Source organism: Micromonospora sediminimaris (assembly GCF_016863575.1).
GTDB lineage: Bacteria > Actinomycetota > Actinomycetes > Mycobacteriales > Micromonosporaceae > Micromonospora > Micromonospora sediminimaris.
This window is the reverse complement of sequence record NZ_BOPD01000008.1, coordinates 1-56,225: the sequence shown is the minus strand read 5'-3', so window position 1 is coordinate 56,225 and position 56,225 is coordinate 1. Positions and strand designations below refer to the sequence as shown.

Here is a 56,225-nt window from a genome sequence, read left to right as displayed (position 1 = left end):
CCTCGCATTCAAGATCCAGACCGACAAGCACCTCGGCAAGCTGACCTACGTCCGGGTCTACTCCGGCGTGGTCGAGTCCGGGTCCCAGGTGGTCAACTCCACCAAGGACCGCAAGGAGCGGGTCGGCAAGATCTACCAGATGCACGCCAACAAGCGGGAGGAGCGCAGCTCCGCCAAGGCTGGCGACATCATCGCGGTGCAGGGTCTGAAGCAGACCACCACCGGTGACACCCTGTGCGACCCGGCGAACCCGGTCATCCTGGAGTCGATGACCTTCCCGGAGCCGGTCATCGAGGTGGCCATCGAGCCGAAGACCAAGGCGGACCAGGAGAAGCTCAGCACCGCCATCCAGCGGCTGGCCGAGGAGGACCCGACCTTCCGCGTCAAGCTGGACGACCAGACCGGCCAGACGGTCATCTCCGGCATGGGCGAGCTGCACCTGGACATCCTGGTCGACCGGATGCGCCGCGAGTTCAACGTCGAGGCGAACATCGGTAAGCCTCAGGTGGCGTACCGCGAGACCATCCGCCGCACGGTGGAGAAGATCGAGTACACCCACAAGAAGCAGACCGGTGGTTCCGGCCAGTACGCCCGGGTGATCGTCAGCCTGGAGCCGCTGCCGCTGGGCAACGACGCGCCGACCTACGAGTTCGCCAACGCCGTCACCGGTGGCCGCATCCCCCGGGAGTTCATCCCCTCGGTGGACGCGGGCGCGCAGGATGCCATGCAGTACGGCGTCCTCGCCGGCTTCCCGCTGGTCGGGGTCAAGCTGACGCTGCTGGACGGCCAGTACCACGAGGTCGACTCGTCGGAAATGGCATTCAAGATCGCCGGTTCGATGGTGATGAAGGACGCGGCCCGCAAGGCCGATCCCGCGTTGCTCGAGCCGATGATGGCTGTTGAGGTCACCACTCCCGAAGAGAACATGGGTGACGTCATCGGCGACCTCAACTCCCGACGCGGCATCATCCAGGCGATGGAGGAGCGCAGCGGCGCCCGTGTCGTCCGCGCCCTGGTGCCGTTGTCGGAGATGTTCGGCTACGTCGGCGACCTGCGGTCGAAGACCCAGGGCCGGGCTAGCTACAGCATGCAGTTCGACTCCTACGCGGAGGTTCCGGCCTCCGTGGCGAAGGAGATCATCGCCAAGGCGACGGGTGAGTGACGCTCACCTGACGTGATCGGATGATCCGACGGTGGTCGCGGAAGGAATTCCCCGACCGCGACCACCTCGGTCGGATTGTGTGAATTCCGGGCCTGTAGGCTTCATCGCCGCAGAACCCACAAAGCTCTCCGGCCGTCAGGCCGGAAAGGCTGTCGACAGAGTCCTAAGCGCCGCTCCTGGCGCGCCGGGGCGAACGAACCAAGAAGTCCACAGGAGGACACCAGTGGCGAAGGCGAAGTTCGAGCGGACTAAGCCGCACGTCAACATCGGCACCATTGGTCACATCGACCACGGTAAGACGACGCTGACGGCGGCCATCACCAAGGTCCTGCACGACCAGTTCCCGGACCTGAACCCGTACACGCCGTTCGACGAGATCGACAAGGCGCCGGAGGAGAAGGCCCGCGGCATCACGATCTCGATCGCACACGTCGAGTACCAGACCGAGGCGCGGCACTACGCGCACGTCGACTGCCCCGGTCACGCCGACTACATCAAGAACATGATCACCGGTGCCGCCCAGATGGACGGCGCGATCCTGGTGGTCGCGGCGACCGACGGCCCGATGCCGCAGACCCGCGAGCACGTGCTGCTGGCCCGCCAGGTTGGCGTGCCGTACATCGTCGTGGCGCTGAACAAGAGCGACATGGTCGACGACGAGGAGCTGCTGGAGCTCGTCGAGCTTGAGGTCCGCGAGCTGCTCTCGTCGCAGGAGTACCCGGGCGACGACCTGCCGGTCGTGCGCGTCTCGGCGCTGAAGGCCCTGGAGGGCGACCCGGAGTGGACCGGGAAGCTGATGGACCTGATGAACGCCGTCGACACCGCGATCCCGCAGCCGGAGCGCGAGACCGAGAAGCCGTTCCTGATGCCGATCGAGGACGTCTTCACGATCACCGGTCGTGGCACCGTCGTCACCGGTCGCGCCGAGCGCGGCATCCTCAAGCCGAACGAGGAGGTGGAGATCGTCGGTATCCGCGAGAAGTCGCAGAAGACGGTCTGCACCGGCATCGAGATGTTCCGCAAGCTGCTCGACGAGGCCCGTGCGGGTGAGAACGTCGGTCTGCTGCTGCGCGGCATCAAGCGCGAGGACGTCGAGCGCGGCATGGTGGTCGTCAAGCCGGGCACCACGACCCCGCACACGGAGTTCGAGGCGACGGTCTACATCCTCTCCAAGGAGGAGGGCGGCCGGCACACCCCGTTCTTCCAGAACTACCGTCCGCAGTTCTACTTCCGGACCACGGACGTCACCGGTGTCGTCACCCTCCCCGAGGGCACCGAGATGGTCATGCCGGGCGACAACACCACGATGACCGTGAAGCTGATCCAGCCCATCGCGATGGAGGAAAACCTCAAGTTCGCGATCCGGGAGGGTGGCCGTACGGTCGGCGCTGGTCGCGTCACCAAGATCATCAAGTGAGCTGGGTAACCCCGATTAGACCCGCCGCCGGTCGTGCGGCATACTAGTCAGGTTGCGTAACGACAGTTCGCCGCCCGTGTTCGGCTTCCGCTGAACCTCCGGGTAGGCAGAGCAGTCGGGCGTGGGGTGGTTGGCGGCCCGTCCGTCAACCACCCTCGCGCGGCGTTCAGGTCGCCTCAGTGCGATCGGCGCTTGGACCCACCGCGGTCAGGATCGCTCCGGTATCCCGGGGCGGAGCCTGGCCCCAGGGCGCGACACGCCCGACCGCGGGGGTGGGCGAAGAGGGTCTGTGCCAGCCGGCACAGACACCCGCAACACAGCGGCATCGAGAGAAGGAACAGAAGCCACCATGGCGGGACAGAAGATCCGCATCCGGCTCAAGGCCTATGACCACGAGGTCGTCGACTCCTCGGCTCGGAAGATCGTCGAGACGGTGACGCGTACCGGGGCGCAGGTCGCGGGCCCGGTGCCGCTGCCCACGGAGATCAACCGTTTCTGCGTCATCCGCTCGCCGCACAAGTACAAGGACTCGCGCGAGCACTTCGAGATGCGTACGCACAAGCGACTGATCGACATCATCGACCCGACCCCGAAGACGGTCGACTCGCTCATGCGCCTCGACCTGCCGGCTGGCGTCGACATCGAGATCAAGCTGTAGGGACCGGACACATGGACAGGCAAGTAAAGGGGATCCTGGGCGCGAAGCTCGGCATGACCCAGGTCTGGGACAACAACCGTGTTGTCCCGGTGACCGTGGTTCAGGCCGGCCCCTGCGTCATCACCCAGGTTCGTGACGCCGACAAGGACGGTTACTCCGCGGTCCAGCTGGCGTACGGGACGATCGACCCGCGGAAGGCGAAGAAGCCGCTGCGTGGGCACTACGCCAAGGCTGACGTGGCGCCGCGCCGGCACATCGTCGAGCTGCGCACCAGCGACGCCGCGGACTACTCGCTCGGCCAGGAAGTCACGGTCGAGGAGTTCCCGGCCGGTGTCTCGATCGACGTGACCGGCAAGACCAAGGGCAAGGGCTACGCCGGCCCGATGAAGCGGCACGGCTTCCACGGTCTGCGCGCCAGCCACGGTGTCGAGCGCAAGCACCGCTCGCCGGGCTCGATCGGCGCCTGCGCCACCCCGGGTCGCGTCTTCAAGGGCACCCGGATGGCCGGCCGCATGGGCGGCGTGCGCTACACCGTGCAGAACCTGACCGTCCAGGCGGTCGACACCGAGAACAATCTCCTGCTCGTCCGTGGCGCCATCCCCGGCCCCAAGGGCGCGCTGGTACTGGTCCGTACCGCGGCCAAGGCCAAGGCGAAGAAGGGCGGTGTGGGCAAGTGACCACCGTTGACGTCCTCAACTCCGAGGGCACCAAGACCGGCTCGGTCGAGCTGCCCGCCGACATCTTCGACGCGCAGGCCAACATCGCGCTGATGCACCAGGTCGTCGTGGCGCAGCTGGCTGCCGCTCGGCAGGGCACCCACAAGACCAAGACCCGGGGCGAGGTTGCCGGCGGCGGCAAGAAGCCGTACAAGCAGAAGGGCACCGGTCGTGCCCGGCAGGGCTCGATCCGCGCACCGCAGTTCGCCGGCGGTGGCGTGGTCCACGGCCCGGTGCCGCGCGACTACAGCCAGCGCACCCCGAAGAAGATGAAGGCCGCCGCGCTGCGTGGTGCCCTGTCGGACCGGGCGCGTGCCGGGCAGGTGCACGTCGTCGAGGCGTTCGTCTCGGGCGAGAAGCCGTCGACCAAGGCGGCCCTGACCGCGCTCGCCAAGCTGACCACCGCCCGGCGGGTGCTGGTCGTGCTGAGCAGCACCGACGAGCTGAACTGGGTGTCGCTGCGCAACGAGCCGCGGGTGCACCTGATCGAGGCCGGCCAGCTCAACACGTACGACGTGCTGGTGGCCGACGATGTGGTCTTCACCAAGGAGGCCCTGGACGAGTTCCTGGGCGTGCCGGCCGAGACCACCGAGGAGGGTGGCAAGTGAGCACGATCGCCGATCCGCGCGACATCATCGTCGCGCCGGTCGTCTCGGAGAAGAGCTACAGCGAGCTGAACCGCAACTGGTACACCTTCCTGGTGCACCCGGACGCGAACAAGACGGCGATCAAGATCGCTATCGAGCAGATCTTCAACGTCCGTGTCCTGACGGTCAACACGCTCAACCGCGAGGGCAAGCGCAAGCGGACCCGTACCGGGTTCGGTAAGCGCAAGGACACCAAGCGGGCGATGGTGAAGCTGGCTGAGGGCGACCGCATCGAGGCCTTCGGCGGCCCGGTCAGCTGAGGGGTGTAGACAATGGCTATCCGTAAGTACAAGCCGACGACGCCGGGCCGGCGTGGCTCCAGCGTCGCCGACTTCGCCGAGATCACCCGGTCGACTCCCGAGAAGTCGCTGCTGGTCCCGCTGCCCAAGAAGGGCGGCCGGAACGTGCACGGCCGGATCACCGCTCGTCACCAGGGTGGCGGCCACAAGCGGCAGTACCGGCTGATCGACTTCAAGCGGGTCGACAAGGACGGCGTGCCGGCCAAGGTCGCGCACATCGAGTACGACCCGAACCGCACGGCGCGGATCGCGCTGCTGCACTACGCCGACGGCGAGAAGCGGTACATCATCGCGCCGAAGGACCTGAAGCAGGGCGACACGGTGGAGTCGGGCCCGAGCGCCGACATCAAGCCGGGCAACAACCTGCCGCTGCGCAACATCCCGGTCGGTACCACGATCCACAACGTGGAGCTGCGTCCGGGCGGTGGCGCCAAGCTGGCTCGCTCGGCCGGCGTCGGCATCCAGCTGCTCGGCCGGGAGGGCGCGTACGCGACCCTGCGTATGCCGTCCGGCGAGATCCGGCGGGTGGACGTGCGCTGCCGCGCCAGCGTCGGTGAGATCGGCAACGCCGACCAGTCGAACATCAACTGGGGTAAGGCCGGCCGGATGCGGTGGAAGGGCAAGCGCCCGACCGTCCGTGGTGTCGCCATGAACCCGGTCGACCACCCGCACGGTGGTGGTGAGGGCAAGACCTCCGGTGGTCGCCACCCGGTCAACCCGCAGGGTAAGCCCGAGGGCCGCACCCGTCGTAAGGGCCAGCCGAGTGACCGGCTGATCGTCCGCCGTCGCTACGCCACGCGTAAGCGCGGCTGAGGGAGATAAGACATGCCTCGCAGCCTGAAGAAGGGCCCGTTCATCGACGACCACCTGCTCAAGAAGGTGGAGACGCAGAACGAGAAGGGCTCGAAGAACGTCATCAAGACCTGGTCGCGCCGCTCGACGATCATCCCGGAGATGCTCGGGCACACGATCGCCGTGCACGACGGACGTAAGCACGTCCCGGTGTTCGTGACCGAGGCGATGGTCGGGCACAAGCTCGGCGAGTTCGCGCTGACCCGCACGTTCAAGGGTCACGAAAAGGACGACCGGAAGAGCCGCCGGCGCTGACGCCGCGGGCATACGGATAGAGGATCAAGGGGTTACAGCGATGCCAGGAAAGGGCGACGCTCCGGTGCTTCCGGGCGCGCGGGCGGTTGCGCGGCACGTGCGCATCTCGCCGATGAAGGCGCGCCGGGTGGTCAACCTCGTCCGCGGCCTGCCCGCGAAGGAGGCGCTCACGGTGCTGCAGTTCGCGCCGCAGGCTGCGAGCGAGCAGGTGTACAAGGTGCTCGCGAGCGCGATCGCCAACGCGGAGAACAACGAGCGGCTGGACCCCGACGCGCTGCTCGTCAGCGAGGCGTTCGTGGACGAGGGCCCGACGATGAAGCGGTTCCAGCCACGGGCGCAGGGCCGGGCGTACCGGATCCGTAAGCGCACCTGCCACATCACCGTGGCGGTCGAGGCGGTCGCGCCGGCCGCGCCGAGGAAGTCGGCGAACAAGGCGGCTCCGGCGAAGCAGACCGCGCCGGCCGAGACGCAGAGCAACACGGAGGGCGCCGAGTAATGGGTCAGAAGGTTCACCCGCACGGGTTCCGGCTCGGCATCTCGACCGACTGGAAGTCCCGCTGGTTCGCGGACAAGCTCTACAAGGACTACATCGGCGAGGATGTCAAGATCCGCCGGATGATGTCCAAGGGGCTGGAGCGCGCCGGCATCTCCAAGGTCGACATCGAGCGCACCCGCGACCGGGTCCGCGTCGACATCCACACCGCCCGGCCGGGCATCGTCATCGGCCGTAAGGGTGCCGAGGCCGACCGGATCCGCGGCGAGTTGGAGAAGCTCACCGGCAAGCAGGTGCAGCTGAACATCATCGAGGTGAAGAACCCCGAGTCGGACGCGCAGCTGGTCGCCCAGGGCGTGGCCGAGCAGCTCTCCAGCCGGGTCAGCTTCCGTCGCGCGATGCGCAAGGCGATGCAGTCGGCGATGAAGAACCCGATGTGCAAGGGCATCCGGGTGCAGGTCTCGGGTCGCCTCGGCGGCGCCGAGATGAGCCGCACGGAGTTCTACCGCGAGGGTCGGGTTCCGCTGCACACGCTGCGGGCCAACATCGAGTACGGCTTCTTCGAGGCCCGTACCACCTTCGGCCGCATCGGCGTGAAGGTCTGGATCTACAAGGGCGACGCGGTGCCGGGTCGGGAGACTCCGGCCGAGGCACCGTCGCGCCCGCGCCGGGAGCGCGGTGACCGGCCCGAGCGGCCGCGCCGTGGTCGGTCGGGTTCGTCCGGCACGACCTCCGGTGGCACCGAGGCCGGCCGGGCTGCCGCGACGACCGTCGCGCAGCAGGCCGAGACGCCGAGTGGCGAGCCGGTCGACAGCGCTGCTGTCGCGGCTGCGGCTTCGGCTCCGGCAGAAACGCAGCAGGAGGGCTGACAGATGCTGATGCCGCGCAAGCCCCCGAAGGGCTTCCGCAAGCCGCACCACCCGGACCGCAGCGGCGCGTCCAAGGGCGGCAACCGGGTGGTGTTCGGCGAGTTCGGGATCCAGGCTCTGGAACCGGCGTACGTGACCAACCGGCAGATCGAGTCGGCGCGTATCGCGATGACCCGCCACATCAAGCGTGGCGGCAAGGTCTGGATCACCATCTTCCCGGACCAGGCCCTCACCAAGAAGCCGGCGGAAACCCGGATGGGTTCCGGTAAGGGCTCGCCCGAGTGGTGGGTCGCGAACGTCAAGCCCGGGCGGGTTCTCTTCGAGATGTCCTTCCCGAACGAGCAGATCGCGCGAGAGGCGATGCGTCGCGCGATCCACAAGCTCCCGATGAAGTGCCGCATTGTTACGCGCGAAGTGGGTGAATCCTGATGGCAGCGGGCGTTAAGGCCTCCGAGCTGCGTGAGCTCTCCGAGGAGGAGCTGGTCACGAAGCTGCGCGAGGCCAAGGCGGAGCTGTTCAACCTCCGCGTGCAGGCCGCAACCGGGCAGCTGGACAACAACCGGCGGCTGCAGGTCATCCGTCGGGAGATTGCCCGGATCTACACGATCATGCGTGAGCGTGAGCTGGGGCTCTCGGCCGCGCCGACTGAGGTGACTGCAGGATGAGCGAGAACACGACCCCCACCAAGCCGCGGGGCCGCCGTAAGGTCCGCGAGGGCCTCGTGGTCAGCGACAAGATGGAAAAGACCGTCGTGGTCGAGGTCGAGGACCGGGTCAAGCACGCGCTGTACGGCAAGATCATGCGCCGGACCAGCAAGCTCAAGGTCCACGACGAGCAGAACTCGGCCGGCATCGGCGACCGTGTCCTGATCATGGAGACCCGGCCGCTCTCCGCCACCAAGCGGTGGCGGCTCGTGGAGATCCTCGAGAAGGCCAAGTAGCGAAGGCTCGAGCTCGGCCCAGACGGTCGGGCGCAGGTTCCGCCAGGCTCCGGCCGCCCCGGCGGCCGGAGAACCGGCAGACATAGGAGATAGACGTGATTCAGCAGGAGTCGCGACTGCGCGTCGCCGACAACACGGGTGCCCGGGAGATCCTGTGCATCCGGGTTCTCGGTGGCTCCGGTCGGCGCTACGCGAGCATCGGCGACGTCATCGTGGCCACCGTCAAGGACGCGATCCCGGGTGCCGGTGTGAAGAAGGGCGACGTGGTCAAGGCCGTCGTCGTCCGCACCGCCAAGGAGAAGCGGCGGCCGGACGGTTCGTACATCCGCTTCGACGAGAACGCCGCCGTCATCATCAAGGACGGCGGGGACCCGCGCGGTACCCGTATCTTCGGCCCGGTCGGCCGTGAGCTGCGGGACAAGCGGTTCATGAAGATCATCTCTCTCGCGCCGGAGGTGTTGTGACCGTGAAGGTCAAGAAGGGCGACACGGTCGTCGTCATCGCCGGCAAGGACAAGGGTGCCAAGGGTAAGGTCATCGCGGCCTACCCGCGGCAGGACAAGGTCCTGGTCGAGGGCGTGAACCGGATCAAGAAGCACACTCGCATCAGCACCACCCAGCGTGGCGCCAAGACCGGTGGCATCGTCACCCAGGAGGCCCCGATCCACGTTTCGAACGTGATGGTCGTGGACTCCGACGGCAAGCCGACCCGCGTCGGTTACCGGATCGACGAGAACGGCCAGAAGGTTCGCATCGCGCGTAGCACCGGTAAGGACCTGTGATGACCACGGCTACCGAAACCAAGACGATGCCGCGCCTCAAGGAGCGGTACCGCAACGAGATCATCGCCCAGCTGCGCGAGCAGTACGAGTACGGCAACCCGATGCAGGTGCCGCGGCTGGTCAAGATCGTCGTGAACATGGGTGTGGGCGAGGCCGCCCGGGACGCCAAGCTCATCGACGGTGCGGTCCGCGACCTGGCCACCATCACCGGTCAGAAGCCGCAGGTCCGGCGGGCGACGAAGTCCATCGCGCAGTTCAAGCTGCGGGAAGGCATGCCGATCGGCGCGAAGGTGACCCTGCGCGGCGACCGGATGTGGGAGTTCCTGGACCGGCTGCTGTCCATCGCGCTGCCGCGTATCCGTGACTTCCGCGGCCTCGACGGGCGCAAGCTCGACGGGCACGGCAACTACACGTTCGGTCTGACCGAGCAGTCGGTGTTCCACGAGATCGACCAGGACAAGATCGATCGCCAGCGGGGCATGGACATCACGGTGGTTACGACCGCCACGACCGACGACGAGGGCCGGGCGCTGCTGAAGCTCCTGGGCTTCCCGTTCAAGGAGAACTGAGATGGCCAAGAAGGCGCTGATCCTCAAGGCGGCCGCGAAGCCGAAGTTCTCGGTTCGCGCGTACACCCGCTGCCAGCGGTGCGGGCGTCCCAAGGCGGTCTACCGCAAGTTCGGGCTCTGCCGGGTGTGTATCCGGGAGATGGCCCACCGCGGTGAGCTGCCCGGCGTGTCCAAGGCTTCCTGGTAATAGCCCGGCGCGCTCCGGCGCGTCAGCTGGACTGTCTCTTCGCCGTAGGCCTGCGACGTGTCGCGGGAACCCCGGCGAGAAAGGTTGACGAGTTTTCATGACGATGACCGACCCGATCGCAGACATGCTCACGCGTCTGCGTAACGCCAACCAGGCGTACCACGACCGGGTGACGATGCCGTACTCGAAGATCAAGGCGAACATCGCCGAGGTCCTCAAGTCCGAGGGCTACATCGCCACCTGGGCAGTCGAGGAGCCCGAGGAGGGTGCCGTCGGCAAGCGACTGGTCGTCGAGCTGAAGTACGGCCAGAACCGGGAGCGGAGCCTGGCCGGTATCAAGCGCGTCTCCAAGCCCGGTCTGCGGGTGTACGCCAAGTCGGACGGGCTCCCCCGGGTGCTCGGTGGGCTGGGCGTGGCGATCATTTCGACGTCCCAGGGACTGCTCACCGACCGGCAGGCCCGCAAGCGGAGCGTTGGCGGGGAAGTCCTCGCCTTCGTCTGGTAACGGGAGACAGGTAGAAATGTCGCGTATTGGACGTAAGTCGATCCCGGTGCCATCCGGAGTCGACGTGACGATCGACGGCCGGACCGTCAAGGTCAAGGGCCCCAAGGGCGAGCTGTCGCACACCCTGGCCGAGCCGATCACCATCGAGCGGGCCGAGGACGGGCAACTGAGCGTCAACCGCCCGAACGACGAGCGCAAGGCCAAGGAACTGCACGGCCTGAGCCGTACCCTGGTCGCCAACATGATCGTCGGGGTCACCGAGGGCTACCGTAAGAGCCTGGAGATCGCCGGCACGGGTTACCGGGTCACCGCCAAGGGCAAGGACCTGGAGTTCGCGCTCGGGTTCTCGCACCCGGTGCAGGTGCAGGCGCCCGAGGGCATCACCTTCACGGTGGAGCGCCCGACGCTGTTCCACGTGGCCGGCATCGACAAGCAACTCGTCGGTGAGGTCGCCGCCAACATCCGGAAGATTCGCCCGCCGGAGCCCTACAAGGGCAAGGGCGTGAAGTACCAGGGCGAAGTCATCCGACGCAAGGCCGGAAAGGCAGGTAAGAAGTGAGCGCCACGCTGCTCAAGCGCCGCCGCGGCGTCGCCGCCAAGCGTGCCGTCGGGCGGGCGCGGCGGCACTTCCGAGTGCGCAAGAACGTCAGCGGCACCGCCGCGCGTCCCCGCCTGGTGGTCACCCGTTCGCTGCGGCACATCGTCGCCCAGATCGTGGACGACACCAAGGGTCACACCTTGGCGTCGGCCTCGACCCTGGACGCCTCGGTGCGCGGTACGGAGGGCGACAAGAGCGCCCTGGCTGGCAAGGTCGGCACCCTGCTGGCCGAGCGGGCCAAGGCCGCTGGCATCTCCAAGGTCGTCTTCGACCGCGGCGGCAACCGGTACGCGGGGCGGGTCGCCGCGCTCGCCGACGCCGCCCGCGAAGCCGGGCTCGAGTTCTGACAATCCCCGTCACGAGAGAGAAGGAAGGCTGCTGATGCCAGGTCAACAGCGCCGTGGCGGCGGGTCCGGTGGCAACGAGGGTGGTCGCCGCGACAACCGCCGTGAGGGCGGCCGCGGAAACGCGCCCGCCGAGAAGACCCCGCACCTCGAGCGGGTCGTCGCGATCAACCGCGTCGCCAAGGTCGTGAAGGGTGGTCGTCGCTTCAGCTTCACCGCCCTGGTGATCGTGGGCGACGGCGACGGCACCGTGGGCGTGGGCTACGGAAAGGCCAAGGAGGTGCCCGCGGCGATCGCCAAGGGCGTCGAGGAGGCCAAGAAGCACTTCTTCAAGGTGCCGCGGATCGGTTCCTCGATCCCGCACCCGGTCACGGGCGAGGACGCCGCCGGGGTGGTGCTGCTCAAGCCGGCCTCCGCCGGTACGGGTGTCATCGCGGGTGGCCCGGTCCGTGCCGTGCTGGAGTGCGCGGGCATCCACGACGTGCTCTCCAAGAGCCTCGGCTCGTCGAACCCGATCAACATCGTGCACGCCACCGTGGCCGCGCTGAAGGGGCTGGAGTCCCCGGAGGCCGTTGCCGCGCGGCGGGGCCTGCCGGTGGAAGACGTCGCGCCGGCGGCCATGCTGGCCTCGCGGGCGGAGGTGGCGTCCTGATGGCACGGCTCAAGGTCACCCAGGTCCGTTCCGAGATCGGGACCAAGCGCAACCAGCGGGAGTCGCTGCGTTCGCTCGGTCTCAAGCGGATCAATGACGTGGTGGTCAAGGAGGACCGGCCCGAGATTCGCGGCATGATCTTCACGGTCAACCACCTCGTGAAGGTCGAGGAGGTCGAGTAATGACGATCAAGGTCCATCACCTGCGTCCGGCGCCGGGTGCCAAGACCGCGAAGACCCGTGTGGGTCGCGGTGAGGGCTCCAAGGGCAAGACCGCCGGTCGCGGTACCAAGGGTTCGAAGGCCCGGAAGAACATCTCGGCGGCGTTCGAGGGTGGGCAGATGCCCATCCACATGCGCCTGCCGAAGCTGAAGGGCTTCAAGAACAAGTTCAAGGTGGTCTTCCAGGTCGTGAACCTGGACCGCCTGGCCGAGCTGTTCCCCAACGGTGGCCAGGTCGGCCCGACCGAACTGGTCGAGGCCGGCGCGGTCCGCAAGGGGCAGCCGGTGAAGATCCTCGGCACCGGGGACCTCGGCGGAGTGGCGCTCCAGGTGTCGGCGCACGCGTTCAGCGCGTCGGCCAAGGAGAAGATCACGGCTGCCGGCGGTTCGACGACCGAGCTGTAGAGCGGTTTTACCCATGGCGCCCGCCAGTTGATCCCAGCTGGCGGGCGCCATGGTCTACAACGGGCCTTCGCGCCCGGTAACATCGGATTCGGTTTATGTAGCCGGGCACATCTGCCCGGACCGGGATCGGGCTGTTAGAGTCCCTTCCCAGCCATGGATATCGGGCACTTGCCCGGAACCCACCCCGATCCGCCAGGGACGACCGGCGGCCCGCCTCGCGCAGGAGGAAGAAGTTGCTGTCCGCCTTTCTCAGTGCGTTCCGTACGCCTGACCTGCGCAAGAAGCTGCTGTTCACAGTCGGCATCATCGCGATCTACCGGCTCGGCGCCACGGTGCCCAGCCCGGGCGTCTCGTACGGCAACGTGCAGAAGTGCCTGGAGACCCTTGAAGGCTCCACAGGCGTACTGAACCTGCTCGATCTCTTCTCCGGCGGCGCGCTGCTGCAGCTGTCGATCTTTGCGCTGGGCATCATGCCCTACATCACCGCGTCGATCATCCTGCAGCTGCTGACGGTGGTCATTCCCCGGCTCGAGCAGCTCCGCAAGGAGGGCCAGGCCGGCCAGGCGAAGATCACCCAGTACACCCGCTATCTGACGCTGGGGCTGGGTGTCCTGCAGGCCTCGGCGTTCGTGGCGCTGGCCCGCTCCGGGCAGCTGTTCAACAACCAGTGCAACGAGGAGATCATCCCGACCGGCACCGGCATTCCGGACTGGCTGACCCTGTCCATCCTGGTGATGACGATGACCGCCGGCACCGGCATGGTCATGTGGCTCGGTGAGCTGATCACCGACCGCGGCGTCGGCAACGGCATGTCCGTCCTGATCTTCACCTCGATCGCGGCCCGGCTCCCCAGCGAGGGCTGGCGGATCAAGGAGAGCCAGGGCTGGTGGAAGTTCATGCTCGTCATCGCCCTGGTGCTGGTGGTCATCACCGCGGTGACCTTCATCGAGCAGGCGCAGCGCCGCATCCCGGTGCAGTACGCCAAGCGCATGATCGGCCGGCGGATGTACGGCGGCACCTCGACCTACATCCCGCTCAAGGTCAACCAGGCGGGTGTGATCCCGGTCATCTTCGGCTCGTCGCTGCTCTACCTGCCGCAGCTGGCCTTGCAGTTCTTCGACCAGAACGACCCGGGCAAGACCCAGGCGTGGATCCAGAACAACCTGGTCGACCCGACCAGCCCGATCTACATCGCGGTCTACTTCCTGCTGATCATCTTCTTCACGTACTTCTACGTCTCGATCACGTTCAACCCGACCGAGGTCGCGGACAACATGAAGAAGTACGGCGGCTTCGTGCCGGGCATCCGCCCCGGTAAGCCGACCGCCGACTACCTGGACTTCATCCTCAGTCGCATCACCCTGCCGGGTGCGCTGTACCTCGCGATCATCTCGATCCTGCCGAACTTCTTCTTCATCTGGCTGGACCGGCAGCAGTACCTCAACTTCCCGTTCGGTGGTACCGCAGTGCTGATCATGGTCGGCGTGGCTCTGGAGACGAGCAAGCAGATCGAGAGCCAACTGATGCAGCGGAACTACGAAGGGTTCCTGCGGTAGATGAGACTGGTTCTGGTTGGCCCGCCGGGTGCGGGCAAGGGCACACAGGCGGAGTTCATCGCCGCGCACCTGTCCGTGCCGAAGATCTCGACCGGCGACATCTTCCGGGCCAACGTGTCCCAGGGCACCCCGCTCGGCGTCGAGGCCAAGCGATACATGGACGCCGGCAAGCTGGTCCCGGACGAGGTCACCATCAACATGGTGCGGGACCGGCTCGCTGAGCCGGACGCCGCCGAGGGCTTCCTGCTCGACGGTTTCCCGCGTACCACCCCGCAGGCCGCCGCGCTGGACAAGCTCCTCGCCGATCTCGGAACCGCGCTGGACATCGTGCTCGAACTGGTCGTCGACGACGACGAGGTGATCCGCCGGCTCTCCGGCCGGCGTACCTGCCGGGGCTGCGGCAAGATCTGGCATGTCGAGTTCGATCCGACCAGCCGGGAAAGCATCTGCGACCGGTGCGGCGCGGAGCTGTTCCAGCGGGACGACGACAAGCCGGAGACGATCGCCGCCCGACTGCGGGAGTACGCCGAGAAGACCGCGCCGCTGGTGGACTACTACGGCGCGCAGGGCAAGCTGGTCGGCATCGACGCCACCGGCCCGGTGGAGGACGTCACGGTCCGCGCCATCGACGCCCTTCGCTCGTACGGGGGCTGAGGTCGCCCGGCTGCCAGCCGGATAGAGTGCTAACAGCGGGGTACGCCGGTCGTACCTCGCTGTTTCGGCAACGAAAGGTAGCGCCTCCATGCGTCGTCCCCAGCTGGACATCCAGCTGAAGACTCCTGAGCAGATCGAGAAGATGCGGGCCGCCGGCCTCGTGGTCGCGGAGGCGCTTCGCCGGATGCGGGAGGCGGTGGCCCCGGGCGTGAGCACCGCCGACCTGGATGCGATCGCCGAGACGACGATTCGTGCCGCGGGCGCGGTCCCGTCCTTCCAGGGCTACCACGGGTTCCCGGCGTCGATCTGCTCCTCGGTCAACGAGCAGATCGTGCACGCCATCCCGTCGCCGAAGCAGGTCCTCGCCGACGGTGACCTGATCTCGATCGACTGCGGCGCGGTGCTCGACGGGTGGCACGGCGACGCGGCGATCACGGTCGGCGTGGGCGAGGTCGATCCGGCGCTGCTGCGGATGGCCGAGGTCGCCGAGGACGCGATGTGGGCCGGGATCGCTGCGGCCGCTCGCGGTGCCGCTGGGGGCAAGGGTCGGCTGACCGACATCTCGCATGCGGTGGAACGTGCGATCCGTAAGGCGGGGCGCTACGGCATCGTCGACGGCTACGGCGGTCACGGCATCGGTACGGAGATGCATCAGGACCCGCACGTGCTCAACCACGGGCGGCCGGGCAAGGGGCCCCGGTTGGTGCCGGGGCTGGCGCTGGCCATCGAGCCGATGATCACCATGGGGTCCCCGCGTACGGCGGAACTCGCCGACGGCTGGACCGTCGTCACCCGCGACGGATCGCGTGCCGCGCATGTCGAGCACACCATGGCCCTGCTGCCCGACGGGGTGTGGGTGCTTACCGCGCAGGACGGCGGCCGGGCCCGCCTGGGCGACCTGGTCACCGCCCGCCAGCCGAGCGCCACGCCGGCCGGCTAACGCGGGCGGCCACAGCGGGCCCCGACATTGCCGGGGACCGCGCTGGAGCGGGTGCCAGGGCGGTGCTGGCACTGCGGTGGCATGCTTGCCGGCATGGACGAGCGGGACGCTATGCGAGCAGCGGACGCCGACCGTCAGGCGGTCGCCGAACGACTCCGGGTGGCGCTCGACGAGGGGCGACTCGACCTGCACGAGTACGACGAGCGGTTGCAGCGGGCCTATGCCGCCCGCACCTACGCCGAACTCGACGCCCTCGTCAGTGACCTGCCGGTGCCCGGCGGCGCGGTGCTGCCGACGCCTCGGCAGCCGAACGTCCCGGTGCCGGCCGAGGCCGGACGCGGGCCCACCGCGCGCTGGCTGGTCGAGGTATGGGAACCCTGGCTGAAGGTGGTCGGGATCGTGGTGACGGTCTGGGCCGTCAGCTCGCTGGCGGCCGGTGAGGTGCTCTACTTCTGGCCGGGCTGGGTCGCGGGTCCGTGGGGTGCGGTGGTGCTGGTGCGTACCGTCACCGGGCTGACCAGTGGTGAGCCGGCGCGTTGGGCAGCCGAGCGGGAGCGCCGCCGGCAGCGGAAGGCGGAGAAGCGGGCGCTCAAGCGTGAGCGTAAGGCCGTGGGCCAGCAGCAGCCCGGCATCGCTGGCGCCCCTGGAGCCGGCGCGGCGGCCGAGCAGGCGGTGCAGCAGGCGAACGGCGTCACCGAAGCCGCACCAGCGGCCGAGAGCGGCCGCACCGAAGGTGGGCGGCCGACCCGCGACGGCGGCACCCACGGCACCGCCGGGGCACCGGTGAGTGAGCCGACGCGGGGACCTGACCGGGGTGATGTGGGCTGAACGTCCCGTTTCCTGGACCTGGTTGAGCCTAGGTGGCAGGTCGGTTTGGCGACCGCGTGCAGGCGGGCGTACACTTTCTGATCGGCGCGCAGCGTCCACTCCGTCATGCCCACCAGCGCTTCGGTGGGACGCGGAGCCGCGGCTGGCGCGGGAAGCCTGATCTTGGTCAAGCACCCGTGTAAGACGTTGTGGGCCGTCCGGAGCAACCGACGTCAGGACAGCGGAGGACATGCCGAAAAAAGACGGAGCCATCGAGATCGAAGGTCGGGTCATCGAGCCCCTGCCGAACGCTATGTTCCGGGTGGAGCTCGCCAACGGCCACAAGGTGCTGGCTCACATCAGCGGCAAGATGCGGCAGCACTACATCCGCATCCTGCCGGAGGATCGGGTCGTCGTCGAACTTTCGCCGTACGACCTGACCCGCGGGCGCATCGTCTACCGCTACAAGTAAGCCTGACGGCGGCCGGGAAACGTCCCGTGTCCGTCTTCGACGTCCGGTGTCGCGCCTCGTGATGCCGGGCCAGATGGGAAGTAAGGCAACCGTGAAGGTCAAGCCGAGCGTCAAGAGGATCTGCAACAAGTGCCGGGTTATCCGCCGGCACGGCCGGGTCATGGTCATCTGCACCGACCCGCGCCACAAGCAGCGCCAGGGCTGAACGAGCCCACACATCACACATGCTCGTCCCAGCCGCGAGCGGTGCGCAGCGCGTACTCCATCGTGGTTGACCCCCGGTCGAAGGCCGGGGCCCGCTCGGGCAGCGACCGATCCCGGTCGCCGGCGCCATCGGCGTCGGAAGGACAGGGACGGCCGGTAGCGGGGTGGGACGGGTCCACACCTTCGCCAGCACACCACGAGGAGTACGCCCGCACATGGCACGTCTAGTCGGCGTCGACCTTCCCCGCGAGAAGCGGATGGAGATCGCGCTCACCTACATCTTCGGCGTGGGCCGCACCCGCGCCCTGGAGACGCTCAGCGCCACCGGCATCTCGCCGGACAAGCGCGTTCGGGACCTCACGGACGAGGAGCTGGTCCAGCTCCGGAACCACATCGAGGCCAACTACAAGGTTGAAGGCGACCTGCGCCGCGAGGTCGCCGCTGACATCCGCCGCAAGGTTGAGATCGGCTGCTACGCCGGCATCCGGCACCGCCGGGGCCTGCCCGTGCGTGGCCAGCGGACCAAGACCAACGCCCGGACCCGCAAGGGCCCGAAGCGGACCGTCGCCGGCAAGAAGAAGCCCGGCAAGAAGTAATAGTTCTTAAACCGGAACGCTGGTCGTTCTCCGTCGAGGTAGGGCGGGCTCCAACTGGAACCGGTGTCTACCTGATCAACGGGGCCAACAGCCAGAACCGATCGAGAACCTTATTCAGGAGCGCACAGACTTATGCCACCGAAGGCTCGTGCCGGAGCCGCTGTCAAGAAGGTCCGGCGCAAGGAACGTAAGAACGTCGCCCACGGGCAGGCGCACATCAAGAGCACCTTCAACAACACCATCGTCTCGATCACCGATCCGACTGGTGCCGTCATCTCCTGGGCCTCGTCCGGCCAGGTGGGCTTCAAGGGCTCCCGCAAGTCGACCCCGTTCGCCGCGCAGCTGGCCGCCGAGGCCGCCGCGCGTCGGGCCATGGAGCACGGCATGCGCAAGGTCGACGTGTTCGTCAAGGGCCCCGGCTCCGGCCGGGAGACCGCCATCCGTTCGCTGCAGGCCGTGGGCCTTGAGGTCGGGCAGATCTCCGACGTCACCCCGCAGCCGCACAACGGGTGTCGTCCGCCGAAGCGTCGTCGGGTCTGAGAGGTAGAGAGAGATGGCTCGTTACACCGGTGCCGACTGCCGCCGTTGCCGGCGGGAGAAGATGAAGCTGTTCCTCAAGGGCAGCAAGTGCGATGGTCCGAAGTGCCCGTTCGAGTCCCGGCCGTTCCCGCCCGGGCAGCACGGCCGCGGCCGCACGAAGGAGACGGAGTACCTGCTCCAGCTCCGTGAGAAGCAGAAGGCCCGCCGTGTCTACGGCGTGCTGGAGAAGCAGTTCCGCGGCTACTACGAGGAAGCCGTGAGCAAGAAGGCCAAGACGGGCGAGGTGCTGCTACAGATCCTCGAGTCGCGGCTGGACAACGTGGTCTACCGGGCCGGCTACGCCAAGTCCCGGGACATGGCCCGTCAGCTGGTCAAGCACGGTCACTTCACGGTGAACGGCAAGAAGGTCGACATCCCGTCGTACCGCGTCAAGGAGCACGACATCATCGAGGTCCGGGGCAAGAGCAAGGAGCTCACCCCGTTCATCGTGGCCCAGGCCGAGGCCGGCTCCAAGACCGTTCCGGCGTGGCTGGAGGCGATCCCCAGCCAGATGAAGGTTCTGGTGCACTCGCTCCCGGCCCGACAGGTGATCGACACCCAGGTCCAGGAGCAGCTGATCGTCGAGCTCTACTCCAAGTAGGGCTCGTTGCGGTGGCCCGCCCGGCAGGGCGGGCCACCGGAACAGTTTGTGTCGTGGGCGTCATATGGCGGGCGCCCCGGAAGAGAAGAGAAGACATGCTCATCAGCCAGCGACCGACCCTCTCCGAGGAGTCGATCAACGAGACCCGGTCCCGGTTCACCATCGAGCCGCTGGAGCCGGGCTTCGGCTACACCCTGGGCAACTCGCTGCGGCGTACGCTGCTGTCGTCCATCCCGGGTGCGGCCGTCACCTCGATCAAGATCGACGGTGTGCTGCACGAGTTCACCACGATCCCCGGGGTCAAGGAGGACGTGGTCGAGCTCGTCATGAACATCAAGGAGCTCTGCGTCAGCTCCGAGCACGACGAGCCGGTCAGCATGTACCTGCGTAAGCAGGGCCCGGGCGACGTGACCGCCGGCGACATCCAGCCTCCGGCCGGTGTCTCGGTGCACAACCCGGACCTGAAGCTGGCCACCCTCAACGGCAAGGGCCGGCTCGACATGGAGCTGACCGTCGAGCGGGGTCGTGGTTACGTCACGGCGGCGCAGAACAAGCAGGCGGGTGCGGAGATCGGCCGGATCCCGGTCGACTCGATCTACTCCCCGGTGCTCAAGGTGACCTACCGCGTCGAGGCGACCCGCGTCGAGCAGCGGACGGACTTCGACCGGCTGATCATCGATGTCGAGACCAAGCCGTCGATGGGGCCCCGCACCGCACTGGCCTCGGCCGGTTCGACGCTTGTGGAGCTGTTCGGGCTGGCTCGTGAGCTGGATGAGACCGCCGAGGGCATCGACATCGGCCCGTCCCCGCAGGACGCGCAGCTGGCGGCGGACCTGGCCCTGCCGATCGAGGAGCTGGACCTGACCGTCCGCTCCTACAACTGCCTCAAGCGCGAGGGCATCAACTCCGTTGGTGAGCTCATCGGGCGTACCGAGGCCGACCTTCTCGATATAAGGAACTTCGGTCAGAAGTCGATCGACGAGGTCAAGATGAAGCTCGCCGGGATGGGTCTCGGGCTGAAGGACTCGGCTCCGAACTTCGACCCGGCGCACGTCGTGGACACCTTCGGCGAGGCCGACTACGACACCGACGACTACCGCGAGACCGAGCAGCTCTAGTCCGCGCTGCCGCCACACCTGAGGAGCACCAAGCATGCCCACGCCCACCAAGGGCCCCCGCCTCGGCGGCAGCCCCGCGCACGAGCGGCTGATGCTGGCCAACCTGGCCACCGCGCTGTTCCAGCACGGCAAGATCCAGACCACCGAGACCAAGGCCCGGCGGCTGCGTCCGCTCGCCGAGCAGCTGATCACCAAGGCCAAGCGGGGCGACCTCGCGTCGCGCCGGCGGGTGCTGACCGTGGTCAAGGACAAGGACGTGGTCTACGCCCTGTTCGACCAGATCGCGCCGCGGTACGCCAACCGCAGCGGCGGCTACACCCGGATCGTGAAGACCGGTCCGCGCAAGGGCGACGCCGCTCCGATGGCGATCATCGAGCTGGTCGAGGAGCTTCAGGTCGCCGAGCCGAAGGCGAACCGGAAGACCGCCGGGCGCAAGGCTGCCCAGCAGGACAAGGTCGAGGCGCTGGCACCGGCCGACGAGGCCCCCGCGTCGGGGCCGGCCGACCAGGACGCCGAGCCGCCGCAGTCGGCCTCCGGTGACACCGCCGCTGCCCGCGAGGACAGCGACCTGGCCACCGAGGAAGGCAAGGCCTGACCAAGGCCGGTGAGACAGGCCCTGAGGCCGTTGTCGGGCCCGGCATCCCCACCACGGGGGTGCCGGGCCTGACTCGTCGAGGAGGTACCACGTGGACGAGCGCACCCGGCTGCGGCTGGACGTCGCGTACGACGGCACGGCCTTCTCCGGCTGGGCCGCCCAGCCGCAGCGGCGCACGGTCGCCGGAGTGCTTGTCGAGACGCTGGACCTGGTGCTCGGCACCGGTGTCGCGACGGGACTGACCGTCGCCGGCCGCACCGACGCGGGGGTGCATGCCAGCGGGCAGGTCTGCCACCTGGATCTGCCAGTCCACGTCTGGCGGGCGCACGAGGGGCGGCTGCTGCGCCGGCTGGCCCGGCTGCTCCCGACCGATGTGCGGGTGCGGGCGATGCGGGCGGTGCCGGCGACCTTCGACGCCCGCTTCTCGGCGACCTTCCGCCGCTACGAGTACCGGGTGACCGACGCGCCGTGGGGGTGCGACCCGCTGCGCCGGCACGAGATCCTGGCCTGGCCCCGGGCACTCGACCTCGACCGGCTCACCGCTGCGGCGGCCGGGCTGGTGGGGGAGCACGACTTCGCCGCGTACTGCCGGCGCAAGGAGAACGCCACCACCCTGCGGGAGGTGACCAGGCTGGACTGGCGGCGGGACGCCGACGGGATCCTGGTCGCCACCGTGCAGGCCGACGCGTTCTGCCAGGCGATGGTCCGCAGCCTGGTTGGCGCCATGCTGGTCGCCGGGGACGGTCGCCGACCGGTGCCGTGGCCGGCGGACCTGCTGGCCCGTCGGGAGCGGGCCAGCGAGGTGACCGTGGCACCGGCGCATGGGCTGACCCTGGTGGAGGTCGGCTACCCGGACGATCCCGCCGAGTACGCGCGCCGGGCCGAGGCGACCCGACGGCTACGGGTTTCCGCCGACGGTTGAGCGGCCGGCCCTGCTGCTCGGCGTGGCCGGCCGGTCAGTCCTCGGTGGACTCGTCCTGGCTGCCGGTGTCGTCGGTGGGGCCCTCGGTCGGCTGGCTGGCCGTCCCACCCTCGGCTCGCCGCTCCAGCACCCCCTGGTTGAGGTGCTGTTCGAGCATGTCGAAGAGGATCTCGCGGACAACTGTGTCGCCGGAGCGGATGGTGGCACCGTCGGTACGGGCGACCACCGCGTAGGCGATGTAGTGACCGCGTACCTGCCAGCCGACCCGCGCCGGTGCGGTGGCGATCACCTCCGTGTCATCCCCCGCCGACATGCCGCGGAAGCGGCCCTGCCGCTCGTCGAGCAGCTGGCGGATCCGATCGCGGGCCCGTTCGGCGCTGGACCGGTCAGTGAGATTGAACAGTCCCGTGGTGACCAGGTGGTCGCCGTCCGGTGCGCGGAGGGTGGCCCGGACGACCTGGTTGCAGCCGAGCCGTACCAGCAGGTCCGAGACCTCCCCGGTGGCGGCTACCGCACAACTGGCGCTGGACTGGGTGCGGAGCACCTCGTAGCCGTTCTCACCGTCGCCAACGGCGAGAGTGCTGGCGGGGAACACCTCGCGGGCGGTGAGCGGCGCCTGGTCGGTGTCCCGGGAGTCGAGGTCGCTGGCCTCGGCGGGCACCGTGTCACGGGTGGTGTCCGGTGCGGCGCTGGGCCCGGCCTGCTGACCGATCAGGGTTCGACCGTCCATCAGGGTAGCGGCGGTGAGACCGCAGAGGGCGAGCAGCACCAGCGCCGCGGCACCGCCCACCAGCACCTGCCACGCGCGACCGCCACCTCGGCGGGGCGGCGGCGCGACGGTCGCCGTGCCCGGCTCCGGCGGTGCCGCCGCCACGCCGACCGACGTCGGTTCGCCGGGCGCGGGCGGCGCCGGGTCGTACCGTGGTGCCGGTTCCTGCTGCGTGGTGGGGAACGCCCTCCGTGGCGGCGTCGATGATGGCAGCATGATCTGGTTCGGGCGGGCCAGCGACGGGGTGGGGAAGCGCGACGGGGACGGCCCGGCCGCAGGCGGCGGGCCGGGCCGGGGCGAACTGCCCTCGGTCTCGTCGTCCCGGTAAGGGACGTATGCGTCCTCATCGGAGTCGTACCGATACACCATGCCGTCCAGAGTAGGGATGTTTATCCCTTTAGTAGGTATTTTGCGGAAATGCGCTGGATGAACGTGTCGGAGCCGGTGCGACCGCCGTACCGTCGGCCCGATCCGCACTCGGTGCGAGAATGGCCCGCGTGACCGGGGACCACTACTTCACCGCCGAGCCGACCGCGCCCGCCCAGGCGCGCGAGGTGCAGTTCACCGTCGCCGGCCGCGACTACACCCTGGCCTCGGCGTCCGGAGTCTTCTCGGCCAGCCGCCTCGACCCGGGCACGGCGGTGTTGCTACGCAAGGCCGAACTGCCCGGCACCGCGACCGCCGGCGCCCTGCTCGACCTCGGCTGCGGGTTCGGTCCGATCACCTGCGTGCTCGCCACCGTCGCGCCGACGGCGACGACCTGGGCGGTCGACGTGAACGAGCGGGCCCGGCATCTGACGGCTGAGAACAGCGCCCGGCTCGGCCTGTCCGAGCGGGTGCGGGTGATGGCTCCCGAGGAGGTACCCGCCGACCTGCGCTTCGCCCAGATCTGGTCCAACCCGCCGATCCGGGTCGGCAAGGAGGAACTGCACGAGCTGCTGCTGCGTTGGCTGCCCCGGCTCGCCCCGGACGGGGTGGCCTGGCTCGTGGTGGCCCGCCACCTCGGCGGTGACTCGTTGCAGCGCTGGCTGGGCGAGCAGGGCTGGCAGGTGGATCGGCACGCCAGTCAGAAGGGGTTCCGGGTGCTGCGTGTCACCCGCTGACCGGGTAATCGGTTGGCCTGCCGGGCCGGCTCGGGCAGGATGCCCGCGTGGGATACGTGGACGTGGCGGCGGTCGGGCATGTCCTGCCCGACGGGCGGGAACTCTTCGCCGACGTGTCGTTCCGGGTCGGCGAGGGTGCCAAGGTGGCGCTGGTCGGGCCGAACGGCGCGGGCAAGACGACGTTGCTGCGGATGGTCGCCGGTGACCTGCCGGTGCGCACCGGTGCGATCGCGCGCACCGGTGGGCTGGGTGTCATGCGCCAGTTCATCGGCATGATCGGTGACGAGTCGACCCTCGCCGACCTGGCTCTGTCGCTCGCACCGCCGACGCTACGCGAGGCCGGGCGCCGGCTGGCCGAGACCGAGGCGGCCATGCGTGACGCCGAGGTGCGCGGCAAGTACAGCACCGCCGCCGGCAAGGCCCAACTGGCGTACGCCGACGCGTTGGCCGCCTGGGGGGAGACCGGCGGGTACGACGCCGAGGTGCTCTTCGACACCGTCGCCACCATCGTCCTCGACCTGCCCTGGGAGACCGCCCGGCAGCGTCCGGTCCGGACTCTCTCCGGCGGGCAGCAGAAGCGCTTCGCGCTGGAGCTACTGCTACGCGGTCCGGACGAGGTACTGCTGCTCGACGAGCCGGACAACTTCCTCGACGTACCCGGCAAGCGCTGGCTGGAGGCGCGGCTGCGGGAGTCGGCCAAGTCGGTGCTCTACGTCTCGCACGACCGGGAGTTGCTGGCGCAAACCGCCGACCGGGTGGTCGCGGTGGAGGGCGGCAGCGCCTGGGTGCACCCGGGCGGCTTCGCGAGCTGGCACGCGGCCCGGGTGGCCCGCCACGCCCGTCTCGATGAGCAGCGCAAACGGTGGGACGAGGAGCACCAGAAGCTGCGCGAGCTGATGCTGATGTACAAGCAGAAGGCCGCGTACAACGACGGGATGGCCTCGCGCTACCAGGCGGCGCAGACCCGGTTGCGCAAGTTCGAGGAGGCCGGGCCGCCGCCCGTACCGCCGAAGGAGCAGGACATCCGGATGCGGCTGGCCGGCGGACGGACCGGGAAGCGGGCGCTGGTCTGCGAGCAGCTGGAGCTGGATGGCCTGACCTACCCCTTCGACCTGGAGTTGTGGTACGGCGACCGCCTCGCGGTGCTCGGTGCCAACGGCACCGGCAAGTCGCACTTCCTGCGTCTGCTGGCCCGGGGCGGGACGGACCCGGACCCGGCGAACAGCCCCGTCGACGGTGCGGCGGCGCTGGCCCCGGTGGCGCACGACGGGGTGGCCCGACTCGGCGCGCGGGTGCGTCCCGGTCACTTCTCGCAGACCCACGACCGGCCCGAGTTGATGGCGCGGACGCTCGTCGAGATCCTCTGGCGGGGTGACGAGCACCGGTCCGGCATGGATCGTCACGCGGCCATGGCGGCGCTGTCCCGGTACGAGCTGGCGGGGCAGGGTGACCAGCGCTTCGGCACCCTCTCCGGCGGGCAGCAGGCCCGTTTCCTGGTGCTGCTGCTGGAGCTGTCCGGCGCGACCATGCTGCTGCTCGACGAGCCCACCGACAACCTCGACCTGGCCTCGGCCGAGGCGCTGGAGGCCGGGCTCACCGCGTTCTCCGGCACGGTGGTGGCGGTCACCCACGACCGCTGGTTCACCCGGACCTTCGACCGGTTCCTGCTGTTCCGGGGCGACGGCGAGGTGGTCGAGACCGACGAGCCGGTCTGGGACGTGGCCTGAGCGGTCTGGTCCCGCGGTCGCCCCTGCGACCACCCGACGGGGCGACATATGGTGATCTCGTGAGTGAGATGACCTATCGCCGGCTGGGCGACTCCGGGCTCGTGGTGTCCGTCGTGGGGATCGGCTGCAACAACTTCGGCCGCAAACTCGATCTCGACGGCACCCGGGCGGTGGTCGACGCGGCCCTCGACGCCGGAATCAATTTCTTCGACACCGCCGACATCTACGGCGAGCCGCACGGTGCCTCGGAGGCGCAGCTCGGCGCGGCCCTGAAGGGCCGCCGGGACGACGTGGTGCTGGCGACCAAGTTCGGCATGTCGATGGCCGGTAGCAACGGACGCGACTTCGGGGTACGCGGCTCGCGGCGGTACGTGATCCGGGCGGTCGAGGCGTCGTTGCGGCGGCTGGACACCGACTACATCGACCTGTACCAGTTCCACGAGCCGGACCCGGGTACCCCGATCGACGAGACGCTGTCCGCCCTGGATGACCTGGTCCGCGCCGGCAAGGTGCGGTACGTCGGCAACTCCAACTTCGCCGGCTGGCAGATCGCCGACGCCGACTGGACGGCGAAGACCCGGGGGCTCACCCGGTTCGTCAGCGCGCAGAACCACTACAGCCTGCTCAACCGGGACGTCGAGATCGAGGTACTGCCGGCCTGCGACCGCTTCGGCTTGGGCATGCTGCCGTTCTTCCCGCTGGCCAACGGGCTGCTCACCGGCAAGTACAAGCGGGGTGAGGCGCCACCCGCCGGCAGCCGCCTGGCCGGCGGTGGCCGGTACGCCCAGCGGCTCGCCGCCGCCGACTGGGACACCATCGAGGGCATCGAGGCGTACGCCACGGAACGGGGTGTGCCGATGCTGCACGTGGCGATCGGCGGGCTGGCCGCCCAACCGGCGGTCACCTCCGTCATCGCCGGAGCCACCACACCGGAGCAGGTACGCGCCAACGCGGAGGCCGGCGCCTGGCACCCCACCGAGGACGACCTGAAGGCCCTCCGCACGGTCCTTGACCGCTGATCCGCGCCATACCCTCGTGCGTTGATCATGAGGTTGGCGGCGAAGTTGCTCCAGAGTTGCCGCCAACCTCATGATCAACTGGGCTGTGTGAAGGGGCCCCGCCCGGACGGTGCCGGGCGGGGCCGTGGGCTTACAGCTTGCGGTTGGGGGCCAGGCGGGTGGGGTCGCCACCAAGGCGGCCGGCACCCTTGACGGACTCGCCGTCGTTGGCGCGTACGCCCATCTTGCTGGCCGAGCCGCCGAGCCGGACGATCATGGCATCGGCGTCCCGGATCAGCACGTCCCGGATCTCCGCCTCGCCGACCAACTCGGCGTCACCGGCCAACGTCCGGAACGCGGTGAGCTGGTTGATCGCCCGCTTGTCGTTGCCGCTCGCCTCCGCCGTACGGGCGTTGGAGAGCCGCTTCGACAACTGGTTGTACGCCTTGTTGCTGAGTCGGCCCGTCGCCTTGAACCGGTCCAGCAGGTTCTGCATGTCCCGGAACGAGGTGGTGACGAAGAAGCGGACCGTGGTGGTGGTGTCGTTGCCCGCCTTGTCCGTCGCGGTGACGGTCAGCTCGTGCAGGCCCAGCGGCAGCTCGTACATCGCCTGGAGCGTGCCGCTGACGTAGGGCCGGTCGTTGAGCCGGCCGACCACTGTCGCGATGCCCGAGGTCGGGTCGACCGCCTGCCAGGACACCCGGACGTCCTGGCTGTCACCGTAGAGCTGGCCGTCGGCGATGCCGGAGACCAACAGGGTCGGCTTGGTGCCGTCGATGCGTACCACCGCCGCCTTCAACGTCTCGGCGTTGCCGGCGGTGTCGGTGGCCCGGTAGAGCAGCTCGTGGTCCCCGTCGCCACTGATCTCGACCGGCTCGGTGTACGGCGTCCAGTCGCCGCCGTCCAGCGACCACTCCAGCAGCGCCACCCCGGAACCGGCGTCGGTCGAGGTGAGCACCACCGGGACGGTGCCGTCGTGCCAGCCCTCGTCGTTCGCCGGGGCGAACGTCGCGGTGCTGACCGGCGCGGTGGCGTCGATGCGGACGGTGACCGCCTTCGTCTCCTCCACGTTGCCGGCCTCGTCGACGGAGCGGAAACGCAGCTCGTGCTCGCCGTCTCCGGTCACCGGCACCGGCTCGGTGTAGGCGGTCCACTCGGTGGCGTCATCGAGCTGGTACTCGGTGCGCGCCACCCCGCTGCCGCCGTCCTCGTCGGCGGCGGTCAGGGTGACCGTCGCCGGGCCGGTGAGCCAACTCTCGACCGGGGTGCCGGACACCTCGGCCGTGGTGACAGGGGCGGTGTCGTCGTCCGGTCCGGCCTCGGTGGAGAACCGGAAGTAGTCGAACGACGCCGACTTCGAGGCGGTCTGGTTGCCACTGAGGGTGAACACGCCCACCTTCGGGGTAGCCCCGACGGCCGCGTTGGTGAGTTCGGTCAGGGCCGTCCAGGTGGTGCCGTCGGCAGAGTACGACGCGGTGTAGGTGTCACCGCTGCGGACCACCCGCAGATACCACTCGGCCGAGGTCAGGTTCTCCGCACCCGGCTGTGGATCCTGGATCGTCCCGTCGATCTCGCTGCGGAACTCGATCCGCCGGGACACCGGCTGGCCGGCCTGGTTGTCCACCACGAAGTCGAACTTCAGGTAGTTGTCGTCGTCGCCGTACACGATCAGACCGGCCTGCTGGTACTGCTCGTCCAGCAGACTGCCGTCGATCTTGGTCTCCATCGTCCAGTCGCCGCTCGGCGTGTTCTGGAGGATGAAGTTCGTCGGCCCGGTGTTGTTGGTGCCGTAGATGTCACCGTTGGGCACGTCGATGTGCAACGCGCCATCGCTGACCCGGTAAGCGCTCAGGTCCTCCCGGAGGATCGCGTTCCACCGGCACTTGTCCAGCGAGATGCCGGTGAACTCGTCGGACGGGTCGACCGGGCCGGCCGGCTCGTCCGGTATCACCTGGAACCAGTCGAACTCGGCCTCCACCACGGGTGCGTCGGTGCCCCCGTTGAGCGCGAACAGGCCGATCCGCGGGTTCTCGATGCCCTCCAACGCGGCCGAGCGACCGACCGGGGTGAAGGTCTGGCCGTCGGCCGAGAGCGCGGCGGTCAGGCTGGTGCCGTCGCTGCTCACCCGCAGGTAGACGGTGTCACCCGTCGGTGCGTCGGTGCTGTCGTCACCCTCGTTCCGTGGGGTGCCGGCGGTCTCCCGGATGAACTCCACCCGCCGGCTGCCGTTGTAGAGCAGGTCCAGCTTGGCGTAGTTCTCGTCGTCGCCGTAGACCAGCAGGCCGGCCTGCTGGTAGTTGGCCGTCACCGGCAGGGTGACCTTTGTGGTCGCCTGCCAGGCACCCGACGGTGCGGGCTGGAGCACCAGGTTGGTGGCGTCGTTACGGCTGCCGTACAGGTCACCGGCCCCGGTGGGTAGCCGCAGCGCGCCGTCGGAGACGGACAGGAGCTGGTTCTCCCGCACCACGCTGGTCCACCGGTCGCGGTCGAGCGTGTCGCCGTCGAAGTTGTCCGAACGTGCCCCGAGGCACGACGTGTTCGGCGAGTCGACCCGGACCGGCACGGTCGCGTACGACCGGGCACCACGGCTGTCGGTCACCGTCAGGGTGGCGGTGAAGTTGCCGGGTGCGGCGTACGTGTGCTCGGCCTGGAGCGTGTCCGCCGTGCCGCCGTCACCGAAGTCCCACTCGTACGTGAGCGGGGTGTCGCCCTCCGGGTCGGTGGCGGTGCCGCCGAACGCGATGGTGAGCGGCGCGGTGCCGGTGGCCGGCGTGGCGGTGGCGGTGACCGCCGGCGGTGCGTTGTCGGTGACGCCCTTGCCGACGAAGTCCGCCCAGTTGACGTTGAACAGCGATCCCTCGCCGCCCGCCGGGTCCTGGGCCACGAAGTACAGCGAACCGCTCGCCGCACCGGTCACCGGTGCGGTGACATCGGTGTAGGTCTGCCAGTCGCCGGTACCCGGCACGGTCGCCGAGGCGACCACCGGGCCGTCGACCGCGCCAGCCCGGACCTCGATCACGCCGCCGCTGGTCGCCGAGGCGACCCGGAAGCGAATCTCGTCGATCTCGGTCAGGTCGGCCGGTACGACCGACCACCAGTCGCCGTCCTCGATGGCGCCGATGTTCTGGCCGCCGCCGGCGGTGTCGCCGGTGGTCTCGCGCATCACCCCGGCGTCGCCGCCGCCGGTGCCGTCCTCGGTCCGGCCGGTCGCGGTGAAGTACTCGGCCTGCTTGCGCTTGGGCTGGAGAATCTCGATCGCCCGGCCGGTGAGCGGGTCGGCTCCGCCGGAACCGCCCTGGTCGGTGTAGGTCGCCTCGAAGACGGTGAAGACGTTCGCCTCGGCGCCGTGGCCGGCGGCGAGCTGGGTCTGCACCGTGCCGGTGCAGCCGGTGTGCTGCTCCAGCGGGTGGGCGTGCTCGTCGTGACCGAGCAGCACCTGGAGCTGGACGTCGGCGCAGTCGATCTCCCCGTCCTCCGGGTCGGTCACCGTGATCGTGTACTTGACCTGGTCGCCCCAGTCGAAGAAGCCACCGTCCGGCGGGAACTCGATCGTCACGGTCGGCGCGGTGTTGCCCACCGTGATCGGCACGTTCGCCACCGCCGTACGGCCCTTGGGGTTGGTGACGGTGAGCTGGGCGGTGTAGTTGCCCGCCTCGGCGTACGTGTGGGTGGGGTTGGCCTCGATGGAGGTGCCACCGTCGCCGAACGTCCAGGCGTAGGTGAGCGTGCCCCCGTCGGGGTCACGCGAGCCGGCGCTGGAGAAGGTCACCTCCAGCGGGGCCTGCCCGGAGGTGGGCTCGGCGTTGGCCACCGCGATCGGCGCCCGGTCACCGGCGATGTAGTCGATCCGGTAGACGCCGGAGTTGTCGTTGTTGCCGCCGAAGCCGCTGCCCCACTCGATCAGGTACATCGCACCGTCGGGACCGAACTCGAAGTCCATCGGGCGGATGAAGGACATCCCGGTGAGCAGCTGGTTGATGTCGACCAGCTCGGTGCCGTCCGCGGAGACCTGCATCGTGTACATCTTCGACTGGTTCCACTCGCCGAGCAGCGCCTTGCCGTCGTAGTACGCCGGCCACTTGCGGTTCGAGTCGAGGTCGGCGTCGTACCGGTAGACCGGGCCGCCCATCGGCGCGCCGCCGCCCCCGATCTCGGGGTAGCGCGGGTCACCGCCGTAGCCGTAGTCGACGGTGGCCGGGATGGCCGGCGGGAGGTTGGTCAGGCCGGTGTTGTTGGGTGAGTTGTTCACCACGGCGGCGCAGTCGAACTTCGGTCCACTCGGGCCGGAGGGGAACTGGTAGTCGTTGTACGCCTCGTTGGTGCCCGTGCAGTACGGCCAGCCGTAGTTGCCCGGTTCGGCGACGATGTTCCACTCCACCAGGCCCTCGGGACCACGGTCGGGGTTGTCCGACGAGGCGTCCGGGCCGTAGTCGGCGACGTAGAGGGTGTCGGTGGCCGGGTCGATGCCGATCCGGAACGGGTTACGGAAACCCATCGCGAAGATCTCGGGCCGGGTCTGCTCCGTACCCGGCGGGAAGAGGTTGCCCTCCGGGATGGTGTACGTCCCGTCGTCCTCCGGGTGGATCCGGATCACCTTGCCGCGCAGGTCGTTGGTGTTGCCGGAGGTGCGCTGCGCGTCGTAGTCGGCGCGTCCGGGCCGCTCGTCGATCGGCGTGTACGCGTCGGACGAGAACGGGTTGGTGTTGTCCCCGGTGGCCAGGTAGAGGTTGCCGTCGGAGTCGAACGTCATGGTGCCGCCGGCGTGGCAGCAGGTGTTGCGTTGGGTGTCGACCTGGAGCACGACCTCCTCGGTGGCCGCGTCGATCGAGTCACCGCTCACCGTGAACCGGGAGAGCACGTTGCGCGCCACCCCGTCGTTCGGCGCGTAGTAGAGGTAGACCCAGTTGTTGGTGGCGAAGTCCGGGTCGAGCCGGATGCCGATCAGACCGTCCTCGTTGCCGGTGAAGACGTCGAGGTCGATGGCGGTGACCGTGTTGCCGGTGTCCGGCTTGACGATCTGCACCCGGCCGTCGCGCTCGATGTAGAACACCCGGCCGTCGGGGGCGATGTCCAGCTCCATCGGGTTGCTGGTGTTGCTGTCCAGCGTCACCTTCTCGAAGCTGGCGGTCAGCGACGCCCCGCAGTCGGCACCCTGGATGCCGGCGGCGGTGCGGATGCCGCCGAGCAGGTGGGTGCGGAACTCCGGTTCGGCGTACGACTCGTCGGTGTGGCCGCCGCCGGTGTACCAGGCCCGGCCGCCGTCGTAGTCCTGGCACCAGGCGATCGGGTGGTCATGCCCCATCGCGCCGGAACCGGCGTTGTAGCTGGTCTCGTCGAGGGTGGCCAGCACGTGCACCGAACCGCGCGGGTTGGTGCGGTAGTTGTACCACTCGTCGTACCGGGACCAGCGCTCCGGCAGGTGCGCGGTGGAGGGGTGCGCCGGATCCTCGACCTTGACGGTGGCCGTCTGGTTGGCCGGGTGGCTGTTGAAGTACGCCCCCACCAGCTCGCCGTACCAGGACCAGCTGTACTCGGTGTCGGCGGCGGCGTGGATGCCGGCGTAGCCGCCACCGGCCTGGATGTAGCGCTCGAACGCCGCCTGCTGGTCGGCGGTCAGCACGTCTCCGGTGGTGGAGAGCCAGATGACCGCCCGGTACTGCGCGAGGTTGGCGTCGGTGAACGCACCACCGTCCTCAGTGGTGTCGACGGTGAAACCGTGCTCGACGCCGAGTTCCTGGATGGCGGCGATGCCGGTGGGGATGGAGGCGTGGCGGAAGCCGGCGGTCTTGGAGAAGACCAGCACCGAGAATGTCTCGGCGGCGGCCTCCGGAGCGGCCTGGGCGACGGGAGCCGGTGCGGCCTGGGCGGCCGGGGCCGCCAGGAGCATGGTCGCGGCGAGGCCGAGGGAGAGAAAGGCGGCGGTCAGGGGTGCGCGGGCACGAGGTGTTCGGGGCACTCCGGTCTCCTTTGTCCTTGCTGGACAGGGGTCACGGGGTCGGCCCGCCGAAGACCTTCCCAGATGGAGCTGGTCCGGACACCTTGCCGAAGGGTGCCGTGCCAGCATTTTTGTCGAGTCGCTGAACAAATTAGTTCCGTTAGAACGATTAATGGCAAGGCTTCAATTGATAACAGTTCGGTAAACGCAAGCGACATTCCCGCACAGCCCGGCCAAACCACCACGGCCGCCGGCCCGCACCTCGGGCAGAGGTACGGGCCGGCGGTGGTGGTTCGGTCAGATCGGCCGACTACCCAGGCGTGAGCCGGAAGTAGTCGAACGCGGCCGTCTTCGAGGCGGTCTGGTTGGCGCCGAGAGTGAACAGGCCCACCCTCGGGGTCGTCCCGACCGCGGTGCTCGTCAACGTCCCCACGGTCGTCCAACTCGTGCCGTCGGCCGAGTACGCGGCGGTGAAGGTGTTTCCGCTACGCGCCAGCCGCAGGTGCCAGATTCCCTGGGTCAGGCCGGTCGCCTGCGGCTGCGTACTCTGCACCGCCCCGCCGACCTCGCTGCGGAACTCGATCCGCCGCGAGACCGCCTGACCGGCCGCGTTGTCCGTCACGTAGTCGAACTTGAGGTAGTTGTCGTCGTCGGCGTAGACCAGCAGACCAGCCTGCTGGTACTGCTCGTTGAGCAGACTGCCGTCGACCCGGGTCTGCATGGTCCAGTTCCCGGCCGGGCTGTTCTGGAGGATGAAGTTCGTCGGCCCGGTGTTGCCGGTGCCGTAGATGTCACCGTTCGGCACGTCGATGCGCAACGAGCCGTCGGTCACCCGGTACCGGGTCGAGTCCTCCCGCACCACGGCGTTCCACCGGCACTTCTCCAGGCTGGTGCCGGTGAACTCGTCCGACGGTGCGACGACGCCCGTGGTGGCGTCCGGGGTGATCCGGAACCAGTCGAACTGGGCGTTCACCACCGGCGCGGTGGTGCCGCCGTTGAGGGCGAAGAGACCGATCCGGGGGTTGCTGATCCCGGCCAGCGCGGCGGACCGGCCGACCGCGGTGAAGGTCTGCCCGTCCGTCGAGTAGGCGGCGGTCAGGTTCGTCCCGTCACTTGTCAGTCGCAGATGGATGGTGTCACCGGTGGGCGCCGCGGTGGAGTCCGCGCTCTCGTTGCGCGGGGTGCCGGCGGTCTCCCGGAGGAACTCGACCTTCCGGTTTCCACCGTAGACCAGGTCCAGCTTGGCGTAGTTGTCGTCGTCGCCGTAGATCAGCAGACCGGCCTGCTGGTAGTCGGCCCGGGCCGCCACGGTGACCCGGGTGGTCGCCTGCCAGGCCCCGCTGGGCGCGGGCTGGAGCACCAGGTTCGTGGCGTCGTTGCGGGTGCCGTAGAGGTCACCCGCCGCGGTGGGCAGCCGCAGCGAACCGTCGGCGAGGGAGTACGACTCGGTTCCGCGCACCACGCCGGTCCACCGCTGACGATCAAGGGAGGTGCCGGTGAACTCGTCGGACCGCAGTTGCCCCGGCTCGGCCTGGCAGGGGTTGCCCGCCCCGTCGACCCGGATCGGCACGCTGGCCTGCCCCCGCGCGCCCCGGCTGTCGGTGACCGTCAGGGTGGCGGTGTAGCTGCCCGGCGTGGTGTACGTGTGGGTGGCGCTGAGCGTGTCCGCGCTCTCACCGTCGCCGAAGTCCCAGGCGTACGTCAGGGGGGTGTCCCCGTCCGGATCGGTCGCCGTACCGGTGAAGGCCACGGCCAGTGGCCCGGTCCCGCTGGTCGGGGTGGCCGAGGCGGTGACCGTCGGTGGGGCGTTGCCGCTCACCCCGGGGCCCACGAAGTCCATCCAGTTGACGTTGAACAGGGTGCCGGAGCCGCCGTTCGGGTCCCGGGCGACGAAGTACAACGCGCCCTCCGCGGCGGCGCCGTTGGGTATCTGCGCGGTGATGTCGGTGTACGTCTGCCATGCTCCGGTACCGGTCACGTTGGCGGTGGTGATCAGTGGTCCGTCCGCGGCTCCGGCGCGTACCTCGATCCGGCCGCCGGAGGTGGCCGAGGCGACCCGGAACTGGATCGAGGTGACGCCGGTCAGGCTGGCCGGACTCACCGACCACCAGTCGCCGTCCTCGATGAATCCGATGTTCTGCCCACCGCCGGCGGTGTCACCTGTGGTCTCCCGCTCCACCCCGGCGGTGCCGCCCCCGGTGGCACCCGTCACCCGCCCGGTGGCGGAGTAGTACTCGGCCTCCTTGCGTTTCGGCTGAAGGACCACGAGCGCCCGGCCGGTCTGCGGCTCGGCCCCGTCGGACCCGCCCTGGTCGGTGTAGGTCGCCTCCAGCACGGTGAAGACGTTCGCCTCCGCCCCGTGGCCGTCGGCGAGCTGTGTCTGCACCGTGCCGGTGCAGCCGGTGTGCCGCTCCAGCGGGTGGGCGTGCTCGTCGTGGCCGAGCAGGACCTGGAGTTCGACCTCGTCGCAGTCGATCGTCCCGTCCTCCGGGTCGGTGACCTTGACGGTGTAGGCGACCTGGTCACCCCAGGCGAAGAAACCACCGTCCGGCGGGAACTCGATGGTCACGGTCGGTGCCGTGTTGCCGACGGTGATCGGCACGTTCGCCACCGCGCTCCGTCCCGCCGGGTTGGTCACCCGCAGCTGCGCCGTGTAACTCCCGGACTGGGCGTACGTGTGGGTCGGGTTGGCCTGGGTGGAGGTGCCGCCGTCGCCGAACGTCCAGGCGTAGGTGAGCGCTCCGCCGTCGGGGTCGCGCGAGCCGGCGCTGGAGAAGGTGACGGCGAGCGGTGGCGCTCCGGAGGTGGGGTTCGCCGAGGCGACCGCGATCGGGGCGCGGGCACCGGCCGTGTAGTCGATCCGGTAGACGCCGGAGTTGTCGTTGTTGCCGCCGAAGCCGCTGCCCCACTCGATCAGGTACAGCGCGCCGTCGGGGCCGAACTCGAAGTCCATCGGCCGGACGAAGGTCATCTGGTCGAGGATCCGGTTGATGTCGACAAGGGACTTGCCGTCCCGGCTGACCTGCATGGTGTACATCCGCGACTGGTTCCACTCGCCGAACATGGCCTTGCCGTCGAAGTACGCCGGCCACTGGCGGCGGGACGAGATGTTCGGGTCGTACCGGTAGACCGGTCCGGCCATGGGCGCTCCACCGCCGCCGATCTCCGGGTACCGGGAGTCACCGCCGTAGCCGTAGTCGACGGTGGCCGGGATGGCCGCCGGCAGGTTGGTCAGGCCGGTGTTGTTCGGGGAGTTGTTCACCGGCGCGGCGCAGTTGAACTTCGATCCGCTCGGGCCGGACGGGAACTGGTAGTCGTTGTACGCCTGATTCGACCCGTGGCAGTACGGCCAGCCGAAGTTGCCGGGCCGGTCGACGATGTTCCACTCCACCAGTCCCGCCGGGCCCCGGTTCGGGTTGCTGGTGGTGGCGTCCGGGCCGTAGTCGGCGACGTAGAGCACGTCGGTGACCGGGTCGATGCCGATCCGGAACGGGTTGCGCAGACCCATCGCGTAGATCTCCGGCCGGGTCCGCGCGGTGCCCGGGGCGAACAGGTTGCCGGCCGGAATGGTGTACGTCCCGTCGGCCTGCGGCCGGATCCGGAGCACCTTTCCGCGCAGGTCGTTTGTGTTTCCGGCGGTGCGCTGCGAGTCGTAGTCAGACCGGCCGGAGCGCTCGTCCAACGGGCTGTAGCCACCGGACTCGAAGGGGTTGGTGTTGTCCCCGGTGGCCAGGTACAGGTTGCCGGCCGAGTCGAAGGTCATCGTCCCGCCCATGTGGCAGCAGGTGTTGCGCTGCGTGGGCACCTCCAGGACGACCCGCTCGCTCGACGGGTTGATCGTGTCTCCGGTGACTGTGAACCGGGACAGGTGGTTGCGGGAGCCACCCGCGCTCGGGGCGTAGTAGAGCCAGACCCACCCGTTGCTGGCGAAGTTGGGGTCGAGCCGGATGCCCAGCAGGCCGTCCTCGTTGCCGGCGAAGACGCTCAGCCGCAGCGCGGTGACCGTCTGGCCGGTGTCCGGCTTGATGATCTGCACCCGGCCGTCGCGCTCGATGTAGAAGACCCGCCCGTCGGGGGCGATGTCCAGCTCCATCGGGTTGCTGGTGTTGCTGTCCAGGGTCACCTTCTCGAAGCTGGCGGCCCGGCCGGCACCGCAGTCGGCGTGCACCACCCCGGCAGCGGTCTGGATACCACCGAGCAGGTGTTGCCGGAACTCGGCGTTGGCGAAGGAATCCTGGGTGTGCCCGCCACCTGTGTACCAGGACCGGCCACCGTCGAAGTTCTGGCACCAGGCGATCGGGTGGTCGTGCCCCATCGCTCCGCTGCCCGGGCTGTAGCTGCGCTCGTCGAGCGAGGCCAGCACCTGCACCTGACGGGCGCGGGGGTTGGTGCGGAAGTTGTACCACTCGTCGTAACGGGACCACCGCTCCGGCAGGTGCCGGGTCGACTCGTGGGTGGTGTCCTCGACCTTCACCGTCGCCGTCTGGTTGGCCGGGTGGTTGTTGAAGTAGGCACCGACCAGTTGGCCGTACCAGGCCCAGTCGTACTCGGTGTCCGACGCGGCGTGCACGCCGACGTATCCGCCACCGGCGCGGATGTAGCGCTCGAAGGCCGCCTGCTGGCTGGCGTTGAGCACGTCACCGGTTGTCGACAACCAGATGACCGCCTGGAACCTGGCGAGGTTGGTGTCGGTGAAGGCGGCGCTGTCCTCGGTGGTGGTGACGGTGAACCCGTTCGCCGTGCCGAGTTGCTGGATCGCGCTGATGCCGGCCGGGATCGAGTCGTGTCGGAATCCGGCGGTCTTGGAGAAGACCAGGACGGAGAACGGCTCCACCGCCGCCGCGGCGACCGGAACGGTGGGGCGGGCGGCCTGAGCGGCGGCGGGGCCGGTGATCGGGGCCGGTGCGGCGGCCAGGATGAGTGCAAGGGCGAGTAACGCCATGGTGACTGCGGCGAGCGGGGCTCGGCGCCGACTGAGTCGGGGCACGAAGATCTCCTCTGTCCGTGGGACGGTTCGGAGTGGACGGCGGTGGTCACTCCCGTCGGTCCGACCGCCCATACCTGACGAGCGAGGTCTGGGTGCCGACTCAGCCGATCCGATCACTCAATTTGCGTTAGTGAATCTAGTTTCGAGCAAGGTGGAGCCTTGTAACGTTTTGGTAACGGGGCCATTCCTATTGGTGTGAGTCACTGCATATCCGGCCTTTTTCCGGCCGCCGTGCTGCCGCGAGTCCGTTCAGCAGGCCGTGGCGGAGTCGGCATGACCGGGTGGCCCGCGCCGCCACCGGCGGCGCGGGACGGGCTTGGCGGAGCCGGCGAAACGACGTACGGTGACACCCAACGAACCCACGGGAGCCCGGTGTACCGGGCTGAGAGGGGGGCTGTGAGCCCCCGACCGTCGAACCTGATCCGGGTAATGCCGGCGCAGGGAGGAGTGTTGCCGTGCCGTCCCTGGGACGACTGCATCTGATCACCGACACCCGAGCCGGGCGGGATCCGCTCGCCGTGCTCCGTGCCGTGCTTCCGGTGGCCCACACCCAGCTGGTGGTGCAGGTCCGCGTGGAGGACAGCGCGACCGACCGGCAGGCGTACGAGCTGACCCGGCAGGTGTTGGCCCTCGGTGCGCCGTACGGAGTGCCCTGCCTGGTCAACGACCGACTGCACGTGGCACTGGCCACCGGCGCCGCCGGCGGCCACGTCGGTGCCGACGACCTGCCCGTGGCGGCGGCCCGGGAGGTGCTCGGACCGGCGGCGGTGCTGGGCGCCACCGCGCGGGAACCGGCAACCGCGCTCGCGGCGGTAACCGCCGGGGCGAGCTACCTGGGGGTGGGGCCGTGCCGCGCCACCGCCACCAAGGACGGGCTGCCACCGCCGATCGGTGTGGCAGGTCTCCGGGCGGTGGTCGAGGCGGTCGAGGTGCCGGTGATCGCCATCGGTGGGGTGACGGCGGCGGACGTGCCCGAGTTGCGGGCCGCCGGCGCGTACGGGGTGGCGGTGGTCGGTGCGCTCTCCGGAGCCGCCGATCCCGCCCGCGCCGCCGCCGAGCTGGTTCGGGCGCTGACATGACCGGCCGCCCCGCCACCACCAACGTGGTGTCGCAGCGCCGGCCCGATGTGGCCGTCGTGGGGGGCGGGCCGATCGGGTGGGCGGTCGCCTGGCGGTGCGCGGCGCGCGGGTTGCGCGTGGTCGTGCACGATCCGGCACCCGGGTCGGGCGCCTCGCACGTGGCTGCCGGCATGCTGGCACCGGTCGCCGAGGCGTACTTCGGCGAGCGGGAGCTGACCGCCCTGCTTACCGAGTCGGCCGGCCGCTGGCCCGGGTTCGCCGCCGAACTGACCGAGGTGACCGGCGCCGACATCGGCTACCGGACCGAGGGCACCCTGATGGTCGGGCTGACCGTCGACGACCTCGCCGAGGCACGTCGGCTCTGGGCGTACCAGCAGGAGCTGGGGTTGCCGGTGACGCCGCTGCGCCCGTCGCCGCTGCGCGATCGCGAGCCGGCGCTGGCGCCCCGGGTGCGCGGCGGCGCGCTCGCCGCCACCGACCATCAGGTCGACCCGCGCCGGCTGGTACCGGCGCTGCGGCTGGCGGCGGAGCGGGCGGGAGCGGTGCTGGTCGCCGAGCCGGTGCGCCGGCTGTCCGACGTCACGGCCGGCGCGACGGTGGTCGCCGCCGGCTGCGGCAGCGCGGCCCTGACCGGCCTGCCGGTCCGTCCGGTCAAGGGACAGGTGCTGCGGCTGCGGGCGCCGGATGGCGGGCCGCCAGGCTTTCGGCACGTGATCCGGGGGTACGTCGATGGCGAGCACGTCTACCTGGTGCCGCGCGACAGCGGTGAGGTGGTCGTCGGCGCGACCGTCGAGGAGCGCTCCGACCTGGACGTCTCCGCCGGAGCGGTGCTGCGGCTGCTGCGGGCCGCCGTCGATCTGCTGCCCGAGATCGCCGAGTACGACCTGGTGGAGACGCTGGCGGGGCTGCGCCCCGGCACACCGGACAATGCGCCGATCCTGGGCCCGTTGCCGGGGCACCCGGACGTCCTGGTCGCCACCGGCCACCACCGGCACGGGATTGTGCTGACCCCGGTCACCGCCGACCTGATCACCGATCTGGTCACCGGGGAGGGCAACTCCGACACACTGCTGGCGCCCTTCCGGCCGGACCGGTTCGCCGACCCGCCCGGCGGCCTGGGCGCACCGGTCGCTGGCACTTTTCCGCACTCGACGGAGGAGAACTCGTGGAACTGACGGTGAACGGTGCCGGGCGCAGCCTGCCGGACGGACTGACCGTGGCCGACCTGGTCCGCGACATCACCGGCCAACAGCGCGGTGTCGCGGTGGCGGTCAACGGTGAGGTGGTGCCGCGTACCGGTTGGCCGGCGACGGTGCTGCGCGGCGGCGACCGGGTCGAGGTGCTCAGCGCCGCCCAGGGCGGGTGAGTCGGATGGACAGCGAATCGAGCGCCTTCGAGCTGGGCGGTGTCCGGTTCAACTCCCGGCTGATCCTCGGTACCGGCGGCGCGGCCAACCTGCACGTGCTTGAGCAGGCGATCCGGGCGTCCGGCACCGAGCTGGTCACCCTGGCGCTGCGCCGGGTCGAAACGGTGCCCGGCGGCTCGGGCGGTCTGCTGGACCTGCTCGACCGGTGTGGGGTGCGGCTGTTGCCCAACACCGCCGGCTGCTACACGGCGGGCGAGGCGGTGAAGGTGGCCCGGCTGGCCCGGGACGCGTTCGAGACCGACTGGGTCAAGCTGGAGGTGATCGGCGACGAGCGGACGCTGCTGCCCGACGGGGTGGAACTGCTGCGCGCCGCCGAGGAACTGGTCGACGACGGGTTCACCGTGCTGCCGTACACCTCCGACGACCCGGTGCTGGCACGGCGGCTGGCCGACGTCGGTTGCGCGGCGGTGATGCCGGCCGGCGCGCCGATCGGCTCCGGCCTGGGGATCAACAATCCGCATCACATCCGGCTCATCCGGCAGGACGTGAGCGTGCCGGTGATCCTGGACGCGGGGATCGGCACCGCCTCCGACGCGGCGCTCGCCATGGAGCTGGGCTGTGACGCGGTGCTGCTGGCCAGCGCGGTGACCCGGGCCGCCGACCCGGTGGCGATGGCCACCGCGATGCGGTACGCGATCGCCGCCGGCCGCCTCGCCCACGCCGCCGGTCGCATCCCCCGCCGCTTCCACGCCCTGCCCTCCACCCAAGACGAAGGCCGCCCCCACCTGTGACCGCACAAGCTGATCTCGTGAATCTTGGCCTGGGAGCGCCCCTCCAGGGGCCGGTTCGTACCAAGATCCAAGTGCCCTCGGGGGTCGTGCTGCTGACGGATCGGCGGGTGGCGCGGGGTGGGCTGGTTCGGGTGGTGGCGGCGGCCGTGGCCGGGGGAGTGCGCTGGGTGGTGCTGCGGGAGAGGGATCTGCCGCGCGTCGAACGCCTCGCCCTCGCCGTCGAGCTGCGGTCGATCCTGACCGAGGTCGGCGGAACTCTCCTCGTCGCCGGCCCCGACCCGCTGCTGGGCGACAAGCCAGGCCGCCCGGCCAGCGCCGAGAAAGCCGGCTCCCGCACCTGGGCCGGCGCCACCGGCACCGGCAGCTCCCTGACCGCGCTGCATCTGTCGGCGGCCGGGCCGTATCCACCGCCCCCCGCCGACCTGGTCGGCCGCTCCTGCCATGACCCGGCGGAACTGCGCCGGCTCACCACCGAGGACTACGTGACCCTCTCGCCGGTCTTCCCCACCCGCACCAAGCCCGGCTACGGCCCACCCCTGCTCGCCGCAGGGCTGGCCGAGCTGATCCGGCTGAGCCCGGTGCCCGCGCTGGCCCTCGGCGGCATCGAAACCCCCGACCAGGTACACGCCTGCGTCCAGGCCGGAGCCACCGGAGTGGCAGTCCTCGGCGCCATCATGCGTGCCCACGACCCACAGCAGACGGCAAGCAGCCTGACCGCCCGGAGTGGGCACGGTCGGCCGCAGCCCCCAACAGCAACCACCGAACCCCAGACCAAACATGAGGACATGCCGTGACCCCCACCACCGTGCTGACCGTCGCCGGTTCCGACTCCGGTGGCGGCGCCGGCATCCAGGCCGACCTGAAGGTCTTCGCCGCGCTCGGCGCGTACGGCACGAGCGTGCTGACGGCGGTCACCGCGCAGAACACCCGGGGCGTGGACGCGGTGCTGCCGCTGCCCCCGCGACTGGTCACCGATCAGCTGGACAGCGTGCTGTCGGACTTCGCGGTACGGGCGGTCAAGACCGGGATGCTGGGCACCCCGGCCGTGGCGGCCGCGATCGCCGACGCGGCGGCGGCCGACCGGCTACCGCAACTGGTCGTCGACCCGGTGCTGGTGGCCACCAGCGGACACCAGCTCGGCGTGGTGGAGGCGGTGGAGCGGTTGCTGCCGTACGCCCGGGTGGCCACACCGAACAGCGCGGAGGCCGCCGCCCTCACCGGGGCGGCCGTGACCGACGTGGCGGAGATGACCACGGCGGCGCGGGCCCTGGCGGCCGGCGGACCGGAGTGGGTGATCGTGACCGGCGGCGACGTGGACGCCGGTGCGGAGGCGGTGGACGTGCTGCACGGCCCGGATGGGACGACGGTGCTGCGTGCCCCGCGGGTGCCGACCCGGCACACCCACGGCACCGGTTGCTCGTTCTCGGCGGCCGTGACGGTGCGGCTGGCGCTGGGCGATCCGGTGCCGGTGGCGGTCCGGGCGGCCAAGGAGTACGTGACCCGGGCGCTGACCGGCGCGCGGGACTGGGAGCTGGGCGCGGGCCGTGGACCGATGGACCACTTCGGCTGGTCCGCCTGATCAGGGAGGCTGTCATGCAGGCACGTCGCAAGGTGTACGTCGAGGGATCACGGCCGGACGTCCGGGTGCCGTTCGCGGAGGTGGAGCTGACCGGGGACAACCCGCCGGTACGGCTCTACGACACCTCCGGACCGGGCTCGGATCCAGAGGTCGGGCTGTCGCCGTTGCGGGGACCATGGATCGCCGAGCGGGCCGACGTGGCACCGGTACGCGGTGCCGGAACCCCACTGGCCGGCTCGGACGGCAAGCGGCCGACGCAGCTCGCATATGCCCGTGCCGGTGTCGTCACGCCGGAAATGGAGTTCGTGGCGATCCGCGAGGGGCTGGCGCCGGAATTCGTCCGGGACGAGATCGCGGCCGGGCGGGCCGTGCTGCCGCTCAACGTCAACCACCCGGAGTGTGAGCCGGCGATCATCGGCAAGGCGTTCCTGGTCAAGGTCAACGCGAACATCGGCACCTCGGCGGTGTCCTCGTCGGTGGCCGAGGAGGTGGAGAAGCTGACCTGGGCCACCCGGTGGGGTGCGGACACGGTGATGGACCTGTCCACCGGCAAGCGGATCCACGAGACGCGCGAGGCCATCGTGCGTAACTCGCCGGTGCCGATCGGCACGGTGCCCATCTACCAGGCGCTGGAGAAGGTCGGCGGTGATCCGGTGAAGCTGAGCTGGGAGGTGTTCCGGGACACCGTGATCGAGCAGGCTGAGCAGGGTGTGGACTACATGACGGTGCACGCCGGGGTGCTGCTGCCGTACGTCCCGCTGGCGGTGGACCGGGTGACCGGCATCGTGTCGCGCGGTGGCTCGATCATGGCGGCCTGGTGCCTGGCGCACCACGAGGAGAACTTTCTCTACACCAACTTCCGGGAGCTGTGCGAGATCCTGGCCCGCTACGACGTGACGTTCTCCCTCGGTGACGGCCTGCGGCCCGGGTCGATCGCGGACGCCAACGACGAGGCACAGTTCGCTGAGCTGCGTACCCTCGGCGAGCTGACGAAGATCGCCTGGGAGTACGACGTGCAGGTGATGATCGAGGGTCCGGGGCATGTGCCGATGCACAAGATCAAGGAGAACGTCGATCTTCAGCAGGAGTGGTGCCACGAGGCACCCTTCTACACGCTCGGTCCGCTGACCACCGACATCGCGCCCGCGTACGACCACATCACCTCGGCCATCGGGGCGGCGATGATCGGCATGTTCGGCACCGCGATGCTCTGTTACGTCACGCCGAAGGAACACCTCGGACTGCCCGACCGGGATGACGTGAAGGCCGGGGTGATCGCGTACAAGATCGCGGCGCACGCGGCCGACCTGGCGAAGGGACATCCGGGAGCGCAGGCCTGGGACGACGCGTTGTCGAAGGCGCGGTTCGAGTTCCGCTGGGAGGACCAGTTCAACCTCTCGCTGGACCCGGAGACCGCGCGGTCTTACCACGACGCGACGCTGCCCGCCGAGCCGGCGAAGACCGCACACTTCTGCTCGATGTGCGGGCCGAAGTTCTGCTCCATGAAGATCACCCAGGATCTCAAGGAGTACGCGGCCCGCGGCATGCAGGACAAGTCCGACGAGTTTGTCGCCTCCGGCGGACGGGTCTACCTGCCACTGGCCTGACCGGTCGGGGCGGAGAGCGGGTAAGACTTCAGCGCCTCATGTCGGTGTGACGTGATCATGTCACTCAGACATGGGGCGCTGAAGTCTTACCGCCCCGGCAGGCACCCACGGTGAACGAGCGGTGAGCGGTGGGGTCGACGGCCGCTGGGGTGCGGGCGGGTGCTCAGTGTCGGTGATGCCGCCCGGTCGACCGCAGGGAGCGGCGTGGTCCCTTCGGCGGGTTGGACTCGTCGTCGTCATGTGGCCGGCTGAGCCCGGCGACCCAGTCGACGTACTCCTCATCCTGCGCCGGCAGCGGTTCGTCCTGCTCGGTCGCGGCATTCTCCGCGGACCGGGACCGGCCGCGTCGGAACAGCCCACGCCGGGTCTTCTCCGCTTCGCCGTCGGGCTGGACGTCCTCGGCCCGGACGGCGGGCGGCTTCGTGAAGGCGGCCGTGAGGTCACGGGCGGTGGCCGCCGTCTCGATGGAGACCTCCGGGGTCTCCGGGAGAGCCGCGGTGAGGCCGGATGATTCGGGTGCGGCGGGCTCGGCCGGCGCGCGACCGAGGTCGGGCAGCGCGAGCCGTTGCCGAGGCCGCGGTGCCACCTCGGGCGGTGCCTCCGCCGCCGAGCGGTCTCCGGCATCGTCCGCTGGGGCCTCGGTCTCCATGGTGGTCGGTGCCGCCCGGGGCAGGTCGCTGCCATCGCCCACCGGCGCCGGATCGGTCGCCGCCTCGGGCTCCGGGGTGGTGACCGCGTGCTCGGCATCGTCGCCATCCGGAGCGCTGTCCTGGGGCGCTTCGGTGTCGGTGCCTTCCGAGTCGGCTGCTGGCGCGGCCGCCGGTGGTGCGGTGACGGCGACGGCCTGCTCGGGGGTTACCGCATCGCCGGCGGTCGGCGTGGCCGCGGCGGCGGGCGGGTCGGTGTGCGCGATCGGCCAGTGCCAGTGCGGCGGTGAGCCGTCGGCAGCGGCGCGGGAACCGTCGTCGGGGCGGGTACCGCCGGTCGACCGGTCGGTCTCGGTGCCGTCGTCGATAACGACGACCTGGCCCGCCGAGGTGGCCGCCGCGTCGGCCGAGGACGTGGCCGACGCGGGTAGCGCGGGGGTCGCCGGCAACGGTTGGAGGATGGCGGTCGGCTCGATGGCGGTCCCGCTGGTGGGCGCGGCCCGGTGGGCGAGCCCGCCGGTGAGCGGCCAGGGCAGCAGGGCTGCCGCTGCCGAACCGAGCGCGCCGACCAACACCGCGATCAGCGCCGCATAGTAGGGGGTCAACTGGTACCGGTCACTCGTGTCACCCGGGCCGGCGGCCAGGTAGGCGAAGGCCACCAGTACCGGGCCGGCGATCCCACTGGGCCCACTGACAAGTGGAGGATGCCCCCGCCACCGGGCCGCCGCCGCGGTCGCCGCGCCAGCCAGCAGGGTCACCATCGGCAGGATCAGCAGCGCCAACTGCTGCGCGGTGCCGGCGGCGAGCCAGGCCGGCTCCAGCACGCCGAGGCGCACCGGGGTCAGCGTGCCGCTCGCCCCCAGCGACGGCAGCACGGACAGCAACGCCAGTAGCCAGACCGCTGCGGCCACCGCCGCCATGTTCCAGGCGAAGGGCGGCCGGACCAGCACGGCCAGCGCGGCACCGGCGCCGACCACCGCGCCGAGCCCGGCACAGATCGCCACGGCCCAGACCGGATCGACCGAGATGAGTTCGGCGCTGCGGGCCGGCTGCATGCACAGCGGTGCCACGACCGTGGCGCCGAGAGCGGCGCTGCCCGCCACGGCCAGTTGCCGCGGGGTGCCGGTGAGTTGCCCGCCGTGCCGGGCCAGCCGCTCGGTGAGCACGGCACCGATCACGGCGGCGTTCGTGGCGAACCAGCCGGCCCAGACGAGTTGGGCCGGCCACTGGTTGATGCTCGCGCCGGTGAAGCTTCCGGTGAGCCGCACGATGCCGAAGCCGAAGGCGAGACCGAGCTGACCGGCACCGGCCAGCAGGCTGAGGCCGAAGGCGGTGAACAGTAGTCGGCTCGATGTCCGATGGGCCATGACCGGCACGTTACGGTCCGTTTCCACCAATCGCCACCGGCACGCCGTGGACGGACGTATGACCTGCTCGCGGCGGGTCTACTTGAGCTCGACCAGCCGGGCCAGGTATGTCGTGTCGCCGACGTTCGTGAGCATGTGCACGGCTCCCGGATCGCGATAGACCACCCCGCCGGTCGGTTCGTCGGCGTCGATCCGCACACCGTCGACCGTCTGCACGAGGTTCTTCGCGCCCTGGACGGCCACCACGAGATAGGGGTGGTCGTGCCGGTGCAGCGGCTGGCGCTCACCGGGCTCCAGCCGGATGTGCCAGACCCGGACCCGGTCGTTCTCGAAGACGATCTCCTGTCCGACCGGGCCGAGCACAGGCTCGGAGCCGGACGTGGCAACCTCGGGTGGCGTCTCGGTCATCGGATTCCGTCCAGTCGGGGGAGCACCTCGGCGGCGATCAGTTCCAGGTGGTCCAGGTCGCTGAGGTCGATCAGGCGTAGATGCACCCGGGTGGTGCCGATCGCTGCGAACTCGCCGATCCGGTCGATGAGTTGCTGCGGTGAGCCGACCACCGGATCCTCGGGTGGTAGAGCGCTCTTGACGTGCAGCGGCGCCGCTCGCCGGCGGGCCTCGCTGTCGGTACGCCCAATCGCCACCACGATGCCGGCGGAGAGCGTCAACGGCCGACGTCCGGTGCCGGGGCGATCGACCCGTTGACTCGCCTCCTGGACCCGCTCGTACGCCTCACGGGCCTGTTCGACGCTGGTGAAGGGGACGTTGAACTCGTCGGCGTACCGGGCGGCAAGCTCCGGGGTGCGCTTGGGGCCCCGCCCACCGACGATCACCGGAGGGCCGGGGGTCTGCACCGGTTTGGGCAGAGCCGGCGATTCGGTGAGCCGGTAGTGGTCGCCGACGTAGCTGAAGGTCCCGCCGGACGGGGTGCGCCAGAGGCCGGTGATCACTTCGAGCTGTTCGGCGAGGCGGTCGAAGCGTTCACTGGTGCTGGGGAACGGGATGCCGTACGAGACATGCTCCCGGGCGTACCAGCCGGCACCGATGCCGAGCTCGACCCGCCCGCCACTCATCTGGTCGACCTGGGCCACCATCACGGCCAGCGGGCCGGGTAGCCGGAACGTCGCGGAGGTGACCAGGGTGCCCAGCCGGATCCGGCTGGTTTCCCGAGCGAGCGCCGCCAGGGTCAGCCAGGCGTCGGTCGGGCCGGGTAGCGCCGGTTCGTCGCCCATGGCCTGGTAGTGGTCGGCTCGGAGGAAGGCGTCGAAGCCGCCCTGCTCGGCGAGCCGGGCGAAGCGGAGCTGGTCGTCGTAGGTGGCACCCCGGTGCGGCTCCGTGAAGACGGCCACCCGCATGCTCATCCCGCCACCTCGCTGCGCTCGGCGGCGCGATGAGGCACCATCGCACCGAGCCGAATGATTCGCTCGCTCATCGCGTCACCTCGCTGGGCTCGCTCATCGTCTCCGTGCCAGCTCCCGCCGGCTGGTCGCGTTCCATCAGCAGCTCGTGCAGGTCGGCACTGACCTGGGCGACTTCGGTCAGGTGCGCGTTGCGGCCCAGGGTGCGAGGGCGGGGAATGGTCACCTCGACGACCTTGCGGACGCGGCCGGGGCGCGGGCTGAGCACCACCACCCGGTCGGCGAGCAGCACCGCCTCGTCGATGGAGTGGGTGACGAAGACGACCGTCGCGCCGCTGCGCATGTGCACCCGCTGGAGTTCGCCGGCGAGTTCCTCGCGGGTGAGCGCGTCGAGCGCGGAGAAGGGTTCGTCCATCAGCATGACCCGGGGGTCGCCGATCAGAGACCGGCACAGCGAGACCCGCTGCTGCATGCCACCGGACAGTTCGTGCGGCAGCCGCTTCTCGAAGCCGGAGAGCCCGGCCACGTCGAGCAGGGCACGGGCCCGGTCACGGTGCGCGGCCCGCTTCCAGCCGAAGACCTCCACCGGCAGCAGGACGTTGTCCAGCACGGTGCGCCAGGGCAGCAGGGCCGGCCGCTGGAACAGCATGGCGATGTCCCGGCGCGGTCCGGTGACCGGCCTGCCGTCCACGGTGACCTCGCCGGAGGTGACCGGGATCAGACCGGAGATCAGCCGCAGCAGGGTGGACTTGCCGCACCCGGAGCGGCCGAGCACAGCGACGAACTCACCCTCGGCGACGTCGAGGTTGATGCCCCGCAACGCCTCGACCCGACCGGCGCGGCCGTCGAAGGTGCGGGACACCTCGGAGATTCGGATCATCGCCGACGGGCCTCCCCTGAGTGGATAGTCAGGAACTGGCAAAGGCTATCGGCCCCGGTCCTGTATCGCACCGTCCGGGGTGGACATCACTTTGTATCCGTTCCGCAACCCGGTACGCCTGGCGTCGCAAAGGTGGGGTTCTCGTACGCTGTGCCCGCGAGAGTCCCCCTCGATACGCGGTGTCGGCTTCCATCCGGCTGCCGGTGCCGCCCCGACAACTCCCTTCCGGCGGCCCGACGCCCCGGTTGGAAAGGACAAGGTGCACTGATGAGAAGGCTGACCCGTACGGTCGCCGCGGCCACGATGGCCACCGCGCTCGCCCTGGTCTCCGCGTGCAGCAGCGGCTCGGATGACGCTGACGGCAACGACGTCGGCTCGTCCCTGGAGCAGGTGACCTACCTCACCTCGTTCGGCAACTTCGGGCGCGACGCCTACGCCTGGGTGGCCAAGGAGAAGGGCTACTTCAAGGACGCCGGCTTCGACGTCGAAATCAAGCCGGGGCAGGGCACCGGCGCCGTGATTCAGACGGTCGTCGGCGGTCAGGCGCACTTCGGCCCGATCGACCTGACCGGTGGGCTGCTTCAACTCGGCAACGGTGACGCGAAGGACTTCGTCGCGGTGGCCGCCATCCAGCAGCGCACCATGGCGGCCATCGCCACCGTCGACGACACGGGCATCACCACCCCGAAGGACCTGGAGGGCAAGACTCTCGCCGACACCCCCGGCTCGGTGGTCCGCAACCTCTTCCCGACGTACGCCCGCATGGCCGGCATCGACTACACCAAGGTGAAGTGGGTCAACGGCGAGGCGCAGACCCTGATGGGCACGCTGGCCTCCGGTTCCGTCGACGGCATCGGGCAGTTCGTGGTCGGCCAGCCGACCATCGAGGCGGTCACCAAGAAGAAGGCCGTCCTGCTGCCGTACAGCAACGTGATGCAGGACCTCTACGGCAACGTGCTGATCACCTCCAAGCAGTACGCCAGCGAGAAGCCGGAGCAGGTCAAGCGGTTCACCGAGGCGCTGCTCAAGGGTCTGGAGTACGCCCTGGCGAACCCGCAGGAAGCGGCCGAGATCCTGGCCAAGAACGCCGAGGCGGTCGTGCCCGCCGCCGCTGCCGCCGAGCTGCAGTTGATGGCCGGCTACGTCCGCTCCAGCAACTCCGGCACCGCGCTGGGCACGCTGGACAGCGGCCGGGTCGCCAAGAGCATCGCGATCCTGCGTGGTGCCGGCGCCCTGAAGTCGGACCTCACCCCCGACCAGATCATCGACTTCAACCTGGCGCCGAAGGCCTGAGCCAGTCGGTACCGCACAGAGCACGCCGCACCGCATCGCCGGTGCGGCGTGCTCTGCTCCCCGCTCACCAGAACGCGCTGAACCGCAGGAGGATCCGATGACCGACGTCCGTCCACGGCAGCCGGAGGCTACGCTCGCCCCCGAGCAGTCCCCGGCCGTACCGCGGGGCCGACGGTGGCGAGCGGGCGGCCTGCGCTCGGGTACGACGGCCACCCTGCTACCGGCCGCCGGGCTGCTGGTCGCGCTCGGTCTCTGGTGGCTGGTGGCCCGGCTGGAGCTGATCCATCCGGCCGCCCTGCCGCCCCCCGGTGACGTGCTCACGGCATTCTCCGACCGGCCGGCCCGGCTGCTGGAGCACACCGTCGCCACCACCGGTGAGATCCTGCTCGGCTTCGCACTCTCCGCGGTGGCCGGGGTGCTGATCGGCCTGGCGCTGGCGGCCTCCCGGACGGTCGAGCGGATGTTCACCCCGCTGCTGGTCGCGGTCAACGCCGTTCCGAAGATCACCCTGGGCCCGCTGCTGGTGGTGGCGCTCGGTTGGGGTCAGAAGCCGATCCTCACCATGGTCTTCCTGCTCTGCTTCTTCCCGATCGTGCTCTCCACCGCCACCGGGCTGACCACCACGCCGGCCGAGCTGGCCGAACTGGTGCGGTCCTGGAACGCCTCCCGTTGGCAGACGTTCCGTAAGGTCCGCTTTCCGGCCGCGCTCCCGCAGATCTTCGTGGGGCTGAAGGTCGCCATGCCGCTGGCCGCGATCGGTGCGGTGATCGGTGAGTTCCAGGCCGGTGAGGGTGGCCTCGGCTACGTGATCCAGCAGTACGCCGGCATCGGCGACACCGCCACCGCGTGGGCCGCGATCATCCTCGTCGCCCTGGTCAGCATCCTGCTCTACGCCGCGCTGGTCCTCGTCGAGCGGCGCAGCCTGCCCTGGCTGCGGGAAACCACCTCCACCCGCTGAGGCGCCGTCGGGTGCCCTGCGGCGGTTCAGCTGGCCAGACGCCAGCGGCCGTTGCGGGCGATCAGGGTCGTCAGCGCCTGCGGCATCAGCCCGGAGTGGTTGTCCGGCGTCATCCGGATCGGACCGGACAGGCCGTCCATCTGGGACGTCTCCAGCACGTCGCGGAGGCGGTCCCGGTCGACCTCGCCGACGGGTCCGCCGGCCCGCAGCTCCGCGTCGGCGATCAGCTGGATCGCGTCCGCGGCGAACGAGGCGGAGCCGTGGTAGCCGCCGTACCTGGCGGTGTAGTCCTGGAACCACTGACGGCGCGCGGCCTTCGCGGGGGTGGTCGCGATGACGTCGTCGATCACCATCGTCTGGGTGAAGACCAGGGTGGCCCGTTCCGCCGACCTGGCGGCCGAGCCGAGGAAGAGGTCGCCCGCGGCGGAGGCGTCCAGGAACAGGGAGCCGGTGTAGTCGGCCCGCTTGACCGCGCTGGAGGCGAGCATCGCCTGCTCCGGAGGGGTCCAGATGATCACGGCGTCGGGGTCTGCGGCGACCAACCTGCCGGCCTGCCCGTCCAACTCCGTGTCGGTGCCGCGGGCGGACGCCTCGGTCAGCACCTGGATGCCGACCTTGCCGAACTCGCGGCGCAGGGCCGTTGCGCCCTCCTGGCCGTAGGCGTCGTCGCTGCGAAGGAGGCCGACCGTGTCGATGTTGCGGCGGCGCAGCTCGACGGTGAGCGCCGCAGCGTTGTCGGCGGCGTTGGGGGCCAGTTTGAACATGTAGCGGCGTTCCGCGACCGGGTTCACCACGGCGCCGGCCGCCGCGAGCGCGATGGTCGGGATCCGGTTCTCATTGACCGTACGCACCGCACCGACCGCGCATTCGTTGCAGCCACCCATGACGATGGCGGTGACCCGCTTGTCGTTGCTGAAGTCGACGATGTTCCGCAGTGACTCACTGGCGTCGGAACGGTTGTCCTTCAACAATAGTTCGACCTTACGGCCGTTGAGTGCCCCCGAGGCGTTCAACTGATCCCGCTTCAGTTCCAGGGCCTGCCGGTACGCCTTGCCGACCCCGGCCGCGGCACCGGAGAGCTCCAGGTCGGCGGCGATCACAATCGGGCTTGTGTCCTGCTCCTCCCCGCCGAACTGACAGCCGCCGAGGGTGGTGGCGAGCAGGGTCGACACGAGCGCCGTGGCGGTCGCGGAGCGGAAGGGGGTCAACTCGGTCCTCCTGATGCGGCACGGGCGGGGGGCCCGGTCACCGGCGGCGCATCCGTCCTCTGTGGATAATGAGACGGCTCTGCCGTACCGTGTGCGCGAAGCCTGCAAAACCTTGCCAATGCCGGGCGCTGTGGTCAAGCGGGCCAGCGAAGACGTTTCGGGACGCCGATCCCACATACTGGCGTAACCAAATGTTTTCAAATGCTCACTGTGGCGAGTCGTATGGCCACTCTGGAGTTACATGCCCTGTTCAGGGGCGCTGTGGAAATGTAGGTATTAGTTGACCGCATCACGGGTTGCGTGCCGTCCGACCGTTTCCTGCCCTCCTGCGGCTTCCCAAACACGATCTCGTCTGATGAAATCGCGGCCGTGCCGCGCGTGGCGCCGGCCGTCGCTCCGCGTACGGGTCGGCGGTCCTGGCGGGAAGAAATCGACGGAGGCGATGTCGTGAGCACCGGACCGACGACCCTGCCCGCCCGTGGTGACGCCGCGCAGAAGGACGGCGGTTGGCTGCCCCGGCTGCGCGACGCGCGGATCCGGTCCAAGCTGGCGCTGATTCTGGTCGTTCCCGTGGCGGCGGTCATCGCGCTGGCCACGGTCCGCCTGGTCTCCGTCGGTGAGGGCGCCTACGACGCGAGTCAGTCCCGCGCACTCACGGCGTTGTCCATCGATGTCTCCGCGCTGACGAACGACCTGCACGCCGAACGGATGGCGGCGGCGGCCTACCTCGCCGCACCGCAACAGCGGGCCGACGCGTACAACCTGCGGGTTCGCGAGACCCAGCAGCGGATCGACGAGTACCGCGCGGAGCGGGACCGGGTCGGCGACGCGCCGGCGGCGGTCCGTGACCGGCTCGCGGCCATCGACGCGCACCTGGACACCCTCGACGGAACCCGGCAGGAGGTGCTCGCCCGGGAGCAGATGGAGGTCGCCGAGGCGGTGCTGCGCTACGGCGTGGTCCTCAACGACCTGGTCGCCTACGGCGACGGGCTGGCCCAGTTGCCCGGCGACGAGGAGCTCGGTGACAGCCGCCGAGCGGTCGCCGCCTTCGCCCGGGCGAAGGCGGCCGTCGCCGAGGAGGAGGCGGTCACCTTCACGGCACTGAGTGGCGGCCGGCTGGACAACGAGCAGTTCTCCGCCTTCGTGGCCACCCTCACCGGGCAGCAGGAGGCGCTTGTCGCCTTCTCGCTCGCGGCCGACCCGGTGCAGCGTGCCTTGGTCGAGAGCACCGTTTCCGGTGACGCGGTGGTGCTGGCCGACCGGATCGCCACCGACATCAGCCGGTCGGTCAACCAGCGTGCGCCGTTCACCGCACAGGAAGCCACGGCGGCGATCGGCGCGGTGAACGAGCTGATGCGGTGGGCCGAGATCGAGCTGCAGAGCCGCCTGCTCGCCCAGGCCGAACAGGCCCGCTCCGACGTCATCCGGCAGGCCGTCGTCGAGACCACGCTGGTGCTGCTCACGCTGATCATCGCGGTGACCCTGGCCGTGGTGCTGGCCCGCTCGCTGAACCACTCCCTGCGCCGGCTGCGGGAGGGCGCGCTCTCCGTGGCGAACCACGACCTGCCGGAGGCGGTGCGTCGGCTACAGGGGATGGGCAACGTCAGCGACGGCAGCGTCGACGAGATCGTCCGCGAGGTACGCGACCCGATCCAGCTCAGCAACCGCGACGAGGTGGGCCAGGTCGCCTCGGCCTTCAACGTCGTCCACCGGGAGGCGGTCCGGGTCGCGGCCGAACAGGCGGCCCTGCGGACCAGCGTCTCGGCGATGTTCCTGAACCTGGCCCGACGCAGTCAGACCCTGGTCGACCGCATGATCGGCGAACTGGACGCGATCGAGCGCGGCGAGGAGGATCCGAAGCGGCTCGCGCAGCTCTTCGAGCTCGACCACCTCGCCACCCGAATGCGCCGCAACGACGAGAACCTGCTCGTGCTGGCCGGTGCGGATTCGGCCGTACCGCGCCGCGACGACGCCCTGCTGGTGGACGTGCTGCGGGCCGCGCAGTCCGAGGTGGAGCTTTACAACCGGATCGAGTTCGGCACGGTCGACACCGACGTGTCCGTGGCGGCCCACGCGGTCAACGACGTGGTGCGGCTGGTAGCCGAACTGCTCGACAACGCCACCCGTTTCTCGCCGCCCAACACCACAGTGGTGGCCGACGGGCGGCGGATCCGGGACTACGTGCTCATCCAGATCGAGGACCGGGGCCTCGGCCTCTCCGACGAGCAGCTGGACTCACTCAACCGGCGGCTGGCCGCACCATCCGCCGTCGACGTGGCGGCGTTCCGCCTGATGGGTCTGGCGGTGGTCAGCCGGCTGGCGGCCCGCTACGGCATCCGGGTCGAGCTGCGGCGTAACGTCGAGGGCGGCACTGTCGCGCAGGTCACCCTGCCGGCCGCCACCGTGGTGCTGCCCAGCCTGCGCGGTCGCGACCAGGCGATCACCCGACCCCGGCAGCCGCTCGCGGTCGAGCAGACGCCGCTGGCGTCGGTCGGTCTTGGCGAGGGGGCCGGGGTCACCGGCCGCGGCAACACCGCCACCCTGGTCGACCGGTGGCACAACGGGACTTCCTCCGCCCCGCACTGGCCGGCGACGGAGGCGGCGCCCGCCGACCCGCCACCGGCCCGCACGCCGCCGCCGGCCTTCAACGGATTCAACGCGGGCACGCCGACGGTCGCGCAACCCACCCTCGATCCGCTGCCGAACCGGGGTGCCGGTGACCCGGGTCAGTCCGCGGGGCCCGGCCTGCCGGTGGGGCCGGTCGCGGGTGCGGGGGTCGCCGCGCCCACCAATTTCGCCCCGGCCGCCGGTCAGAAGCCCGGTGGCGGAGATTTCGACGGCTCCGGATTCCGTGGACTGGGCGCCAGCCTGGCCGCCACCGCACCGCCCCCGACGCGTCCGATCACCGTGCCACCCGAGCAGTCTTCCGAGGCACCGATCTTCCGGGAGATGGAGGCGGTCTGGTTCCGGTCGCACGGCAACGACGTCACCACGATCTTCAGCCGGCCACAGTTCGACGAGCCGCCCCCGCAGGCGGCCGCCAGTCCACCGGCGGCTCCGGTCGAGCCGACCAGGGGACGGAGTCCGTTGCCAACGCGTACGCCGGGCGCGGCCGCCGCCGCGACACCCGCCCCGCCACCGTCGTACACTTCCTCGTCCGCCAGCACGGCTGGTCCGGCGCCGAGCGCGCCGCCGACCCCGCCCGCGCCGCCACCGCCGTCCGCGCCACCGCCGTCCACCGGGCCCGAAACCGGTCCCTCGGAGGACGACGCCTGGCGCACGGCGGCCGACGAGGGCTGGTCACGGGCCAGCCGGGCGGCCGAGCCCACCCCCGCCGGTACGACCCGGTCGGGGTTGCCCAAGCGGGTGCCCCAGGCACAGCTCGTGCCCGGTGGCATCGAGCCTCGCGGCGGGCGTGAGCACGGCCGCCGGACCCCCGACGAAGTACGCGGTCTGCTGTCGGCGTATCACCGTGGCGTCCAACGTGGTCGGACGGCCGGCGCCAGTCAGATCAGCACCTCGACCAAGGAGACGAGCCGATGAACAGGCCAGCGGCCATACAGGACATGGGTTGGCTGCTCAGCAACTTCGCCGACAGCGTGGCAGGCATCGCCCACGTGGTGGCGGTGTCCGCGGACGGGCTGTTGCTCGCCTCCTCCCGGGATCTGCCGGCGGACCGGGCGGATCAGCTCGCCGCGATCACCTCCGGCGTGGTGAGCCTGACCGAGGGTGCCGCACGAATGTTCAGCGCCGGCGGTGTGTTGCAGACAGTTATCGAGATGGACAGCGGCTACCTGTTCCTGATGTCCATCAGCGACGGATCGTCGATGGCGGTGCTCGCGGCGCGTAGCTGCGACGTCGGCCAGGTGGGCTACGAGATGGCGTTGCTTGTGGAACGGGTCGGTGCGGCGCTGGTACCGCTGCCCCGGGACGCGGTGCGGTCGTAACGGGTGCGCCGGACCGGCGGGCGGAAGGCAGAGGAGGTGATCGCGGATGGAACGGCAGCGTGACCCACGGGGTGCGCTGGTTCGGCCGTACGCGGTCACCCGGGGCCGGACCGAGCCGTTGCAGGACATCGCGCTGGAAGCGGTGTTGGTGGCCAGTCCCACCCAGATCGCCGAATCACGTTTCGCCGGGCACGACAAGCATCGCATCGCCATGGTCTGCGAGGGCCGGCCCGAGTCGCTTGCGGAAATCGCCGCGTACACCCGGCTACCGCTGGGTGTCGCCCGGGTGCTGGTCGCCGACATGGTGGCCGAGGGCCTGCTGACGCTACAGACGGCCGCTCCCGCCACAGGTTACGAGGAGCGGATGGAAATGCTGGGAAGGGTGCTGAGTGGACTTCGCGAGCTATGACCCCGCCGGGGCCCGCCAGAGCCGGGGAATCATCTCCGCGAAGATCGTCGTCGCGGGTGGCTTCGGTGTCGGCAAGACCACGCTGGTCGGTGCGATCTCCGAGATCACACCGCTGACCACCGAGGCGGTGATGACCTCGGCCGGCGTCGGCATCGACGACCCGTCCAAGGTGCCGGGCAAGGAGACCACCACGGTCGCCATGGACTTCGGCCGAATCACCATGGCACAGGATCTGATCCTGTACCTCTTCGGTACGCCTGGGCAGACCCGGTTCTGGTTCATGTGGGACGAGATCATCCGAGGCGCGGTGGGCGCTGCGGTGCTGGTGGACACCCGCCGGATCACCGACGCGTTCGCCCCGCTGGACTACTTCGAGAACCGAAACCTGCCGTACGTGGTCGCGCTCAACCGGTTCGACGGCGCGCCGCAGTACGAACTGGACGAGGTCCGGGAGGCCCTGGCCATCTCGCCGGACGTGCCGTTGGTGATGACCGACGCCCGTCAGCGCGATTCGGTCAAACGGGTCCTGGTGACAGTTGTCGAACACGCCATGGCGCGACTTCAGGCCGAGCACGACCGGGGTTTCCCGACCCCGGTCGGTTAG

At 69.9% G+C, this 56,225-nt stretch carries 58 protein-coding genes, 1 pseudogene and 1 riboswitch (1 of these 60 running past the window's edge); of the genes and pseudogenes, 51 read left to right on the top strand and 8 right to left on the bottom strand.

The genetic code is table 11. The annotated features are described in order from the left end of the window. From fusA to truA, 35 genes and pseudogenes are all read left to right on the top strand, one after another. Positions 1–1,162: the 3' portion of an elongation factor G gene (fusA, locus tag Vse01_RS05820; RefSeq protein WP_093403605.1), read on the top strand. The gene continues 935 nt to the left of window position 1, outside the view; the window shows 1,162 of its 2,097 coding nt (coding positions 936–2,097); the start codon falls outside the window, past its left edge; it ends in the stop codon at positions 1,160–1,162. A gap of 223 nt (positions 1,163–1,385) precedes the next feature. After that, positions 1,386–2,579, top strand: a complete 1,194-nt coding sequence (gene tuf / locus Vse01_RS05815) for an elongation factor Tu (RefSeq protein WP_093403606.1) — start codon at positions 1,386–1,388, stop codon at positions 2,577–2,579. A 349-nt stretch (positions 2,580–2,928) separates the two neighbouring features. After that, positions 2,929–3,237, top strand: coding sequence for a 30S ribosomal protein S10 (gene rpsJ, locus Vse01_RS05810; protein ID WP_007073037.1), 309 nt, complete (start codon positions 2,929–2,931; stop codon positions 3,235–3,237). Positions 3,238–3,248: 11 nt separating this feature from the next. Beyond that, a complete protein-coding gene (rplC, locus tag Vse01_RS05805; protein WP_093403607.1) occupies positions 3,249–3,914 on the top strand; it encodes a 50S ribosomal protein L3 in 666 nt (221 codons plus the stop codon). Beyond that, positions 3,911–4,561 (top strand): 50S ribosomal protein L4, encoded by a 651-nt coding sequence (gene rplD / locus Vse01_RS05800; RefSeq protein ID WP_093403609.1) that lies wholly within the window; start codon positions 3,911–3,913, stop codon positions 4,559–4,561. The genes rplC and rplD overlap by 4 nt, the downstream gene beginning before the upstream one ends. Then, positions 4,558–4,860, top strand: a complete 303-nt coding sequence (gene rplW, locus Vse01_RS05795; RefSeq protein WP_093403611.1) for a 50S ribosomal protein L23 — start codon at positions 4,558–4,560, stop codon at positions 4,858–4,860. Before rplD ends, rplW begins: the two co-directional genes overlap by 4 nt. 12 nt (positions 4,861–4,872) lie before the next feature. Then, positions 4,873–5,712, top strand: a complete 840-nt coding sequence (rplB, locus tag Vse01_RS05790; protein WP_093403613.1) for a 50S ribosomal protein L2 — start codon at positions 4,873–4,875, stop codon at positions 5,710–5,712. A 12-nt stretch (positions 5,713–5,724) separates the two neighbouring features. Then, on the top strand, positions 5,725–6,006 hold the full coding sequence (rpsS, locus tag Vse01_RS05785; protein ID WP_013735950.1) for a 30S ribosomal protein S19: 282 nt from the start codon (positions 5,725–5,727) through the stop codon (positions 6,004–6,006). 40 nt (positions 6,007–6,046) lie between these two features. After that, a complete protein-coding gene (gene rplV / locus Vse01_RS05780) occupies positions 6,047–6,502 on the top strand; it encodes a 50S ribosomal protein L22 (RefSeq protein WP_093403614.1) in 456 nt (151 codons plus the stop codon). Beyond that, positions 6,502–7,368: a 30S ribosomal protein S3 gene (gene rpsC / locus Vse01_RS05775; protein WP_093403615.1), complete on the top strand. Its 867-nt coding sequence runs from the start codon at positions 6,502–6,504 to the stop codon at positions 7,366–7,368. The genes rplV and rpsC overlap by 1 nt, the downstream gene beginning before the upstream one ends. Before the next feature lie 3 nt (positions 7,369–7,371). Next, positions 7,372–7,797: a 50S ribosomal protein L16 gene (rplP, locus tag Vse01_RS05770; protein ID WP_007465292.1), complete on the top strand. Its 426-nt coding sequence runs from the start codon at positions 7,372–7,374 to the stop codon at positions 7,795–7,797. Then, positions 7,797–8,033, top strand: coding sequence for a 50S ribosomal protein L29 (gene rpmC / locus Vse01_RS05765; protein WP_076466662.1), 237 nt, complete (start codon positions 7,797–7,799; stop codon positions 8,031–8,033). The genes rplP and rpmC overlap by 1 nt, the downstream gene beginning before the upstream one ends. Then, positions 8,030–8,308, top strand: a complete 279-nt coding sequence (rpsQ, locus tag Vse01_RS05760; protein WP_093403616.1) for a 30S ribosomal protein S17 — start codon at positions 8,030–8,032, stop codon at positions 8,306–8,308. Before rpmC ends, rpsQ begins: the two co-directional genes overlap by 4 nt. Before the next feature lie 95 nt (positions 8,309–8,403). Then, positions 8,404–8,772: a 50S ribosomal protein L14 gene (gene rplN / locus Vse01_RS05755; protein WP_007073026.1), complete on the top strand. Its 369-nt coding sequence runs from the start codon at positions 8,404–8,406 to the stop codon at positions 8,770–8,772. Next, complete coding sequence (gene rplX / locus Vse01_RS05750) at positions 8,769–9,089, top strand: 50S ribosomal protein L24 (protein WP_170863408.1); 321 nt, start codon at positions 8,769–8,771, stop codon at positions 9,087–9,089. Before rplN ends, rplX begins: the two co-directional genes overlap by 4 nt. Further along, entirely contained in the window at positions 9,089–9,658 is a 570-nt protein-coding gene (gene rplE, locus Vse01_RS05745; RefSeq protein WP_093403618.1) for a 50S ribosomal protein L5, read from the top strand. Before rplX ends, rplE begins: the two co-directional genes overlap by 1 nt. Position 9,659: 1 nt before the next feature. Then, positions 9,660–9,845 (top strand): type Z 30S ribosomal protein S14, encoded by a 186-nt coding sequence (locus Vse01_RS05740; protein ID WP_007073023.1) that lies wholly within the window; start codon positions 9,660–9,662, stop codon positions 9,843–9,845. Positions 9,846–9,942: 97 nt separating this feature from the next. Further along, positions 9,943–10,350, top strand: a complete 408-nt coding sequence (gene rpsH, locus Vse01_RS05735; RefSeq protein ID WP_093403619.1) for a 30S ribosomal protein S8 — start codon at positions 9,943–9,945, stop codon at positions 10,348–10,350. A 16-nt stretch (positions 10,351–10,366) separates the two neighbouring features. Then, on the top strand, positions 10,367–10,909 hold the full coding sequence (gene rplF, locus Vse01_RS05730) for a 50S ribosomal protein L6 (RefSeq protein WP_093403620.1): 543 nt from the start codon (positions 10,367–10,369) through the stop codon (positions 10,907–10,909). Further along, positions 10,906–11,295 carry a 50S ribosomal protein L18 gene (gene rplR / locus Vse01_RS05725; RefSeq protein WP_093403621.1) on the top strand — a complete coding sequence of 130 codons (390 nt, stop codon included), beginning with the start codon at positions 10,906–10,908 and terminating at the stop codon, positions 11,293–11,295. The genes rplF and rplR overlap by 4 nt, the downstream gene beginning before the upstream one ends. 34 nt (positions 11,296–11,329) lie before the next feature. Beyond that, the gene (gene rpsE / locus Vse01_RS05720) at positions 11,330–11,944 is read left to right on the top strand and encodes a 30S ribosomal protein S5 (protein ID WP_093403623.1); all 615 of its coding nucleotides are present in this window, start codon (positions 11,330–11,332) and stop codon (positions 11,942–11,944) included. Further along, on the top strand, positions 11,944–12,126 hold the full coding sequence (gene rpmD, locus Vse01_RS05715; protein WP_018784560.1) for a 50S ribosomal protein L30: 183 nt from the start codon (positions 11,944–11,946) through the stop codon (positions 12,124–12,126). The genes rpsE and rpmD overlap by 1 nt, the downstream gene beginning before the upstream one ends. Continuing rightward, positions 12,126–12,569: a 50S ribosomal protein L15 gene (gene rplO, locus Vse01_RS05710; protein WP_093403624.1), complete on the top strand. Its 444-nt coding sequence runs from the start codon at positions 12,126–12,128 to the stop codon at positions 12,567–12,569. The genes rpmD and rplO overlap by 1 nt, the downstream gene beginning before the upstream one ends. 233 nt (positions 12,570–12,802) lie before the next feature. After that, positions 12,803–14,125 carry a preprotein translocase subunit SecY gene (gene secY, locus Vse01_RS05705; RefSeq protein ID WP_093403626.1) on the top strand — a complete coding sequence of 441 codons (1,323 nt, stop codon included), beginning with the start codon at positions 12,803–12,805 and terminating at the stop codon, positions 14,123–14,125. Continuing rightward, positions 14,126–14,779, top strand: a complete 654-nt coding sequence (locus tag Vse01_RS05700; protein WP_093403627.1) for an adenylate kinase — start codon at positions 14,126–14,128, stop codon at positions 14,777–14,779. Positions 14,780–14,867: 88 nt separating this feature from the next. Beyond that, positions 14,868–15,719, top strand: coding sequence for a type I methionyl aminopeptidase (map, locus tag Vse01_RS05695; RefSeq protein WP_093403628.1), 852 nt, complete (start codon positions 14,868–14,870; stop codon positions 15,717–15,719). Positions 15,720–15,812: 93 nt separating this feature from the next. Beyond that, positions 15,813–16,302, top strand: a pseudogene (locus Vse01_RS05690) (DUF1707 SHOCT-like domain-containing protein); the annotation flags it as partial. Positions 16,303–16,776: 474 nt separating this feature from the next. Then, entirely contained in the window at positions 16,777–16,998 is a 222-nt protein-coding gene (gene infA / locus Vse01_RS05685) for a translation initiation factor IF-1 (protein WP_007073013.1), read from the top strand. 91 nt (positions 16,999–17,089) lie between these two features. Beyond that, the gene (gene rpmJ / locus Vse01_RS05680) at positions 17,090–17,203 is read left to right on the top strand and encodes a 50S ribosomal protein L36 (protein ID WP_012184307.1); all 114 of its coding nucleotides are present in this window, start codon (positions 17,090–17,092) and stop codon (positions 17,201–17,203) included. A gap of 214 nt (positions 17,204–17,417) precedes the next feature. Continuing rightward, positions 17,418–17,798: a 30S ribosomal protein S13 gene (rpsM, locus tag Vse01_RS05675; RefSeq protein WP_093403631.1), complete on the top strand. Its 381-nt coding sequence runs from the start codon at positions 17,418–17,420 to the stop codon at positions 17,796–17,798. A gap of 132 nt (positions 17,799–17,930) precedes the next feature. Continuing rightward, complete coding sequence (gene rpsK, locus Vse01_RS05670; protein ID WP_013288613.1) at positions 17,931–18,338, top strand: 30S ribosomal protein S11; 408 nt, start codon at positions 17,931–17,933, stop codon at positions 18,336–18,338. A 13-nt stretch (positions 18,339–18,351) separates the two neighbouring features. Next, positions 18,352–18,978, top strand: a complete 627-nt coding sequence (rpsD, locus tag Vse01_RS05665) for a 30S ribosomal protein S4 (RefSeq protein ID WP_093403633.1) — start codon at positions 18,352–18,354, stop codon at positions 18,976–18,978. A 95-nt stretch (positions 18,979–19,073) separates the two neighbouring features. Beyond that, the gene (locus Vse01_RS05660) at positions 19,074–20,096 is read left to right on the top strand and encodes a DNA-directed RNA polymerase subunit alpha (protein WP_091079335.1); all 1,023 of its coding nucleotides are present in this window, start codon (positions 19,074–19,076) and stop codon (positions 20,094–20,096) included. A gap of 34 nt (positions 20,097–20,130) precedes the next feature. Then, positions 20,131–20,691, top strand: coding sequence for a 50S ribosomal protein L17 (gene rplQ / locus Vse01_RS05655; RefSeq protein ID WP_093403635.1), 561 nt, complete (start codon positions 20,131–20,133; stop codon positions 20,689–20,691). 91 nt (positions 20,692–20,782) lie between these two features. Then, the gene (gene truA / locus Vse01_RS05650; RefSeq protein ID WP_093403637.1) at positions 20,783–21,613 is read left to right on the top strand and encodes a tRNA pseudouridine(38-40) synthase TruA; all 831 of its coding nucleotides are present in this window, start codon (positions 20,783–20,785) and stop codon (positions 21,611–21,613) included. Positions 21,614–21,647: 34 nt separating this feature from the next. Here truA and Vse01_RS05645 read toward each other — a convergent pair whose 3' ends face one another. Next, entirely contained in the window at positions 21,648–22,751 is a 1,104-nt protein-coding gene (locus Vse01_RS05645) for a hypothetical protein (RefSeq protein WP_093403638.1), read from the bottom strand. 128 nt (positions 22,752–22,879) lie between these two features. Between Vse01_RS05645 and Vse01_RS05640 the strand changes: the two genes are divergently transcribed. The 3 genes from Vse01_RS05640 (at position 22,880) to Vse01_RS05630 (ending at position 26,231) form a co-directional block, all read left to right on the top strand. Then, positions 22,880–23,485, top strand: a complete 606-nt coding sequence (locus Vse01_RS05640) for a class I SAM-dependent methyltransferase (protein WP_093403736.1) — start codon at positions 22,880–22,882, stop codon at positions 23,483–23,485. Between the two features lie 47 nt (positions 23,486–23,532). Continuing rightward, entirely contained in the window at positions 23,533–25,212 is a 1,680-nt protein-coding gene (locus tag Vse01_RS05635) for an ABC-F family ATP-binding cassette domain-containing protein (RefSeq protein WP_093403639.1), read from the top strand. 68 nt (positions 25,213–25,280) lie between these two features. Continuing rightward, on the top strand, positions 25,281–26,231 hold the full coding sequence (locus Vse01_RS05630) for an aldo/keto reductase (protein ID WP_093403641.1): 951 nt from the start codon (positions 25,281–25,283) through the stop codon (positions 26,229–26,231). 130 nt (positions 26,232–26,361) lie between these two features. On the opposite strand, the gene Vse01_RS05625 is transcribed toward Vse01_RS05630, so the two are convergent. Both Vse01_RS05625 and Vse01_RS05620 read right to left on the bottom strand, forming a co-directional pair. Next, positions 26,362–32,166, bottom strand: a complete 5,805-nt coding sequence (locus Vse01_RS05625) for a ThuA domain-containing protein (protein ID WP_093403642.1) — start codon at positions 32,164–32,166, stop codon at positions 26,362–26,364. A 289-nt stretch (positions 32,167–32,455) separates the two neighbouring features. Next, a complete protein-coding gene (locus Vse01_RS05620) occupies positions 32,456–37,087 on the bottom strand; it encodes a ThuA domain-containing protein (RefSeq protein WP_373870651.1) in 4,632 nt (1,543 codons plus the stop codon). Positions 37,088–37,483: 396 nt separating this feature from the next. Beyond that, a riboswitch (TPP riboswitch) is annotated at positions 37,484–37,593 on the top strand. Here Vse01_RS05620 and thiE point away from each other — a divergent pair. The 7 genes from thiE to thiC all read left to right on the top strand — a co-directional run bounded on the left by thiE (position 37,588) and on the right by thiC (position 43,554). Further along, entirely contained in the window at positions 37,588–38,211 is a 624-nt protein-coding gene (thiE, locus tag Vse01_RS05615; RefSeq protein WP_093403644.1) for a thiamine phosphate synthase, read from the top strand. (Overlaps the previous riboswitch by 6 nt.) Then, complete coding sequence (gene thiO / locus Vse01_RS05610; protein WP_093403645.1) at positions 38,208–39,386, top strand: glycine oxidase ThiO; 1,179 nt, start codon at positions 38,208–38,210, stop codon at positions 39,384–39,386. Before thiE ends, thiO begins: the two co-directional genes overlap by 4 nt. Beyond that, positions 39,377–39,577 carry a sulfur carrier protein ThiS gene (thiS, locus tag Vse01_RS05605; protein WP_093403646.1) on the top strand — a complete coding sequence of 67 codons (201 nt, stop codon included), beginning with the start codon at positions 39,377–39,379 and terminating at the stop codon, positions 39,575–39,577. Before thiO ends, thiS begins: the two co-directional genes overlap by 10 nt. Before the next feature lie 5 nt (positions 39,578–39,582). Then, positions 39,583–40,368, top strand: coding sequence for a thiazole synthase (locus Vse01_RS05600; protein WP_093403648.1), 786 nt, complete (start codon positions 39,583–39,585; stop codon positions 40,366–40,368). Between the two features lie 65 nt (positions 40,369–40,433). Next, a complete protein-coding gene (locus Vse01_RS05595) occupies positions 40,434–41,162 on the top strand; it encodes a thiamine phosphate synthase (RefSeq protein ID WP_093403739.1) in 729 nt (242 codons plus the stop codon). Continuing rightward, positions 41,159–41,947: a bifunctional hydroxymethylpyrimidine kinase/phosphomethylpyrimidine kinase gene (gene thiD / locus Vse01_RS05590; RefSeq protein WP_093403649.1), complete on the top strand. Its 789-nt coding sequence runs from the start codon at positions 41,159–41,161 to the stop codon at positions 41,945–41,947. The genes Vse01_RS05595 and thiD overlap by 4 nt, the downstream gene beginning before the upstream one ends. A gap of 14 nt (positions 41,948–41,961) precedes the next feature. Then, the gene (thiC, locus tag Vse01_RS05585; RefSeq protein ID WP_093403650.1) at positions 41,962–43,554 is read left to right on the top strand and encodes a phosphomethylpyrimidine synthase ThiC; all 1,593 of its coding nucleotides are present in this window, start codon (positions 41,962–41,964) and stop codon (positions 43,552–43,554) included. Between the two features lie 163 nt (positions 43,555–43,717). Here the strand turns inward: thiC and Vse01_RS05580 are convergent, their stop codons facing one another. The 4 genes from Vse01_RS05580 to Vse01_RS05565 form a co-directional block, all read right to left on the bottom strand. Further along, the gene (locus Vse01_RS05580; protein ID WP_093403740.1) at positions 43,718–45,568 is read right to left on the bottom strand and encodes a hypothetical protein; all 1,851 of its coding nucleotides are present in this window, start codon (positions 45,566–45,568) and stop codon (positions 43,718–43,720) included. A 78-nt stretch (positions 45,569–45,646) separates the two neighbouring features. Beyond that, on the bottom strand, positions 45,647–45,976 hold the full coding sequence (locus Vse01_RS05575; RefSeq protein ID WP_093403652.1) for a cupin domain-containing protein: 330 nt from the start codon (positions 45,974–45,976) through the stop codon (positions 45,647–45,649). Beyond that, positions 45,973–46,923, bottom strand: coding sequence for an LLM class F420-dependent oxidoreductase (locus Vse01_RS05570; protein ID WP_093403742.1), 951 nt, complete (start codon positions 46,921–46,923; stop codon positions 45,973–45,975). Before Vse01_RS05570 ends, Vse01_RS05575 begins: the two co-directional genes overlap by 4 nt. Positions 46,924–46,996: 73 nt before the next feature. Continuing rightward, positions 46,997–47,806 (bottom strand): ABC transporter ATP-binding protein, encoded by an 810-nt coding sequence (locus Vse01_RS05565; protein ID WP_093403653.1) that lies wholly within the window; start codon positions 47,804–47,806, stop codon positions 46,997–46,999. Positions 47,807–48,073: 267 nt separating this feature from the next. Between Vse01_RS05565 and Vse01_RS05560 the strand changes: the two genes are divergently transcribed. Both Vse01_RS05560 and Vse01_RS05555 read left to right on the top strand, forming a co-directional pair. Continuing rightward, positions 48,074–49,099: an ABC transporter substrate-binding protein gene (locus Vse01_RS05560; protein WP_093403654.1), complete on the top strand. Its 1,026-nt coding sequence runs from the start codon at positions 48,074–48,076 to the stop codon at positions 49,097–49,099. Between the two features lie 97 nt (positions 49,100–49,196). After that, the gene (locus Vse01_RS05555) at positions 49,197–50,057 is read left to right on the top strand and encodes an ABC transporter permease (RefSeq protein ID WP_093403655.1); all 861 of its coding nucleotides are present in this window, start codon (positions 49,197–49,199) and stop codon (positions 50,055–50,057) included. Positions 50,058–50,083: 26 nt separating this feature from the next. On the opposite strand, the gene Vse01_RS05550 is transcribed toward Vse01_RS05555, so the two are convergent. Beyond that, on the bottom strand, positions 50,084–51,265 hold the full coding sequence (locus Vse01_RS05550; protein ID WP_093403657.1) for an ABC transporter substrate-binding protein: 1,182 nt from the start codon (positions 51,263–51,265) through the stop codon (positions 50,084–50,086). Between the two features lie 447 nt (positions 51,266–51,712). On the opposite strand from Vse01_RS05550, the gene Vse01_RS05545 reads away from it, so the two are divergent. The 4 genes from Vse01_RS05545 to Vse01_RS05530 are packed head-to-tail and all read left to right on the top strand — an operon-like array spanning position 51,713 to position 56,225. Next, entirely contained in the window at positions 51,713–54,808 is a 3,096-nt protein-coding gene (locus Vse01_RS05545; protein WP_093403658.1) for a sensor histidine kinase, read from the top strand. After that, positions 54,805–55,212 carry a roadblock/LC7 domain-containing protein gene (locus Vse01_RS05540; RefSeq protein WP_093403659.1) on the top strand — a complete coding sequence of 136 codons (408 nt, stop codon included), beginning with the start codon at positions 54,805–54,807 and terminating at the stop codon, positions 55,210–55,212. The genes Vse01_RS05545 and Vse01_RS05540 overlap by 4 nt, the downstream gene beginning before the upstream one ends. A gap of 46 nt (positions 55,213–55,258) precedes the next feature. Beyond that, a complete protein-coding gene (locus Vse01_RS05535) occupies positions 55,259–55,621 on the top strand; it encodes a DUF742 domain-containing protein (RefSeq protein ID WP_093403660.1) in 363 nt (120 codons plus the stop codon). Beyond that, positions 55,602–56,225: a GTP-binding protein gene (locus tag Vse01_RS05530; protein WP_093403661.1), complete on the top strand. Its 624-nt coding sequence runs from the start codon at positions 55,602–55,604 to the stop codon at positions 56,223–56,225. The genes Vse01_RS05535 and Vse01_RS05530 overlap by 20 nt, the downstream gene beginning before the upstream one ends.

Bases quoted from the DNA above. Each gene is read 5' to 3' on its own strand.
- rpsJ (WP_007073037.1), top strand. From the start codon at position 2,929: ATGGCGGGACAGAAGATCCGCATCCGGCTCAAGGCCTATGACCACGAG.
- rplC (WP_093403607.1), top strand. From the start codon at position 3,249: ATGGACAGGCAAGTAAAGGGGATCCTGGGCGCGAAGCTCGGCATGACC.
- rplB (WP_093403613.1), top strand. From the start codon at position 4,873: ATGGCTATCCGTAAGTACAAGCCGACGACGCCGGGCCGGCGTGGCTCC.
- rpsS (WP_013735950.1), top strand. From the start codon at position 5,725: ATGCCTCGCAGCCTGAAGAAGGGCCCGTTCATCGACGACCACCTGCTC.
- rplV (WP_093403614.1), top strand. From the start codon at position 6,047: ATGCCAGGAAAGGGCGACGCTCCGGTGCTTCCGGGCGCGCGGGCGGTT.
- rpsC (WP_093403615.1), top strand. From the start codon at position 6,502: ATGGGTCAGAAGGTTCACCCGCACGGGTTCCGGCTCGGCATCTCGACC.
- rplP (WP_007465292.1), top strand. From the start codon at position 7,372: ATGCTGATGCCGCGCAAGCCCCCGAAGGGCTTCCGCAAGCCGCACCAC.
- rpmC (WP_076466662.1), top strand. From the start codon at position 7,797: ATGGCAGCGGGCGTTAAGGCCTCCGAGCTGCGTGAGCTCTCCGAGGAG.
- rpsQ (WP_093403616.1), top strand. From the start codon at position 8,030: ATGAGCGAGAACACGACCCCCACCAAGCCGCGGGGCCGCCGTAAGGTC.
- rplE (WP_093403618.1), top strand. From the start codon at position 9,089: ATGACCACGGCTACCGAAACCAAGACGATGCCGCGCCTCAAGGAGCGG.
- Vse01_RS05740 (WP_007073023.1), top strand. From the start codon at position 9,660: ATGGCCAAGAAGGCGCTGATCCTCAAGGCGGCCGCGAAGCCGAAGTTC.
- rpsH (WP_093403619.1), top strand. From the start codon at position 9,943: ATGACGATGACCGACCCGATCGCAGACATGCTCACGCGTCTGCGTAAC.
- rplF (WP_093403620.1), top strand. From the start codon at position 10,367: ATGTCGCGTATTGGACGTAAGTCGATCCCGGTGCCATCCGGAGTCGAC.
- rpsE (WP_093403623.1), top strand. From the start codon at position 11,330: ATGCCAGGTCAACAGCGCCGTGGCGGCGGGTCCGGTGGCAACGAGGGT.
- rpmD (WP_018784560.1), top strand. From the start codon at position 11,944: ATGGCACGGCTCAAGGTCACCCAGGTCCGTTCCGAGATCGGGACCAAG.
- rplO (WP_093403624.1), top strand. From the start codon at position 12,126: ATGACGATCAAGGTCCATCACCTGCGTCCGGCGCCGGGTGCCAAGACC.
- Vse01_RS05700 (WP_093403627.1), top strand. From the start codon at position 14,126: ATGAGACTGGTTCTGGTTGGCCCGCCGGGTGCGGGCAAGGGCACACAG.
- map (WP_093403628.1), top strand. From the start codon at position 14,868: ATGCGTCGTCCCCAGCTGGACATCCAGCTGAAGACTCCTGAGCAGATC.
- infA (WP_007073013.1), top strand. From the start codon at position 16,777: ATGCCGAAAAAAGACGGAGCCATCGAGATCGAAGGTCGGGTCATCGAG.
- rpsM (WP_093403631.1), top strand. From the start codon at position 17,418: ATGGCACGTCTAGTCGGCGTCGACCTTCCCCGCGAGAAGCGGATGGAG.
- rpsK (WP_013288613.1), top strand. From the start codon at position 17,931: ATGCCACCGAAGGCTCGTGCCGGAGCCGCTGTCAAGAAGGTCCGGCGC.
- rpsD (WP_093403633.1), top strand. From the start codon at position 18,352: ATGGCTCGTTACACCGGTGCCGACTGCCGCCGTTGCCGGCGGGAGAAG.
- Vse01_RS05660 (WP_091079335.1), top strand. From the start codon at position 19,074: ATGCTCATCAGCCAGCGACCGACCCTCTCCGAGGAGTCGATCAACGAG.
- rplQ (WP_093403635.1), top strand. From the start codon at position 20,131: ATGCCCACGCCCACCAAGGGCCCCCGCCTCGGCGGCAGCCCCGCGCAC.
- Vse01_RS05645 (WP_093403638.1), bottom strand. From the start codon at position 22,751: ATGGTGTATCGGTACGACTCCGATGAGGACGCATACGTCCCTTACCGG.
- Vse01_RS05630 (WP_093403641.1), top strand. From the start codon at position 25,281: ATGACCTATCGCCGGCTGGGCGACTCCGGGCTCGTGGTGTCCGTCGTG.
- Vse01_RS05620 (WP_373870651.1), bottom strand. From the start codon at position 37,087: ATGGCGTTACTCGCCCTTGCACTCATCCTGGCCGCCGCACCGGCCCCG.
- thiO (WP_093403645.1), top strand. From the start codon at position 38,208: ATGACCGGCCGCCCCGCCACCACCAACGTGGTGTCGCAGCGCCGGCCC.
- Vse01_RS05600 (WP_093403648.1), top strand. From the start codon at position 39,583: ATGGACAGCGAATCGAGCGCCTTCGAGCTGGGCGGTGTCCGGTTCAAC.
- thiC (WP_093403650.1), top strand. From the start codon at position 41,962: ATGCAGGCACGTCGCAAGGTGTACGTCGAGGGATCACGGCCGGACGTC.
- Vse01_RS05580 (WP_093403740.1), bottom strand. From the start codon at position 45,568: ATGGCCCATCGGACATCGAGCCGACTACTGTTCACCGCCTTCGGCCTC.
- Vse01_RS05575 (WP_093403652.1), bottom strand. From the start codon at position 45,976: ATGACCGAGACGCCACCCGAGGTTGCCACGTCCGGCTCCGAGCCTGTG.
- Vse01_RS05570 (WP_093403742.1), bottom strand. From the start codon at position 46,923: ATGCGGGTGGCCGTCTTCACGGAGCCGCACCGGGGTGCCACCTACGAC.
- Vse01_RS05565 (WP_093403653.1), bottom strand. From the start codon at position 47,806: ATGATCCGAATCTCCGAGGTGTCCCGCACCTTCGACGGCCGCGCCGGT.
- Vse01_RS05560 (WP_093403654.1), top strand. From the start codon at position 48,074: ATGAGAAGGCTGACCCGTACGGTCGCCGCGGCCACGATGGCCACCGCG.
- Vse01_RS05555 (WP_093403655.1), top strand. From the start codon at position 49,197: ATGACCGACGTCCGTCCACGGCAGCCGGAGGCTACGCTCGCCCCCGAG.
- Vse01_RS05540 (WP_093403659.1), top strand. From the start codon at position 54,805: ATGAACAGGCCAGCGGCCATACAGGACATGGGTTGGCTGCTCAGCAAC.
- Vse01_RS05535 (WP_093403660.1), top strand. From the start codon at position 55,259: ATGGAACGGCAGCGTGACCCACGGGGTGCGCTGGTTCGGCCGTACGCG.